This window comes from Vibrio sp. ZF57 (assembly GCF_001691235.1).
In the GTDB taxonomy this organism is placed as follows: domain Bacteria; phylum Pseudomonadota; class Gammaproteobacteria; order Enterobacterales; family Vibrionaceae; genus Vibrio; species Vibrio crassostreae_C.
The window spans coordinates 57,672-115,342 of the sequence record NZ_MAKD01000012.1 but is presented as its reverse complement, the minus strand read 5'-3'; the positions used below and the strand labels follow the sequence as shown (position 1 = coordinate 115,342).

The 57,671-nt window shown below is 46.1% G+C and carries 38 protein-coding genes and 1 pseudogene (2 of these 39 cut by a window edge); 13 read left to right on the top strand and 26 right to left on the bottom strand.

Annotation, left to right across the window (positions count from 1 at the left end):
• Window positions 1-1,589 carry the 5' portion of a 2-succinyl-5-enolpyruvyl-6-hydroxy-3-cyclohexene-1-carboxylic-acid synthase gene (menD, locus tag A6D97_RS01560; protein ID WP_065583686.1) on the bottom strand. 136 nt of this gene lie to the left of the window's left edge, so 1,589 of the gene's 1,725 nt are visible here — the first part of the coding sequence; it begins with the start codon at window positions 1,587-1,589; its stop codon lies beyond the left edge, outside the window.
• The gene (locus tag A6D97_RS01555; protein WP_065583685.1) at window positions 1,586-2,893 is read right to left on the bottom strand and encodes an isochorismate synthase MenF; all 1,308 of its coding nucleotides are present in this window, start codon (window positions 2,891-2,893) and stop codon (window positions 1,586-1,588) included. Before A6D97_RS01555 ends, menD begins: the two co-directional genes overlap by 4 nt.
• A 296-nt stretch (window positions 2,894-3,189) precedes the next feature.
• On the opposite strand from A6D97_RS01555, the gene A6D97_RS01550 reads away from it, so the two are divergent.
• The 3 genes from A6D97_RS01550 to A6D97_RS01540 all read left to right on the top strand — a co-directional run bounded on the left by A6D97_RS01550 (window position 3,190) and on the right by A6D97_RS01540 (window position 6,733).
• Window positions 3,190-4,422 carry a pyridoxal phosphate-dependent aminotransferase gene (locus A6D97_RS01550; protein ID WP_017060166.1) on the top strand — a complete coding sequence of 411 codons (1,233 nt, stop codon included), beginning with the start codon at window positions 3,190-3,192 and terminating at the stop codon, window positions 4,420-4,422.
• Between the two features lie 327 nt (window positions 4,423-4,749).
• Window positions 4,750-5,334, top strand: a complete 585-nt coding sequence (yfbR, locus tag A6D97_RS01545; RefSeq protein WP_017060613.1) for a 5'-deoxynucleotidase — start codon at window positions 4,750-4,752, stop codon at window positions 5,332-5,334.
• Window positions 5,335-5,389: 55 nt separating this feature from the next.
• Complete coding sequence (locus A6D97_RS01540; protein ID WP_017060614.1) at window positions 5,390-6,733, top strand: anti-phage deoxyguanosine triphosphatase; 1,344 nt, start codon at window positions 5,390-5,392, stop codon at window positions 6,731-6,733.
• A 26-nt stretch (window positions 6,734-6,759) separates the two neighbouring features.
• Here the strand turns inward: A6D97_RS01540 and A6D97_RS01535 are convergent, their stop codons facing one another.
• Window positions 6,760-7,359 carry a tRNA-uridine aminocarboxypropyltransferase gene (locus A6D97_RS01535; protein WP_017060615.1) on the bottom strand — a complete coding sequence of 200 codons (600 nt, stop codon included), beginning with the start codon at window positions 7,357-7,359 and terminating at the stop codon, window positions 6,760-6,762.
• 9 nt (window positions 7,360-7,368) lie between these two features.
• Between A6D97_RS01535 and rrtA the strand changes: the two genes are divergently transcribed.
• Window positions 7,369-7,917, top strand: coding sequence for a rhombosortase (rrtA, locus tag A6D97_RS01530; RefSeq protein ID WP_017060616.1), 549 nt, complete (start codon window positions 7,369-7,371; stop codon window positions 7,915-7,917).
• Here the strand turns inward: rrtA and A6D97_RS01525 are convergent.
• From A6D97_RS01525 to A6D97_RS22335, 8 genes and pseudogenes are all read right to left on the bottom strand, one after another.
• Window positions 7,908-8,207, bottom strand: a complete 300-nt coding sequence (locus tag A6D97_RS01525) for a helix-hairpin-helix domain-containing protein (RefSeq protein WP_065583684.1) — start codon at window positions 8,205-8,207, stop codon at window positions 7,908-7,910. The genes rrtA and A6D97_RS01525 overlap by 10 nt on opposite strands.
• 224 nt (window positions 8,208-8,431) lie before the next feature.
• Complete coding sequence (gene ppiD / locus A6D97_RS01520; protein WP_017060618.1) at window positions 8,432-10,297, bottom strand: peptidylprolyl isomerase; 1,866 nt, start codon at window positions 10,295-10,297, stop codon at window positions 8,432-8,434.
• A gap of 218 nt (window positions 10,298-10,515) precedes the next feature.
• Window positions 10,516-10,809, bottom strand: a complete 294-nt coding sequence (locus A6D97_RS01515) for an HU family DNA-binding protein (RefSeq protein ID WP_012604504.1) — start codon at window positions 10,807-10,809, stop codon at window positions 10,516-10,518.
• A 168-nt stretch (window positions 10,810-10,977) separates the two neighbouring features.
• Entirely contained in the window at window positions 10,978-13,329 is a 2,352-nt protein-coding gene (gene lon, locus A6D97_RS01510) for an endopeptidase La (RefSeq protein WP_017060619.1), read from the bottom strand.
• A gap of 132 nt (window positions 13,330-13,461) precedes the next feature.
• On the bottom strand, window positions 13,462-14,742 hold the full coding sequence (clpX, locus tag A6D97_RS01505; RefSeq protein ID WP_009847283.1) for an ATP-dependent protease ATP-binding subunit ClpX: 1,281 nt from the start codon (window positions 14,740-14,742) through the stop codon (window positions 13,462-13,464).
• A gap of 81 nt (window positions 14,743-14,823) precedes the next feature.
• Window positions 14,824-15,450 carry an ATP-dependent Clp endopeptidase proteolytic subunit ClpP gene (gene clpP / locus A6D97_RS01500; RefSeq protein WP_004736080.1) on the bottom strand — a complete coding sequence of 209 codons (627 nt, stop codon included), beginning with the start codon at window positions 15,448-15,450 and terminating at the stop codon, window positions 14,824-14,826.
• A 105-nt stretch (window positions 15,451-15,555) separates the two neighbouring features.
• The gene (gene tig / locus A6D97_RS01495; protein WP_017060621.1) at window positions 15,556-16,854 is read right to left on the bottom strand and encodes a trigger factor; all 1,299 of its coding nucleotides are present in this window, start codon (window positions 16,852-16,854) and stop codon (window positions 15,556-15,558) included.
• A 294-nt stretch (window positions 16,855-17,148) separates the two neighbouring features.
• Window positions 17,149-17,331: pseudogene (locus A6D97_RS22335) on the bottom strand (hypothetical protein); the annotation flags it as partial.
• A gap of 163 nt (window positions 17,332-17,494) precedes the next feature.
• On the opposite strand from A6D97_RS22335, the gene A6D97_RS01490 reads away from it, so the two are divergent.
• From A6D97_RS01490 to A6D97_RS01480, 3 genes are all read left to right on the top strand, one after another.
• Window positions 17,495-19,315, top strand: coding sequence for an ATP-binding protein (locus A6D97_RS01490; protein WP_065583683.1), 1,821 nt, complete (start codon window positions 17,495-17,497; stop codon window positions 19,313-19,315).
• Window positions 19,316-19,344: 29 nt separating this feature from the next.
• Window positions 19,345-20,691: a sigma-54 dependent transcriptional regulator gene (locus A6D97_RS01485; protein WP_017064085.1), complete on the top strand. Its 1,347-nt coding sequence runs from the start codon at window positions 19,345-19,347 to the stop codon at window positions 20,689-20,691.
• 157 nt (window positions 20,692-20,848) lie between these two features.
• On the top strand, window positions 20,849-21,031 hold the full coding sequence (locus tag A6D97_RS01480; RefSeq protein WP_017064086.1) for a hypothetical protein: 183 nt from the start codon (window positions 20,849-20,851) through the stop codon (window positions 21,029-21,031).
• 74 nt (window positions 21,032-21,105) lie between these two features.
• Here A6D97_RS01480 and A6D97_RS01475 read toward each other — a convergent pair whose 3' ends face one another.
• From A6D97_RS01475 to A6D97_RS01465, 3 genes are all read right to left on the bottom strand, one after another.
• On the bottom strand, window positions 21,106-22,467 hold the full coding sequence (locus A6D97_RS01475; RefSeq protein ID WP_065583682.1) for a TRAP transporter large permease: 1,362 nt from the start codon (window positions 22,465-22,467) through the stop codon (window positions 21,106-21,108).
• Window positions 22,468-22,469: 2 nt separating this feature from the next.
• Window positions 22,470-23,225, bottom strand: a complete 756-nt coding sequence (locus tag A6D97_RS01470) for a TRAP transporter small permease (RefSeq protein WP_029235189.1) — start codon at window positions 23,223-23,225, stop codon at window positions 22,470-22,472.
• Between the two features lie 64 nt (window positions 23,226-23,289).
• Window positions 23,290-24,285 (bottom strand): TRAP transporter substrate-binding protein, encoded by a 996-nt coding sequence (locus A6D97_RS01465; RefSeq protein WP_016788636.1) that lies wholly within the window; start codon window positions 24,283-24,285, stop codon window positions 23,290-23,292.
• 346 nt (window positions 24,286-24,631) lie between these two features.
• On the opposite strand from A6D97_RS01465, the gene A6D97_RS01460 reads away from it, so the two are divergent.
• Entirely contained in the window at window positions 24,632-25,039 is a 408-nt protein-coding gene (locus A6D97_RS01460) for a thioesterase family protein (RefSeq protein WP_004736070.1), read from the top strand.
• Window positions 25,040-25,114: 75 nt separating this feature from the next.
• Here A6D97_RS01460 and A6D97_RS01455 read toward each other — a convergent pair whose 3' ends face one another.
• Window positions 25,115-25,927, bottom strand: coding sequence for a 4'-phosphopantetheinyl transferase superfamily protein (locus A6D97_RS01455; RefSeq protein ID WP_017067744.1), 813 nt, complete (start codon window positions 25,925-25,927; stop codon window positions 25,115-25,117).
• 721 nt (window positions 25,928-26,648) lie between these two features.
• On the opposite strand from A6D97_RS01455, the gene A6D97_RS01450 reads away from it, so the two are divergent.
• Genes A6D97_RS01450 through pfaD form a run of 4 tightly spaced genes read left to right on the top strand, consistent with a single transcriptional unit; the run spans window position 26,649 to window position 44,138 of the window.
• Window positions 26,649-34,463 carry a type I polyketide synthase gene (locus A6D97_RS01450; RefSeq protein WP_065583681.1) on the top strand — a complete coding sequence of 2,605 codons (7,815 nt, stop codon included), beginning with the start codon at window positions 26,649-26,651 and terminating at the stop codon, window positions 34,461-34,463.
• Window positions 34,463-36,511 (top strand): PfaB family protein, encoded by a 2,049-nt coding sequence (locus tag A6D97_RS01445; RefSeq protein WP_065583680.1) that lies wholly within the window; start codon window positions 34,463-34,465, stop codon window positions 36,509-36,511. Before A6D97_RS01450 ends, A6D97_RS01445 begins: the two co-directional genes overlap by 1 nt.
• Entirely contained in the window at window positions 36,508-42,462 is a 5,955-nt protein-coding gene (locus A6D97_RS01440) for a beta-ketoacyl synthase N-terminal-like domain-containing protein (RefSeq protein ID WP_065583679.1), read from the top strand. Before A6D97_RS01445 ends, A6D97_RS01440 begins: the two co-directional genes overlap by 4 nt.
• A gap of 38 nt (window positions 42,463-42,500) precedes the next feature.
• On the top strand, window positions 42,501-44,138 hold the full coding sequence (gene pfaD, locus A6D97_RS01435; RefSeq protein WP_065583678.1) for an eicosapentaenoate synthase subunit PfaD: 1,638 nt from the start codon (window positions 42,501-42,503) through the stop codon (window positions 44,136-44,138).
• 113 nt (window positions 44,139-44,251) lie between these two features.
• Here the strand turns inward: pfaD and hflX are convergent, their stop codons facing one another.
• From hflX to prmB, 10 genes are all read right to left on the bottom strand, one after another.
• Window positions 44,252-45,619 (bottom strand): GTPase HflX, encoded by a 1,368-nt coding sequence (gene hflX, locus A6D97_RS01430; RefSeq protein WP_065583677.1) that lies wholly within the window; start codon window positions 45,617-45,619, stop codon window positions 44,252-44,254.
• A 270-nt stretch (window positions 45,620-45,889) separates the two neighbouring features.
• On the bottom strand, window positions 45,890-47,002 hold the full coding sequence (gene ugpC / locus A6D97_RS01425; RefSeq protein WP_017066148.1) for a sn-glycerol-3-phosphate ABC transporter ATP-binding protein UgpC: 1,113 nt from the start codon (window positions 47,000-47,002) through the stop codon (window positions 45,890-45,892).
• A 6-nt stretch (window positions 47,003-47,008) separates the two neighbouring features.
• Window positions 47,009-47,866: a carbohydrate ABC transporter permease gene (locus A6D97_RS01420; RefSeq protein WP_009848502.1), complete on the bottom strand. Its 858-nt coding sequence runs from the start codon at window positions 47,864-47,866 to the stop codon at window positions 47,009-47,011.
• Window positions 47,863-48,801, bottom strand: a complete 939-nt coding sequence (locus A6D97_RS01415) for a sugar ABC transporter permease (protein ID WP_017060634.1) — start codon at window positions 48,799-48,801, stop codon at window positions 47,863-47,865. The genes A6D97_RS01420 and A6D97_RS01415 overlap by 4 nt, the downstream gene beginning before the upstream one ends.
• 181 nt (window positions 48,802-48,982) lie before the next feature.
• On the bottom strand, window positions 48,983-50,230 hold the full coding sequence (locus tag A6D97_RS01410) for an ABC transporter substrate-binding protein (protein ID WP_065583676.1): 1,248 nt from the start codon (window positions 50,228-50,230) through the stop codon (window positions 48,983-48,985).
• 111 nt (window positions 50,231-50,341) lie between these two features.
• Window positions 50,342-51,787, bottom strand: coding sequence for an ATP-binding protein (locus A6D97_RS01405; protein ID WP_065583675.1), 1,446 nt, complete (start codon window positions 51,785-51,787; stop codon window positions 50,342-50,344).
• Window positions 51,788-51,832: 45 nt separating this feature from the next.
• Complete coding sequence (locus tag A6D97_RS01400; RefSeq protein ID WP_017060637.1) at window positions 51,833-52,561, bottom strand: response regulator transcription factor; 729 nt, start codon at window positions 52,559-52,561, stop codon at window positions 51,833-51,835.
• Between the two features lie 159 nt (window positions 52,562-52,720).
• Window positions 52,721-54,178 carry a protein adenylyltransferase SelO gene (locus A6D97_RS01395; RefSeq protein WP_065583674.1) on the bottom strand — a complete coding sequence of 486 codons (1,458 nt, stop codon included), beginning with the start codon at window positions 54,176-54,178 and terminating at the stop codon, window positions 52,721-52,723.
• A 535-nt stretch (window positions 54,179-54,713) separates the two neighbouring features.
• Complete coding sequence (locus A6D97_RS01390) at window positions 54,714-55,355, bottom strand: LysE family translocator (protein WP_017060639.1); 642 nt, start codon at window positions 55,353-55,355, stop codon at window positions 54,714-54,716.
• Between the two features lie 253 nt (window positions 55,356-55,608).
• Window positions 55,609-56,541 (bottom strand): 50S ribosomal protein L3 N(5)-glutamine methyltransferase, encoded by a 933-nt coding sequence (prmB, locus tag A6D97_RS01385; protein ID WP_017060640.1) that lies wholly within the window; start codon window positions 56,539-56,541, stop codon window positions 55,609-55,611.
• 62 nt (window positions 56,542-56,603) lie between these two features.
• Between prmB and smrB the strand changes: the two genes are divergently transcribed.
• Entirely contained in the window at window positions 56,604-57,134 is a 531-nt protein-coding gene (smrB, locus tag A6D97_RS01380) for an endonuclease SmrB (protein WP_017064096.1), read from the top strand.
• 111 nt (window positions 57,135-57,245) lie between these two features.
• Here smrB and sixA read toward each other — a convergent pair whose 3' ends face one another.
• A protein-coding gene (gene sixA, locus A6D97_RS01375; protein ID WP_017064097.1) for a phosphohistidine phosphatase SixA crosses the window boundary here: on the bottom strand, window positions 57,246-57,671 show its 3' portion. 39 nt of this gene lie beyond the right edge of the window; only the last 426 of its 465 coding nucleotides appear in the window; the start codon falls outside the window, past its right edge; its stop codon occupies window positions 57,246-57,248.

The window sequence follows — 57,671 nt, the reverse complement described above, 5'->3', positions numbered from 1 at the left end:
TTCAAGGTTTCTGGCGCCGCATAACCAAGATGGAATTGCGCAGCAGCATGTTCAAAATTGAAACCATGAGGCATTTGATATAGAGACTGTTTTTGTTGCTCAGGAACCGGCAAAAAATCAAAGATTGCCCCACCATCGTTATTGGTAACCACAATAACCATTGGTGTTGTGCTGTGAGTAAGTAGCGCCAGCGAATTTAGGTCGTACAACAAAGAGGTGTCACCAATCAGCATCATCAAAGGATTCTGGTTGGCTTTTATCACTCCCGCAGCCGTCGCCACCAAGCCATCAATGCCCGATGCACCGCGGTTGCTGTAGACTTGAGTCGCAGAGATTGATGACAGCATATCCACCAGCCTTACCATCAAGCTATTTCCCACAAAAAGCTCTCTGCCCTTAAGTCTAGACGACAAGTCAACGGCAACGCTCAACTCTGTCAGTTGGTCGTTATTAGAGATTTGTGCGAGTGCGAGTTGCTGAACGATATTAGCCACCTCGATTAAAGGCGTCGCCCAACCCGAGTGTTTGCACAACAACGTTGGCAGGTGTTGATCGGTTATCCATGACTCAATATTGGCAACAATATGAGTTTGAGGCAGATGGTCTTGATTTATACGGTGCGCATCAGGTGAAACCACGACATATTGCGTGCAATCGAACCAAGCCGCTTGTGACTTAACCCATTGGTTTAATCGCTTAGAAACAATGCGCTCACCAAACTGAAGAATGAAATCACACTGGTTGAGTTGCTCTTTGACTGAGTCACTCTGTAACCACAGATCATAATGCTTCCAATCACTGCTCACGCCCGATTGAGGATCACAGAAAATTGGCCAGCCCAAAGCCGAAGCAAACTGCTGTGATTTTGTCGCCGCTTCTTTATCAATCGAACCAATAATCACCGCACCTTTACGCTCTAGGTAATCGCCCGGCGCTATCGGCTGTACAGTCAAATGATTGGGTAAACAGGTATTAGAATACGGGGTTGTTGACGAGCTCCACCCAGCGATACTGCTATTGTAGTCAGCATACATCTCAGCACTACTCTTAGAATAAAGCGGTTCTGGGAACGGACAGTTGATATGAATAGCCCCACCGACGCTGCGCTGTTTCGCCAGTGCGTTATCAACCGACGTCAAAAGCCAATTCAAAGAAACTTGTGTCGTTGGACTTGGAAGGTTTAGTGCCGTTTCAACGTGAGACGAAAAGATACCCTGCTGCTGAATCGCTTGATTGGCACCACAGTCGACTAAATCAATCGGTCGATCGGAGGTCAACAAGATTAGCTTTTCTCGCGTTAATCCAGATTCAGCGGTCGCTGGTAGAAGGTTAGCTACGGCAGTTCCAGAAGTAACAACCACCGCAACGGGTTTGTTGCTCGCTTTAGCTAAACCTAAAGCCAAGAAGCCAAGCCCGCGCTCATCAAAGTGCGTATGTAAGGTTAGCTTAGAGTTAGCTTCGGCTTCGAGTGTTAATGGTGTTGAACGAGAGCCTGGCGCGATGCAAACATGTTCAACACCGCTGCGGGCAAGCTCTTCAAGTAATGTGTTACACCAAACTCTGTTTAATACAGCTTGGTCGTGATTCATGACGCCACACCTAATGGTGGGTGATCAGAAATGAGACTGAGCAGAGTCGACATCTTCTTATTCAGCTCTTGCCACTCATGCTCGGCAACCGATCCCGGCACGATCCCCGCGCCAGCAAACAGTTGTACTTGATCGTTTACAATCAAGGCGCTTCGAATCGCCACGCAGAATTCCGCTCGCTGATGACTGATATAGCCTACAGAGCCTGCATACCAACCTCGTGCAAACGGTTCGTGTTCAAGAATGAAATCCATCGCCTCTTTACGAGGTAAACCCGCCACCGCAGCAGTTGGCTGTAAGGCAGCAAGCAACTGCACACCATTAACGCCATTGTTGAGCTGAGCATGGATATTGCGCTTCAAATGCTGCACCTTACGCAAGCGCACTAGACGCGCATCCTTTTCAACATGGACCGTTTGAGAATGAGGAGTGAGACGCTCAATGATGTCGTCGACCACATACTGGTTCTCATTGAGGTTTTTGCTGTCTTGAGAAAGCCAGTTGGCCAGTTCCATATCCTCAGTAGCGTTCTCTCCGCGACCAATGGTTCCAGCAAGCGCCTCGGTATCAAGCTCCGTACCATGTCGGCTATATAAGCGCTCTGGTGTCGAGCCAATGAAACTGTGTTTAGAATCCAGCACCAACATAAAGTGGAAACTGTGGTGATTTTGCAGATAGCTGGCTTTAAGTAATTGAGCTGCGCAGATAGGCGCATCGAGTTGCAGTGTGGTTTTACGTGCTAAAACGACTTTTTTGTACTCTTCATCGCTAATGCCTTGCAGCACTTTATCGACAAGGTTGCCCCACTGCTCTCTTTCTGGAACGTGATTGATCTGTTCAATATGGGCAGACAAAGGCGCCAATATCGCGGCTTCTACAGAAAGCTTATTCAAAGCATTAATAGAAGAAACGCGATCAGGGGACAAATTAACCGCCAGCGACCAAGTATTGTCAAAGCGGATCAATTCAACCTGAGGAAGGAAGAAAAACGACTCCATGCAGCGACGGTTCTTTGCGGTGTGCCCATCAAACGAGCGTCCACCCCAGATTCGTTGGTCTTCACCAAGAATAGCGTACGCGGGTGCAGGATCTGAAAACGTATGTAACTGTCCGAGCGCAACAACCTCTTCACGAGTGTCGCGTGACTGCCAGTAGAACTTAGGAAAGAGCGGTTGAGCATGAAGCCATTCTATAAATGCAAACGATGGTTTTTGCGTTAGAACTTCAACACAACGAACTTCGCTTGCTTGGGCATTTTGTACTCGCTCAATCAAAGCGGAGATAGTTTGCTGGAAATGTGACAAATCGACCTCGTTCACATCTAAATTATTATTATATTAGTTTGATACTTTATGGGCAGTACCCACTTAGATCAAGAATGTACTATATCTTTTCAACATTCCTGTGATTTTAAGCGATCCCGCCCCTTTATTCATCTTAGCCAATAACCAAGAAAGCGATTAATTAAAATTTAGAAAAGAGTGACAACAAAAAGGCTAAACGTGATACTGAAATGCGACATTCATCAGATTTTTATTCTATCAAACGCCATTTTGCGGTACTTTAATAAAGTATTTAAATTAATTTCAGGAAATCGGCAATGCAAAATATCGGGATGTCGTCAAAACTCAACAGCGTATGCTACGAAATCAGGGGGCCTGTACTCAAACATGCTAAGCGCATGGAAGAAGAAGGGCATAAAATACTGAAGCTTAATATTGGTAACCCCGCCCCATTTGGTTTTGACGCCCCTGATGAAATCCTTGTTGACGTAATCCGTAACCTACCGACATCTCAAGGTTACTGCGACTCAAAAGGCATCTATTCAGCCCGCAAAGCGGTTGTTCAGCACTACCAGAAAAAAGGCCTACGTAACCTTGATGTAGAAGACGTTTACATTGGTAACGGCGCATCAGAGCTTATCGTTATGTCTATGCAAGCGCTACTGGATAATGGTGATGAAATCTTAGTTCCCGCTCCGGATTACCCACTATGGACAGCGTCTGTTGCGCTTTCTGGTGGTACACCGGTTCACTACATGTGTGATGAAGATGCTGATTGGTATCCAGATTTAGACGACATGCGCGCGAAGATCTCACCAAAGACGCGCGGCATCGTTCTTATCAACCCGAACAACCCAACAGGCGCGGTATACAGCCGTGATTTCCTATTACAAGTGGTTGAGATTGCTCGTGAGCACGGTTTGATCATCTTCGCCGATGAAATCTACGACAAAGTACTTTACGACGGTGCGGTACACACTTCAGTGGCAACGCTTGCTGAAGACGTATTAATGGTCACGTTCAACGGCCTATCTAAAGCTTACCGTGTATGTGGTTTCCGTGGTGGTTGGATGTTCTTAACAGGCCCTAAACACCTAGCGAAAGGCTACGTTGAAGGACTAGAAATGCTGGCCTCAATGCGTTTGTGTGCCAACGTTCCGATGCAACACGCTATCCAAACCGCACTCGGTGGCTATCAGAGTATCAATGAGCTGATTCTTCCAGGCGGTCGACTGCTTGAACAGCGTGACCGTGCATGGGAACTGATCAACAAGATCCCTGGCGTTTCTTGTGTGAAACCGAAAGGTGCAATGTACCTGTTCCCTAAAATCGACACCAACATGTACAACATCAAAGACGATCAGAAGTTTGTACTCGACTTCCTTAAGCAAGAGAAGGTGCTATTGGTTCAAGGTACGGGCTTCAATTGGCCGAAACCGGATCACTTCCGTATCGTGACTCTGCCGCACATCGAAGATCTAGAAATCGCAATTGGTCGTTTAGAGCGCTTCTTACAGACTTACAGCCAAGACGACCTCATCGAAGGTTAATGAGCACAAAGAAAGATGGCTACAATTTGCTGTTTTAAAAGACTTTAACTTGTATTCATTCACTTCTATGCTTAAAAGGCTCCTGTTTAGGAGCCTTTTTTGTATCCGCTGTCTCGTATCCCTGTGCAAACACAAGATACGAGTGGAGTATTGTTTATACCAATCACAGTAAGTGTTCAGAAATAGCGTAGGGAAAAAGCTTGAGAACAAGGCAGAATTTTTCGATAAGTAGTTATTCTACAATCAAAAATTCTAACATAGTTATCGAGTTTTTTAACAAGCTAGGATGACCAGTTATTTACTACGATTGGTACTATAAGGACATTTATGAAACAGAGCCATTTCTTTGCCCATCTCGCACGCATGAAGCTAATTCAACGCTGGCCCCTGATGCGTTCGGTATCAAGCGAGAACATTTCAGAACATAGCCTACAGGTTGCTTTCGTGGCACACGCCTTGGCACTGATCAAAAACAAGAAGTTTGATGGTCAGCTTAACCCCGAGCACATTGCTCTGCTTGGCATGTACCACGACACCAGTGAGGTACTGACGGGTGATTTGCCAACGCCAGTTAAATACTACAACCCGGATATTGCACAAGAGTATAAGAAGATAGAAGCCGCGGCAGAACAAAGACTGCTTTCGATGTTGCCAGAAGAGTTCAGAGACGACTTCGCCCCCTTCTTAATATCTGGTACTGCGAGTAAAGAAGAGCAAAGCATCGTCAAGCAGGCAGATACTATCTGTGCGTACCTGAAATGCTTGGAAGAGCTCAGTGCGGGCAATCATGAATACGAGCAAGCCAAGCGCCGATTGGAAGAGACACTCGAACAACGCAAAAGCCCAGAAATGGACTACTTTCTCACCACATTCGCACCGAGCTTTGAATTATCACTAGACGAGATAAGCTAGCTGGGTATAAGTTGTTTTTAATTAGCTAAATAAAATCAATTTGATAGGTGCTATTTTGAATTCTCAACTCGAACCACCCTTTGTACTCGAACAAGAATGGCAGCATCGAAATGACGATGAACATAAAATAAGACGGGATGACCACCGCAGCCCGTATCAGCGTGACCGTGCGCGCGTGCTTCACTCTGCTGCTTTCCGTCGCTTACAAGCGAAAACCCAGATCCATGGCACCACGGTCAACGACTTTCACCGAACGCGCCTTACCCACTCTCTTGAGGCCGCTCAGCTTGGCACCGGTATCGTCGCTCAACTGAAGAAAAAGCAGCCCGAATTTCGAGACCTATTACCCTCAGACAGTTTGATTGATTCACTGTGTTTGGCTCACGACATCGGTCATCCACCCTATGGACATGGCGGCGAAGTCGCACTCAACTACATGATGCGCGACCACGGCGGCTTTGAGGGCAACGCTCAAACGTTTCGCATAGTCACACAGCTAGAACCTTACACTGAACATCACGGGATGAACCTATCTCGACGCACTTTGTTAGGTCTAATTAAGTACCCTTCTCTGCTGAGTGAGGTTCAAGCTAAATTGCAGTCTGAACCCGTTAAGCATCAACGACAACTCCGAGCTAAAGATTGGATGCCAGCAAAAGGCATCTACGATCATGATGAAGAGTTGTTTAACTGGGTGCTTGAACCGCTTTCAAGCAGCGACCAACAGCTCCTAAAACAGAAAAGAAAAACGCATACCGAGCCACTTGAGCACAACAAGACCAAATATAAGTCACTGGATTGTTCGATCATGGAACTTGCTGACGACATCGCGTATGGCGTGCACGATTTAGAAGATGCGATTGTGCTTGGCTCTGTGACCAAAGCTCAGTGGGTCGAATCGGCTTACCCTCAACTGAAAGAGATGGCCGACCCATGGATTTGTGAACACCTAGATTCAATTACAGAGATGCTTTTCTCTGGTGAACAGTATCGTCGAAAAGATGCGATTGGTGGGATAGTCAACGCACTGTTGACCAGTATCTCGATTAAGCGAGTGGAGGCTAACTTTGAGAATGTACTGTTGGCTTACAATGCGGTGCTCGAGCCGAGCATGGACGGCACACTCGATAAGCTGAAACACTTTGTCAGCGAGTTCGTTATTCAAGTGCCACAGGTTCAGGTCATCGAATACAAAGGTCAACAGATCATCATGGATATGTTTGAAGCATTCAGCGCAGATCCTGAACGCTTGCTGCCACTGCCCATCAAGAAGCAATGGCTACAACATCAAGATGAGTCTCGAAAAATGCGCGTGATAGCCGATTACATTTCATCGATGACTGATGATCTTGCGCAGAAAATGCATCAGCAACTGTTCTCAGCTCATACCGAGTTTTAATTCCTGACTCACTTTACTAAAACGGCTTAATCTAAGTAGTTTTTCTCAAACACGCCCGGCGGCATTTGATTGATTTGAAACTGAATCATTTGGTCAAATGCCGTTAGCAAAGGGCTAAAGTCGCCATCACGCTCTAACAAGCTAAGTAAATGATAGCCAGCTTCAACGGTTGAAAGGCTATTTTCACTGGGTGCTTTGCGAATTCGGTAATTACCCTTGAGATCTTTCGGTAAATGAACCGTGTTCAACGCATGCAAGTTACTCGATACTTGCCACATCTTGAATGCTTTCTTCCACGTGCCATCCAATAAAATCACACGCAGCTTCTTATTGGGAGATGTCGCCGACTCAACTGAAACAGAGTTTTCGCTTGGGTATAAAATCACATGTTGATACTGTTCATCGCACAACAATGCGTTGAGTTGTTCGTTGTCTGAAAAGTCTTCGCCAACAAACGTCACGCTGTTATTAAGAGATAACGAGAGAATACGCGCTGTTCCCATCGGACGATGCTCTTCTGATGGGTGCTGAAGAATGATAAGCTCAACATTCGATTCGAGTGGTGTAACCCACTGACAAATACAAGCTTTCAAAGCCTTGCTGCATTGGGGGCAATAACGAGACATGGATTTAATGTGTACCCTGTTTTAATTTTCATTTCACTTTTATGCGTCTTATTCCAATTTGAGCCAATACAAGCTTGGGTCGTTTGGGATAGCAATGCGATTGCCGATGGGCAATGGTGGCGAATCCTAACAGGAAACTTTTCACATACCAACTACTCGCATCTTCTGATGAATCTAGCAGGCTTGTGGATCATCAGCTACCTGTTTCAACCGAGTAAAAAACAGCTTGTTGTTGCTTTGCTTGTGATCAGTTTAGTGACTGGCGTCGCTCTGTTGTTTTCAAGTATTCAGATCTACGTTGGCCTATCGGGCACTTTGCATGGGTTGTTTGGCTTATTCGCGCTCAGAGAGGCTTTAAACGGCAGGAAGTCTAGTTGGCTGTTAGTATTCGGATTAGTCGCTAAAATCGCTTGGGAGCAGCTTATTGGCCCTTCTAGCACGACTGGTGAACTGATTAATGCTCGTATCGCGATTGAAGCCCACCTAGCAGGTGCATTGGCCGGAGGCTTCATATCTATCGCTTCATTTCTAACAAGTAGAAAAACGGGTCAAAGTTGAATTCTTTCGCGGTTCTTTTCAACCGTCGCTTCACCTATCCCTTTGACACTCACCAAATCATCAGCAGTAGTAAATGCCCCGTTCTGATCTCTGTAATCGACGATTTCTTTGGCTTTCTTGTCACCCACGCCAACCAATAGTGCTGAAAGTTCTTCTGCCGTCGCGGTATTGATGTTGACCGTAATCTCAATGCCTTCGTAAAGCTCATCCTTGGTTGGGCTGTCTGCAAACACGGCAGGGCTTAAGAGCATCAGAAATGAAAGAATTAGTGTTGAATATATCGTGCGCATAAATAGTTCCTTTGTTCAAAAAACGTAACTTATGCATTTGCCGCGCTAGATAACACAATCACCAGATAAAAATAAAGCGGATCACCTAAGTGACCCGCTTCGTTATACATCTTATTTTCATCAGCTTGTTTGTTGGCTCACAAATCTGAATTAAAGCCTAACAATCACGTATTGATTTCAGTAGTAAGCTCTAACTTGAGCTTGCTACTGAGGTAATCAAACGCTTACTGACCTTGACCCACTACGTAGTATTCAACGTCTGCGTTTTTACGAAGTACGTTTAATACGTTAGTCAGGTCTTGCTGGTTACCAACTCGCTCCAACTGTGCACCAATTTGAGTGCTGTAGGCTGGGTTGATCTCAGCCGTTACTTTAGAAAGCTCAACAACAACGATATTACCGTCTTGGTCTTTAGATTGACCGAACACAGCTTGACCTGCTTCTGGTTTCGCTAGAGCGAATACAGATGCCGCTAATGGCGAGTTACGGTCAATCGTTTCAAGTTCAGTGAACTCAAGGTTGTTGTCCGCTAGTACTGCTTCATTGCCTTGCTCAAGTTCGTTCACTAGAGAAACACCTAGCTCAACCGCTTGCTGCTCTGCTTGTACAGCAGACAGTGCAGCGACAACTTGATCTTTCACTTCAGCTAGAGGAAGAACTGTCTCATCACGAGTCTCTTCTACACGAACAACAATTACGTGCTCAGGTGCAACTTCGATAACTTCCGAGTTTAGACCGTCTTCTTTCACTTCAGGGCTCAAGATAGCTTGCATAACTGCAGGCGTCATCAGAACTTCTGGAGCGTCAACTTGAGAGATGAAATCTGTCGTTGTGATCTTCGCGTTGATAGCTTCTGCAGAATCATCTAGAGAATCTGGGAATTCAAACGCTACTTTTTCTAGCTCAGTTTGTTGCTCGTAGAACTGATCAACTGCGTGTTGGTCTAGAAGCTCTGTCTTAATCTCTGCCGCTACTTCAGTGTAAGGCTGAGCTTGAGACGCTTTTAGTTCGTCTAGCTTGATGATGTGGTAGCCGAAATCAGATTTAACTAGGCCAGTAGTATCGCCAATATTCTCAAGAGCGAAAGCCGCGTCTTCGAATGCAGGGTCCATAACATCGCGCTCAATCCAACCTAGGTCACCGCCAACGTCTGCACTACCGAAGTCGTCAGATTTCTCTTCCGCTAGCGTAGCAAAATCAGCGCCTGCATTTAGCTCGTCTAGGATTGCCTGAGCTTTCGCTTCGTCATCGCCTTGAACTAGGATGTGGCTAACTTTACGTTGCTCTTCCGTTGAGTACTTGTCTAGGTGCTCTTGGTAGTATTTCTGTGCTTCTTCATCGCTTACTTCAAGCTGAGACTTAAGCGCTTCAGCAGAAAGCTCAATGTAAGATACCTTAGCTTGCTCTGGACGAGTGTAAGCTGCTGGGTTCTCTTGGTAGTACTGTTCGATTTGCTCGTCAGTTAACTCGATGTCTTTTGCAAGGTCAGCAACAGACAGTGTCACTGTGCGAATGTCACGAGTTTGTGCGATAAGCTTGCTCTGAGTATCGATTTCGCCCTGAAGAACGAATTCACTGCCTTGAAGTGCAGTCACAAGCTGGTTGCGCATTAGGTCACGACGCATGTATTCAGCGAAGCTCTCTGCGCTGAAACCTGCACGACGTAGTGCCGATTGGTAAACTTCTTGGTCGAATTGACCCGCCGTTTGGAACTGAGGCATTTCTAGAATCATGGTGCGGATTTGAGAATCACTGATTCGTAGGCCTAGAGACTCAGCTTGCTGCTCAAGCAGTACGTCATTGATCATGCGATCAAGTACTGATTTACGGAAAGACTCTACGTAAGCAGGGTCTGCAAGCATTTGCGCGAAGTAATCGCCAAGTTGAGACTGCATACGATTACGTTCGTTTTGGTAAGCCTGTTCGAACTCACCACGAGCAATTTCTGTGTTGCCAACTTTAGCTGCTGCGTTGTTACCGCCACCGGTGATGTAGCTGCCTACACCTGCGAATACGAATGACAGGATAATCAACCCAAGGATAATTTTTACCGCGATGCTATTCACGCCTTCGCGTAATCGATCCATCATAATTTAAGTGCTCTCCGGATATGAAGCATTGGCTTCAAAATAAAAATCTATTCACGCGATATTATCAGAAAAAGAAATGCGCATCAGTAGGATGCGCATAATTTAAATAAGTTCAATGTGCTTTGTACACATACTGTTTAAGAATGAAACATCATTTTTCAAACAGTAAACGCATTTTACTGCCTTCCCCTCTTAAATGGAGGTTTCAGCAGTGAAAATTAGTTACATGCGTCTTTAAGTGCTTTACCCGCTTTGAAGCCAGGTACTTTAGCTTCTGCGATTTGGATCTCTTCACCAGTTTTTGGGTTACGACCTGTACGAGCAGCACGAGTACGAACACTGAAAGTACCAAAGCCAACAAGTGCAACTTGGTCACCAGATTGTAGCGTTGTGCCAACTGCTTCGATGAATGCGTCTAGAGCGCGGCCAGCTGAAGCTTTAGAGATGTCTGCGTTTTCTGCGATTGATTCTACTAGTTGTGTTTTATTCACTGTTTTTCCCCTATGTGTCATCTGTGACTACTTCTGATGACTGTACGTTCCATTTTGGTTTTAATTTAGCCGCAAGCCTTATTGCAAAAGGGCTGCCGCTTTGATCAATAACTTAGCGTCCAAAAAAAACGCTGACAAGCCTTTTCGGGCCTATCAGCGTAATTCTTTACTTATTTTTGCTATGCATCACTATTTTTTCACGTCAAACTCGACCCCTGACGGATCTCGTTCTAGCGCGACTTTGAGTACTTCATCAATCCACTGAACCGGGATCACCTTCAAGTCAGCGATTACGTTGTCTGGAATCTCTTCCAAATCACGCTCATTGTCTTTAGGGATCAGTACAGTTTTGATGCCGCCACGGTGTGCAGCAAGCAGTTTTTCTTTCAAGCCACCGATAGGTAAAACTTCACCACGAAGGGTAATTTCACCTGTCATACCGACCTCTGCTTTAACCGGGTTACCCGTCAAGCTAGAGACAAGTGCAGTACACATTGCGATACCCGCACTCGGGCCATCTTTCGGTGTAGCACCTTCTGGTACGTGAACGTGAATGTCACGTTTTTCGTAGAAATCTGAGTTGATACCCAGTTTTTCAGCACGAGAACGAACCACTGTCATTGCCGCTTGAATCGACTCTTTCATCACGTCGCCAAGTGAGCCAGTTTGCGTTAGCTTACCTTTGCCCGGCATTGCTTCGGTCTCGATAGTCAGTAGATCACCACCCACTTGAGTCCACGCTAGGCCTGTTACTTGACCGATACGGTTGCTTTCATCCGCTTTACCGAAGTCGTGGCGTTGAACACCTAAGTACTCTTTCAGGTTATCAATGTTAACCGTTACAGACTTAAGATCGCTGTCTAGCAAGATGTTCTTCACTGCTTTACGACAGATCTTTGAGATTTCACGCTCTAGGCTACGTACACCCGCTTCACGCGTGTAGTAACGAATGATGCCGATGATTGCAGAGTCTTCAATCTCAATTTCATGAGGCTTAAGACCGTTGCGTTGAACTTGCTTGTCCAGTAAATGGCTCTTAGCAATGTTCAGCTTCTCATCTTCTGTGTAACCAGATAGACGAATCACTTCCATACGGTCCAGTAGAGGCCCAGGAATGTCCATCGAGTTCGATGTTGCCACGAACATAACATCTGACAGATCGTAATCTACTTCTAGGTAGTGATCGTTAAATGCGTTGTTTTGTTCTGGATCTAGAACTTCTAGAAGTGCTGAAGATGGGTCGCCACGCATATCAGAAGACATCTTATCGATCTCATCTAATAGGAACAGTGGGTTCTTAACACCAACTTTAGACATCTTCTGGATCAGTTTACCCGGAAGTGAACCGATGTACGTACGACGGTGACCACGAATCTCAGCTTCATCACGAACGCCACCAAGTGCCATACGCGTGTACTTACGACCCGTTGCCGCAGCAATCGAACGACCTAGCGAGGTTTTACCTACACCAGGAGGACCAACAAGACAAAGGATTGGGCCTTTTAGCTTGTTGATACGGTTTTGTACTGCCAAGTATTCAAGAATACGTTCTTTAACACGCTCTAAGCCGTAGTGGTCTTCGTTTAAGATCTCTTCCGCTTTCGCTAGATTCTTTTTCACTTTTGAACGCTTAGCCCAAGGAACGCCCACCATCCAATCAATGTAGCTACGTACTACTGTTGCTTCAGCAGACATTGGCGACATCATTTTCAGTTTTTGCAGTTCTTGCTCGGTTTTTTCACGAGCTTCTTGAGGCATCTTAGAGTCTTCGATCTTCTTCTTCAGAGTCTCGAATTCATCAGGAGCGTCGTCCATCTCGCCAAGTTCTTTCTGAATCGCTTTCATTTGCTCATTCAGGTAGTACTCACGCTGAGATTTTTCCATTTGCTTCTTAACGCGGCCACGAATGCGTTTTTCAACTTGCAAGATGTCAATTTCTGACTCCATTTGGCCCATCAAGAATTCCAGACGTTCAGTCACATCTAAGATTTCTAGAACGTGCTGCTTGTCTACCAGTTTAAGTGGCATGTGTGCAGCAATCGTATCAGCAAGGCGAGCTGCCTCATCAATACCGTTCAGAGATGTTAGAACTTCTGGTGGAATCTTTTTGTTCAGCTTAATAAAGCCTTCGAATTGATTGATCGCGCTGCGAACAACCACTTCTTGTTCTTTTTCGTCAAGTTCTGAGGTTACAACGTATTCTGCGTCCGCTAAGAAAAACTCACTTTCTTTGAATTGGTGAATTTTTGCACGCTGCTGACCTTCGACAAGCACTTTAACAGTACCATCAGGGAGCTTTAGTAACTGAAGAATGGTAGCGACAGTTCCTACTTTAAATAGGTCGTCAATTGAAGGCTCATCAGTGTCCGCTTCTTTCTGCGCTACAAGTAGTACTTGTTTGTTAGCTTCCATTGCCGATTCAAGGCAAGTAATCGATTTTTCACGACCAACAAACAATGGAATAACCATGTGTGGGTAAACCACTACATCACGTAGAGGTAGCACGGGGATTTCGATACGCTCGGAACGTTCCAAGTTCATATATTTCTCTCTTCCGCTTTAACTTATAAAGCAGTATATGGGGCTTAAACGACTGGATTCAATGGAAGAATAAAAAAAAGGAGGTAATTGCTTACCTCCTTTTTCAATTTGAGTGACTTGTCTAAAAAAGACCTACTCTGCAACAGCTGCTTGGTTATCTGAGTTGCTGTAAATTAATAGTGGTTCTGACTCACCATTAATTACCGACTCATCAATCACAACCTTGCTTACATCAGTTGAAGATGGCAGTTCGTACATAGTTTCTAGTAGAACACCCTCCAAGATAGAACGTAGACCACGAGCACCTGTTTTACGGTTCATTGCTTTCTTAGCAATGGCACGTAAAGCATCTTCACGGAATTCTAACTCTGTATCCTCAAGCTCAAATAATGCTGCGTACTGTTTTGTAAGTGCATTCTTTGGCTCACATAGGATTTGGATTAGCGCTTCTTCATCAAGCTCTGTCAGTGTTGTTGTCACAGGTAGACGACCAATGAATTCTGGAATCAGACCATATTTCACTAGATCTTCAGGTTCTACTTGAGTGAACAATTCACCGATAGTTTTGGTTTCATCTTTTGAACGCACTTCTGCGCCAAAGCCGATACCTGAACCTGTTTCTACACGCTGTTCAATCACTTTATCTAGGCCTGCAAACGCACCACCACAGATAAATAAGATCTTAGACGTGTCCACTTGCAAGAACTCTTGCTGTGGATGCTTACGACCACCTTGAGGTGGAACTGAAGCTACTGTACCTTCAACAAGTTTTAGTAGAGCTTGCTGTACACCTTCACCAGACACGTCACGCGTGATTGATGGGTTTTCAGCTTTACGAGAAATCTTGTCGATTTCATCGATGTAAACAATGCCGCGTTCCGCTTTCGCTACGTCGTAATCACATTTCTGAAGCAACTTCTGGATGATGTTTTCAACATCTTCGCCCACGTAACCCGCTTCGGTTAGTGTTGTTGCGTCTGCCATTGTGAAAGGAACGTCTAGGAAACGAGCCAATGTTTCAGCCAGTAGTGTTTTACCACTACCAGTAGGACCGATAAGAAGAATGTTACTCTTACCTAGCTCTACGCCTTCAGCTGTCGTATCACCATTACGTAAACGCTTGTAGTGGTTATAAACTGCAACTGCTAGCACTTTCTTCGCGTATTCTTGACCGATTACATAGTCGTCAAGATGCTCACGAATCTCACGCGGCGTTGGCAGCGATTCCGATTCTTTCTTAGGAAGAACATCTTTAATTTCTTCACGAATAATGTCGTTACAAAGATCGACACATTCATCACAAATGTAAACAGAAGGACCTGCGATTAACTTGCGAACTTCGTGTTGGCTTTTGCCACAGAAAGAGCAGTAAAGCAGTTTACCGCTACCACCCTCTTTGCTTTTATCTGTCATTCGCTAACCTCTTAGCCTTAACTCTCTATGCTTGAGTGTATATCAATTTGAATCACTTTGCGTTAAACAATTGCCCTGCAATTATTGACCGCGGTGATTAAGAACTGAATCCACCAAGCCGTATTCTACTGCTTGATCAGCAGACATGAAGTTATCACGATCTGTATCGCGCTCAACAACTTCTAGAGGCTGACCTGTGTGCTCTGCCAATAGTTTGTTTAGCTTTTGTTTGATCGTTAGGATCTCTTGCGCGTGAATTTGAATATCAGACGCTTGGCCTTGGAAACCGCCAAGTGGCTGGTGAATCATTACACGTGAGTTTGGAAGCACGTGACGCTTACCAGGAGTACCACCCGCTAGTAAGAATGCACCCATAGAGCAAGCTTGACCCATACATACTGTGCTCACGTTTGGCTTGATGAACTGCATTGTGTCGTAGATAGACATGCCTGCTGTTACGCTACCGCCAGGTGAGTTGATGTAAAGATAGATATCTTTGTCTGGGTTTTCTGATTCCAAGAAAAGCAGTTGAGCCACGACAAGATTTGCCATGTGGTCTTCCACTTGACCTGTTAAGAAAATGATACGTTCTTTTAATAGACGAGAATAAATATCGTAAGAACGTTCACCACGGGAAGTCTGTTCAACCACCATAGGAACTAGTGCGTCCATAATCGATGGCATTGTATTTTTTTCTTGGTAGCTCATATTCTTATGTCCCTAAAATAAATGGCCCGAATGATTAAATCATACGGACCATTGTTAGCAGAATTGTTGACCGTACGTCAACCTTCTACGTCAGATATTACTATATTAAGCAGGTTGCTGATTCATTAGCTCGTTGAAGCTAACTTCTTTATCAGAAACTTGAGCTTTAGCGATGATTGCATCAATAGCTTGCTCTTCTAGAGCAACATTGCGCATGTTGTTCATCATTTGCTCGTTTTGCTCGTAGTAAGCAATAACTTCTGTTGGATCTTCGTATGCTGTAGCCATCTCTTCGATGATAGCTTTAACTTTCTCGTCGTCAGCTTTTAGTTCTTCAGTCTTGATTACTTCACCAAGAAGAAGACCTACAACTACGCGACGTTTAGCTTGCTCTTCGAACAGCTCACGTGGAAGTTGGTCAGCAGCTTCAGTGTTGCCACCGAAACGTTGAGCAGCTTGTTGACGTAGAACACCGATTTCTTGATCGATAAGAGCAGAAGGTACGTCGATGTTGTTTTCGTTAACTAGACCGTCGATAGCTTGCTCTTTGATGCGGTTCTTAACAGCTTGCTTAAGCTCACGCTCCATGTTCTTACGAACTTCAGCTTTAAGACCTTCAACGCCGTCAGTTGCGCCGAACTTAGCAACGAATTCTTCGTTTAGTTCTGGAAGTTCACGAGCTTCAACTTTGTTTACTTTGATTGCAAACTTAGCTGCTTTACCTTTTAGGTTTTCAGCGTGGTAATCTTCTGGGAAGTTTACGTCGATTTCGAATTCCATACCTGCTGTTTTACCAACGATACCGTCTTCAAAACCAGGGATCATGCGACCAGCGCCCATCTCTAGTGGGAAGTTCTCAGCTTTGCCGCCTTCAAACTCTTCACCGTCGATAGAACCAACGAAGTCGATAGTTGCACGAGAACCAGCGTCAGCAGCAGCTTCAACTTCAGTCCAAGTTGCTTGTTGCTTACGTAGAGTTTCGATCATCTCTTCAACGTCAGCTTCTTTAACTTCTACTGCTGGTTTCTCAACAGTGATGTTTTCTAGACCTTTCAGCTCAACTTCTGGGTAAACTTCAAAAGTTGCGTTGAATACTAGGTCAGCGCCTTCGTTGTTTTCAACTGGTGCGAAAGTAGGTGCGCCAGCTGGGTTGATTTTCTCTTTAACGATCGCTTCGATGAAGTGACGTTGCATTACTTCGCCCATCACGTCTTGACGTACTGCTTTGCCGTACATTTTAGCAACCATCTTCATTGGCACTTTGCCTTTACGGAAACCATCGAAACGACGGTTTTTCGCGATGTTGCGTAGTTCAGCTGTAACTGCATCTTCGATGTTAGCAGCAGGAACAGTAATATTAAGACGGCGCTCTAGGCCTTCTAGCGTTTCAACAGTAACTTGCATTATATAAACCTCAAAACTGGCTCAGTAATCTGAGCATATGAGCCGTAACTTAGCTTTAATTCAAAAGCAGACGTTGTTGGCTGCATCCTTGTGTAGTGCTCTATCCGAACACCTAATTTAAAATCGAGCATTGATGTCTGAATTGATTATTCAACCAAACACCAGACTAATCAGCGATATCTTCGTTCTTCACACGTCGATTAAAACGCAAGAAAGCTTGTTTTCAGAAACAAGAAAGGTATCTCCGATTAGCCTCAGGACAGAAATTTTAGACGCGACATTCTAGCGATCTGTTTAATCTCTGTCGAGCCGTTCACCTCTGCATGATGATGAATGCTCTAAATTCGTCCAACTAAGTGATACAAAAACGATCAAATCATCACTTAGCACAACAGAAATGGGGACAATAGCGACTTTTTCAAGGGAATCGAGGGCTTTTTTTGCTAAAAACCTTAAAAAGAGATCTTGCTCTTGTTTTACCCCTCAGAGTCGATAACTTTTTCAACAATCCCCGTTACAAACCCTTAACCTACATCCATCTGTTCACTCTCTGCTTTCAGCAAAAACTACCGCTATTTGCTACCATAAACGAGAGAAGACAGGCTTGATTGTTTACCAAAGAAATCAGCGGAGAGCCTTCATGTTTCAAGCTTTTAAAATCCCAATACTGTTAATGGTCACATACAGTTTACTGATGGTGTTTGGCGGTCATTGGGTGTGGAGCACGAGCCATGAAAGTTTGTTAAATGATCATCAATCTAAGCTGGACCGCTTTTCTGTTCATATTTCAAGCCAATTGGATAAGTTCGCGCACATTCCCGAGCTGCTTTCAAAAGACAAAGAGCTGGTCGATGCCCTGCACTCTCCAAGTAACTCTGCGCAAATCGAACTCACTAATCGTTATCTAGAGCACGTAAACTCGGTGATTCAAGCATCCGACACCTACCTACTAGACAGTATCGGCACCACCATTGCAGCCAGTAACTGGAATCAACCGCGTTCTTTTATTCGTCGTAACTTTGCTTTCCGCCCCTACTTTCAAGAAGCGATTATTGGCAATGAAAATCAATATTTTGCGCTAGGTTCAACCTCTGGAAAGCGAGGCTATTATTATTCTTACCCCGTCTCCTATGCCGCCGAGATTATTGGCGTCATTGTCGTAAAGATGGATTTATCGCTGATTGAAGCAAGTTGGAAAGGCAAACAGAGTTTTTTTGTTGCTGACGATAAAGATCAAATTGTATTTATGTCGAGTAACCCTGAGTGGCTGTTCAAAAGCCTTCAGCCGCTAAGCGAAGTACAACACACTCGAATTCAAGAAAGCAGGCAGTATCTCGATACACAAATAGAAAGCCTGCACTTCTCCGGCGATTTAGACAGTGCCACCAGTCGTATTGAGTCGCCACACAAACTCGTCCAAGAGCAGTTCTTTAGTTCTTCGCGTTTCCTAGCCGAACCAAGACTCACCATACGGGTATTTTCTCCAACCCACTTAGTTTGGTGGGACTTGGTTGCTTACCTTGTGGTTTTGAGCCTAATCTTTGCGATTATTTATCTAACAATGCAGCTCAACCACCATAGACAACAAAGACGAGCACAGATAGACAGGCTGCAATCCGAAGCCAAGCAAAAACTCGAATTTCAAGTGCTTGAACGTACATCGGAGTTACATGTTGAGATCAAACACCGTATCGAAACCGAGCATGTTCTGAGGCAAACCCAAGACGAGCTCATCCAAGCCGCCAAACTAGCAGTGCTAGGGCAGATGTCAGCGAGCATCAGTCACGAACTGAATAACCCGCTTGCCGCGATTCGCAGTTATGCCGACAACGGCCGATTGTTTCTTGCCAAAGAAAAAACCGATCGTGTCGATGACAATCTATCGCGAATCTCGGCACTCACTGATCGTATGGCGAAAATCAGCCACCAGCTTCGCTCGTTCGCCAAAAAATCTACTGCGGAAGAGCTACACACCTTACAAATACTCCCAGTTTTACATTCATCGAAAGAGCTGATGAAGCCACAACTCAAGAGCGAGCGAGTTAAGGTCAACGAACTCCCTGAGACCTTTGATGCTTGCGTGCTCGCCAACGCCATTCAACTGGAACAGGTGATCATTAACCTGCTGACCAACGCGATTCAGGCGGTGGAACAACAAGATGACAAACAATTAGCTATTCTGTTAGAGATTAGAGAGTCCGACCATCAACAAGCCAATACCTTGCTAATTCATGTCGATGATAACGGCCCCGGCTTCACCTCCCCTTCTAGCGGAAACTTTTTTGAACCCTTCCATACCACCAAGAAAAACGGACTTGGACTTGGGCTATCGATTTCTCAACAAATAATCAACGGAATAAATGGCAAGCTCGTTACCGGTAGTAGCCCTCAAGGCGGTGCTCGAATCAGCATAGAGTTGCCCCTTGTTGGACATGAACAGCAAACAAAAACTCAGCAATAACCAGAATACAAAGAAGTAAAGGAATCACTATGTGTCACGTCTATTTCATTGATGATGAATCCGATCTAAGAATGGCGATTGAACAGAGCTTCGAGCTCGCCGACATTGATGCCGAATTCTTTCCCGATGCGGAGTCTGCTCTGCTCGCGATTCAAGAAAACGGCTTACCTCACGTGATCATCACTGATATCTGTCTACCAGGTCTATCCGGGCATGATCTGCTCAACACCGTGATGCACAAAGACAAAGAGATCCCCGTGATCATGATTACTGGTCACGGCGATATTTCAATGGCCGTTCAAGCCATCCAATACGGCGCCTATGACTTCATTGAAAAACCTTTCGCTAATGAACGCCTAATCGAAACCACTAAGCGAGCGATAGAAAAACGTCAGCTCACACTAGAGAACCTTGAGTTAAAACGTTCACTCAAAGCCAGCCAAGCGCTCGGCCCTAGAATCATTGGTGATACGCAATCAATGACGGAGCTGCGGTCTATCATCACTCACGTTGCCGATACCAATGCCGACATATTGCTATTTGGCGAGACAGGTACCGGCAAAGAATTAGTTGCACGTTCTCTGCATGAACAAAGCAGCAGGCGAGAACAAAACTTCGTCGCAGTCAACTGCGGCGCAGTGCCTGAAAATCTGATTGAGAGTGAACTGTATGGCCATGAGAAAGGGGCATTCACTGGCGCAGAAAGCAAACGTGTCGGTAAATTTGAATTTGCTCAGGGCGGAACTCTATTCTTAGATGAAATTGAGTCCATGCCAATGCAGGCACAAATTCGCCTGTTGCGCGTCTTGCAAGAACGCGTCATCGAAAGGGTTGGGTCTAATGGTTTAGTCCCTCTAGACATTCGAGTGATTGCGGCAACTAAAGTCGACCTAAAGAAAGCCGCTGAAGAAGGCACTTTCCGCCAAGACCTCTATTATCGACTCAATGTTGTGACCTTAGATTTACCGCCGTTAAGAAGCCGACAAGAAGATATCCCAGCACTCTTCCACCACTTCTTACTGGTCGCTGCGGCGCGTTATGGCAAGACTGCCCCTGCCCTTCCACAAAAGGAGCTGCACGCGCTTTTGGCTCATGATTGGCCGGGAAATGTTCGAGAATTACGTAACAGCGCTGAACGCTTCATCTTACTAGGGAAATTAGCTCAACTGGGTGATGGTGCGAACTCAGAGAGCCACTCAGACACCAGCATTAGCCTATCGGACCAAGTGGCAGAGTTCGAAAAAGCGGTGATCGAACGCGCGTTGATTGAGAATGAAGGGAGTATAAAATTAACTATGTCTCAATTAAATGTCCCAAGAAAAACGCTTTACGACAAAATGCAGCGTTATCAAATCGACAAAGATAATTTTAAGTAAAACAATAGATTTCGAAGTGAATAATTAAGCTGTGAGATAAAAGAATCAAACACGAAATAAAACGCAAAGCGTAGCTTAATCTGAATGTATATCGAAACTGGCAGAGATAAGGTTCATCTTCCATAATTTATATGTCGACTTTAAGGATAAGTTGCATATGAATGAAAAAACGACCATTCCTGTCATTGTAGATACAGTGCTGATTGATGACCATTATGAAGTAGAAAGAAGATCTGGGCGCGAGCGAAGAAAGAAAAAAGTACGCTGGAAAGGTTATGACAGGCGTTTAAGCGGCACAATAAGGCGCGGGAAAAATAAAGCGATAGATGAAAAGGTGTAACTCTTCATCTATCGCCGTTATTTACATTGATAATGAAACCGTTCGTTACACTAGCCGTGTAACTAAACAGCCCACTACTTGGTTATGATTTCCGGTCCCATCAATGCGGTCGGTAACCATGTAGATACCCACGGCACGTAAGTGACGATAATCAGGAACAGGAACATCACGCCTACCCAAGGCAGTGCCGCTTTCACCACGTTCATCATCGACATCTTGGCGACCCCGGCGGTCACAAACAAATTGAGCCCGACAGGCGGCGTTATCATCCCTATCTCCATGTTCACTACCATCATGATACCTAGGTGGATTGGGTCGATACCGAGTGCAATCGCGATTGGGAAAACCAGCGGAGCAACAATGATCAGCAAGCCTGATGGCTCCATGAACTGCCCACCAATCAAGAGTAAAACGTTCACTACAATCAAGAAGGTGATCGGCCCTAAGCCTGCAGATAGCATAGACTCAGTGATCATTTGAGGAATGCGTTCTTCGGTCAGTACATGCTTAAGAATCAGAGCATTGGCAATGATAAACAGCAGCATGATCGTCAGCTTGCCTGCATCGTAAAGTGTGTCTTTGGTGTCTTTATGGAAAAACGTTTGGAACACCTTAACCAAAGCAGGCTTTGTATTGTTCTTGTCAGCGAAAGGCCCCATATCTTTATAGATAAAGTTGGCAATGAAGAAGGCATACACCGCAGCCACTGCCGCCGCTTCTGTCGGAGTAAAGATGCCGCCGTAGATACCACCTAGAATGATGACAATCAGCAGCAAGCCCCAGCTCGCATCTTTCGCAGCTGCGAACATCTCGCCCCAGCCCACAAATGGCTGTGCCGGAATCTTCTTAATACGTGCTGCGATGTAGATAGCAATCATCAACATCACACCCGCCAGCAAACCAGGAATAACGCCACCTAAGAACATACGACCTACCGATACATCGGTCGCCGCCGCGTATACCACCATCACGATGGACGGTGGAATCAAGATCCCCAACGTACCTGCGTTACAGATAACCCCTGCCGCGAACTCTTTTGAGTAGCCGTTTTTGATCATACCTGCGATAACGATACTACCGATCGCCACTACCGTTGCAGGAGATGAACCAGAAAGGGCTGCGAACATCATACATGCCACAACCGACGCCATCGCCAAGCCGCCGCGGAACCAACCCACCATCGCGATAGCAAAACGGATAATACGTTTCGCCACGCCACCAGTAGACATAAAGCTAGAGGCCAAGATAAAGAAAGGAATCGCTAAGAGTGTGTAGTGGCCTGCAAATGCATTAAACAGCGTTTGTGCGACTGAAGCTAATGACGCATCTGAGTGCATCAATAAGAATATTACGCTCGATAAACCGAGGGAAATTGCAATTGGTACACCGACCAACATGAAAGCAATTACCATTAAAAATAGAAATAACATTGCCATGATTAGTCTTCCTTACCGTTAGATTTTGTACTCGACTCATTCGCTTTGTTCTGCGGAGTCGAATTCAATACCGCTGTTGCATCTTCGTCAGGGCCCGCTAGCACGTCTGCTTTCAACGCATCCAGCTCTTCTTCGGCTTCGTGTCCTGCAATCATGCGGTCAAGCTTGCCTGTGACGACTTGGTAAGCAACTTGAGCAAAACGGAACGTTAGCATTGCCATACCAATCGGCAGCGCCATATAAGGAATAAAACGTGGCAGTTTCTCGTATCGCTCGCCTTCATTCAGCCAGTCAGCAAGAAACTGAAGCATCTCTGGCATTGGAATATCGTCGGTCTCGTACCATGCGCGATCGGTCGCGAATGGGTACCAATAATTCCAAGAACCGATAAGAAGTAAGATTGAAAATGCTAGGCAGCTTGTCACGGCGATGAGCGCATACACTTTGCGTAGCTTTTCTGGGGCAAGGTTGATGATCACATCAACACCAATGTGGAAGTGTTTTTTAACGCCATAAGATGCGCCCACTAACACCATCCAAGCAAACATGAACACGGTCAGTTCCAGTGCCCATAAGATGTTGTCATTGAATGCGTATCGAAATACCACGTTAGCAAAAGTAAGTAGCGTCATTGCGCCAAGGAAAAATGCGATTAGTGACTCTTCAATCACATCCGTAACTCTTCCGACTTTGGAAAAAAGAGAGGTTTCCAGTGCTGATTCGCTAGAATTTGGTTGTTCCATTTGAGGCTTTTCCATAATTGACTCCGCTTATAATTGTTTTAATAAGGAGTGACGAATACTCGCCACTCCCTTAGCGGTGTTATTGGTTTGAAGCTAACGCTGCATCGATAAGGTCTGAACCGATGTCTTTTTCAAACTTCTTCCATACTGGTTGAAGTGCAGCTACCCATGCTTCACGCTGTTCAGGCGTAAGTGTACGAACCTCACCACCCGCTTCGATGATGTTGTTTTTGTTCGCTAGGTTAACTTTTGAAGATTCTGCGTTTCGCGTCTCAGACACTTCTTGAACGATAGTGCCAAGCTGTGTGCGTACATCTTCAGGTAGGTCTTTCCAGAAGTCGTTTGACGTTACAACTAGGTAATCCAAGATACCGTGATTAGTTTCGGTCACGCCGTCTTGTACTTCAAAGAACTTCTTACCGTAGATGTTTGACCATGTGTTCTCTTGACCATCGATAACTTTAGTTTGCAAGCCACCGTACACTTCTTTGAAAGACATCTTCTGTGGGTTAGCGCCTAGTTGTTCAAACTGAGCCACCAATACATCCGATGCTTGAACACGGAATTTCAAACCTTTTGCATCTTCAGGGCTGATAAGAGGTTTGTTCGCCGACATCTGTTTCATGCCATTGTGCCAAAACGCAAGACCTTGCAGGCCACGACGCTTCATCGCGTTCTTCAGCTTTTCACCAGATTCTGAGTTTTGGAAACGGTCAACGGCTTCTACGTCTTCAAATAGGAAAGGAAGGTCAAAAATGCGGTATTTCTTAGTGAACTTCTCAAATTTTGACAGCGATGGCGCCGCCATTTGAACATCACCATTTAACAGGGCTTCCAGTACCTTATTATCATCGTAAAGTGTTGAGTTAGGGAAAACTTGCATACAAGCTTTTCCATTCATTTCTGTGTTTACTCGCTCTTCCAGTAAAGAAGCGGCGATGCCTTTCGGGTGCTTATCGGTATTGGTTACATGACTGAATTTAATCACGATTTCACCAGGGTCACAGTTTGCAGCAGCATTAAAACTTGTGAGCGCCAGAGCAGATACAGACAGCAGGGTAAGAGGCTTAAACATTATTATTCTCCTTAGTAAACAAAGCAGCCCTTCAATGGGAACTGCGTGCTTTCACTAAGGCAATTAGCGCGCCATATTGACACAATTCATTAACAAACCTTTAACCGCAAGGCTTCATCAGATCTGCCTGCAGTTGTCGCTAACTCGCTACAAAAATTAATGGGTGGAAAATGACACATAGAATATTTGTAAATGGGTGGGAGTTGACCAAAGCATCAGTGATAAATGAGGTCTGACCAAAAGCCCCTTTCACGATGATGCCTTGAAGTAATTTCAACCTATCCTGTAGAGTGCTGCACAACTTAGTCAGATTTACTGATCCACTACTTACCAAGAGTTGCTACCCATGAGTCAGATCTACCATCACCCAGTACAGATTTACTACGAAGATACCGATCACTCAGGTGTGGTTTATCACCCTAACTTTCTTAAATACTTTGAGCGTGCGCGCGAGCATGTGTTGGGCAGCGATAAACTGGCAGAGTTGTGGAATGAACATGGACTGGGGTTTGCGGTGTATAAAGCCAATATGACCTTTCAAGACGGCGTTGAGTTCGCAGAGATCTGCGATATCCGAACCTCTTTTGAGCTCGATGGCAAATACAAAACCTTATGGCGACAAGAGGTATGGCGTAAAGATGCAACCAAACCTGCCGTGATTGGTGATATCGAGATGGTTTGCCTAGATAAAGACAAACAACTTCAGCCTGTACCCGCAGAAGTATTAAAAGCGATGCTTGGCGAAACGAGTTAGCCAATATTACGAATGGCTGAGAGCGAGCCGTGTTCAAGATTAGAAGCTAAAGGTTCTAGTGTAACGAACGTAAACTCAGCCAAGTAGCTTCGATTTGGGGAAGCACTTAATCTCTAATTGCATAGGAAGCGTTGCACCACCAAGCGTCACGGCAAATCGAAACTGGTTATCCAGCCTTCCTAAACTGCATTGCCAATCTGTTGAAGTATTGTCATTTTCAGCAGCATCCAACCCTACACCGTTATGGACAATGATTCCTCCATGTAACTCTGGTCGTAAACCCGACGAATGAACTGGCAGCGTTTGTTGAGTTAGATTGGAAAAATCGAACGAAAAACTTTTCAATGATGTGGCCAACCCCTTACCTGTCGCTTTGATGTACGACTCTTTCAGTGCCCACAAATCAAAAAAACGTTCTCTTTGAGATACCTCATCCAGCTCGAGTAAATCGTTAATCTCAAATTCCGAAAAGTAATGCTTCATGATCGCCGCGATGTTGGTCGAGCTTCTTGCATGTTCTATATCCACCCCAAGCTGTAGTGGTTGCCCTTTCGTTCGGCAGACAGCAATCAGTAAATGATCTTGACTGTGGCTAATATTGAAATTCAGTCCGGTTTTGTGTTGCTGCTCTGCAATCAAGCTTGGTTTGCTTTTTTCACCATACTCAAATCGCCACTCTTCAGCCGTCAAATCAGAGTAGATCGACAGAACCTCTCGTAAGTAGTTACGAACATAGAGCGCTTGGATCTGAGATGAAGGCATTCGATAACGCTCAACCTTAGCGACTTCATCGTCGGTCAGTTTCTGTTTAAGGCACGACACATGATCAGTACCTTCATCCAAATTGCTTAGAGAACAAAGCCACAAATCAACGACTGGTGTTTCCATCTTTTGAGCACTCACTTCTTAAAAATCACTATTCATAAAGCCATCAATAAAACATCAAAACGAACAAATTTAACTCACCTATATTTTGAGAGAAACATAGAGAATTTGGGCAGGAAACACCCTTCATATGCGGACTTAAAACTAATTTTTCAAATAATAACAAATTAAAACACAGATCACACTTAGCCTTACGGAACAGGCATCTATTAAATGTTACTTACAAAAATCTGACATAGATCTCACCAAGTCAAAAAATAGAGCATAAACACTAAAAAACCACTCATATCCATTAATTATCAATAAGTTAATTGCATTAAAAATACAAAAAATAAAAGTTCAGTAAAATCATCTGGTCTGAACAGATCATAGTGGCCTCTGGGAGCATTGTATCGGCCACTCACCTCGGGTAGCCTGCTCAACCATTAAACAAATTCACACGTTTTTATTGCGGATACCTGCTTTGCATAAAGCAGTACTTTGGACAGGATTTAAATGGACATTAACCTCACATTCGAATACCCCCTTCACGCATGAAACACGTTCTCAACGTCTGCAAGTCAATGAACTTCGCACCCCCTATTTCAGTCAGGTGGCCAACTTTCGGCAGCCTTACTCTTCAGCTGCGTTTGCCCAAATCTGTTTCAGATTTATTTTCGATTCAATTAAAAGCGCAGCCTCAAAACACGACATCGCCCTCAGTGATTTCAAGTGGAGACTCATAATGAGCCAACCCGAAAAAAATACACCGGAATCAGTCGACGACACTCGACTTAATAAACGTCTTAAAGACATGCCTATTGCTATCGTTGGTATGGCAAGCATGTTTGCGAACTCTCGCTACCTAAACAAATTCTGGGATTTGATCAGCGAAAAGATCGATGCAATTACCGAAGTGCCTGATACACACTGGCGCCCAGAAGATTACTACGATTCAGATCGTACTACGCCAGACAAATCTTACTGTAAGCGCGGTGGCTTCATCCCAGAAGTTGACTTCAACCCTATGGAATTCGGCCTTCCGCCAAATATCCTAGAACTGACTGATACGTCACAGCTGCTATCTCTGATCGTGGCAAAAGAAGTACTTGAAGATGCGAAACTTCCTGAAGGTTACGATCGCGATAAGATCGGTATTACACTCGGTGTAGGCGGTGGTCAGAAGATCGCTCAAAGCTTGAATGCTCGTCTTCAATACCCTGTTTTGAAAAAAGTCTTCAAGAGCAGTGGCATCAACGACGAAGACAGCGAAATGCTGATCAAAAAATTCCAAGACCAATACATCCACTGGGAAGAGAACTCATTCCCTGGTTCATTAGGTAACGTAATTTCAGGTCGTATTGCTAACCGCTTTGACCTTGGTGGCATCAACTGTGTAGTAGATGCTGCGTGTGCAGGTTCTCTAGCCGCAATGCGCATGGCACTGAGCGAGCTGGTTGAAGGCCGCAGTGAAATGATGATCACTGGTGGTGTGTGTACTGATAACTCACCAACCATGTACATGAGCTTCTCTAAAACCCCAGCATTCACTACAAACGAAACCATTCAACCTTTCGACATCGATTCAAAAGGCATGATGATTGGTGAAGGCATCGGCATGGTTGCTCTTAAGCGCCTTGAAGATGCTGAACGTGACGGCGACAGAATCTACTCAGTGATTAAAGGTGTCGGTTCTTCTTCGGATGGTAAGTTCAAGAGTATTTACGCGCCTCGCCCTGAAGGACAAGCAAAAGCACTCAAACGTGCTTATGATGATGCAGGTTTCGCACCGCACACGCTTGGCCTACTAGAAGCGCACGGCACAGGTACTGCAGCAGGCGATGTTGCTGAATTTGGTGGCTTAAACTCGGTATTCAGTGAGAACAATGAAGAGAAGCAACACATTGCGTTAGGCTCTGTGAAATCTCAAATTGGTCACACTAAATCAACCGCGGGTACTGCAGGTTTAATCAAAGCTGCCTTAGCACTGCACCACAAAGTACTGCCGCCAACGATTAACGTATCGGCTCCGAATCCTAAACTGGATATCGAAAACTCGCCGTTCTACCTAAACACACAAACGCGCCCTTGGATGAAACGTGTCGACGGCACACCACGCCGTGCAGGTATCAGCTCATTCGGTTTTGGTGGCACTAACTTCCACGTGGTATTGGAAGAGTACACACCAGAGCACACTCGCGGTGACAAATACCGTCAACGCCAAGTGCCGCAAACTCTGTTATTCAGCGCAGAATCTCGTCAAGCACTGATCAATGAACTTAAACAGGTTTCAACTCAAACTGCAGATGCAGCGTTCAAACTGGAAGCGCTTGCTGAGCAACACGCTCTACGCGAAGTTGACGCTAAGCATGCTCGTCTTGGTTTAGTTGTAACTGACCAAGCAGACCTTCAAGCGCAACTGACTCAAGCGATTCCTATGCTTGAGAGCCAAACCAAAGCACATTGGCAGATGCCAAACGGTACTAGCTACCGTGAGTCAGCACTGATTGCTGAAAACGGCACTAGTAAAGTAGCAGCGCTATTTGCAGGTCAAGGTTCGCAATATCTCAACATGGGTCGCGAGCTTGCTTGTCATTACCCAGAGATGCGCCAACAGCTTGCTCAAGCGGACCAAGTATTTGGTCAGCACAAGAAGACGGCTCTGTCCCAAATTCTATTCCCCATTCCAACCTTCACACCAGAAGCAACCAAAGCTCAAGAAGCGGTGTTAACCAACACGGCCAATGCGCAAAGTGCAATTGGTACTGTGTCTATGGGTCAGTTCGACATCATGACTCAAGCTGGCTTCAAAGCAGACATGGTTGCAGGCCACAGCTTTGGTGAACTAAGCGCACTATGTGCTTCGGGTGTTATCTCGCAAGACGATTACTACCAACTAGCTTTCGCTCGTGGCGATGCGATGGCGGCGACACCTGAACAAGGCGACAGCGGTACTATGTTTGCGGTCATTCTAGACGCAGACAAACTTCCAGCCGTTGAAAGCTGCATCAGCCAATTTGAAGGCGTGAGCATTGCCAACTACAACGCTCCGACTCAACTGGTTATTGCAGGTCCAACTGCGACGGTTCAACAAGCAGCACAAGCGCTAACTGAACAAGGCTTCAAAGCGATTGCTCTGCCAGTGTCTGGCGCTTTCCACACACCGCTTGTTGCTCACGCTCAAAAACCATTTGCTTCTGCAATTGATAAAGCTTCATTCAGCGCTCCAACACTGCCGCTTTACTCAAATGCAACGGGCAAGCTGCACAGCAAAGACGCTAAAGCGATCAAGAAAGCGTTCAAGCAACACATGCTGCAATCGGTTCGTTTTAGCGAGCAAATTGAAGCGATGTACGAAGCCGGTGCGCGTGTATTCGTTGAGTTCGGTCCCAAGAACATTCTTCAAAAGCTGGTTGAAAAAACACTGGCTGATAAGAACGAAGAACTTTATGCAATCAGCATCAACCCAAACCCTAAAGGCGACAGTGACCAACAGCTTCGTTTAGCTGCCGTTCAACTGTGCGTGGCTGGTGTTTCATTAGACAACATTGACCCTTACCAAGCTGACATTGCTGAACCTGCAAAGGCATCACCAATGAACATCAAGCTGAATGCAACCAACTACATCAGCCCTGCTACTCGTAAGAAAATGGATCAATCATTGGCTTCGGGCAACGTCACCGAAAAGACTGAGATTGTTGAAGTGAAAGTTGAAGTCGAGAAAATCGTGGAAAAAGAAGTGATTAAAACAGAAATCGTTGAAGTACCTGTGGCTGCTCCTCAAGCTTCAAATGTACAACAGTCAGTTGCAGCAGCGCCAAGTGCACAAGTAGCTCAGCAACCTCAAGTGGCGCAAGCTGCACCAGCGACTATTCAACCAACAGCTTCAGTAACGGTTGATGAGTCTTCACTGCAATCATTCTTCAATGCTCAACAACAAGCAGCAGAAGTACATCAGCAGTTCCTTGCGATTCCTCAGCAATACGGTGACACGTTCAACACCCTAATGTCTGAGCAAGCGAAAATGGCAACAGCAGGCGTAGCAATTCCTGAGAACCTACAGCGTTCTATGGAGATGTTCCACCAGCACCAAGCTGAAACGCTAAAAGCTCACGCTCATTACCTAGAAATGCAAGCGCACAGCAACAACTCAGCACTTAACATGCTGACGCAAGGTTCAGTCGAAACAGCACAACCAACCTTCATTGCTTCTGTAAATGCTCAGCCAGCGATTCAAGCTCCAGCTACTCCAACAGCTATCGTCCAACAGCCTGTAGCTCAAGTACAAGCAGCACCTGTTAAAAATGTGGTAGCTCAGAAAGCTCCAGTACAGAAAGCCGTTCCTGCAGCTCAAGCAGCAGCGCCTGTTGCAGCCCAACCTGTACCAGTTAAAGCACAACCAGCTCCTGTAGCTGCACCAGTAGCAGTACAATCAGCCGATGCTGAAAAAGTAATGCTTGAAGTCGTTGCCGAGAAAACGGGTTACCCAACGGAAATGCTTGATCTAGAAATGGACATGGAAGCAGACCTTGGTATCGACTCAATCAAGCGCGTAGAGATCCTTGGTACCGTTCAAGACGAAATGCCAAACCTACCTGAGCTGAACCCTGAAGATTTAGCTGAATGTCGTACTCTTGGTGAAATCGTTACCTACATGAACAGCAAGATGCCAGCATCAGCGCCTGTGGCAGCAAAGCCAAGCGCAACTGCTCCTGTTCAAGCTGCTAACGGTCTTGATGCAAAAGTCGTTCAACAAACCATGCTAGAAGTGGTTGCTGAGAAGACAGGTTACCCAACGGAAATGCTTGATCTAGAAATGGATATGGAAGCAGACCTTGGTATCGACTCAATTAAACGTGTTGAGATTCTTGGTACGGTTCAAGATGAACTGCCTACTCTTCCAGAGCTAAACCCTGAAGATTTAGCTGAGTGCCGTACTCTTGGCGAAATCGTTGCTTACATGAACAGCAAACTTCCGGCTTCTGCTCGTGTAGTCGCTCAAACTGCAGCAACTTCAGTTCAAGCAGCTAGCGGTTTAGATGCGGCTGTCGTTCAGAAAACCATGTTAGAAGTAGTCGCAGAGAAGACGGGCTACCCGACTGAAATGCTAGATCTAGCAATGGATATGGAAGCTGACCTTGGTATCGACTCAATCAAGCGTGTTGAAATTCTAGGTACGGTTCAAGACGAGCTACCAACTCTTCCAGAGCTAAACCCTGAAGACCTCGCTGAGTGTCGTACTCTAGGCGAGATAGTCGACTACATGAACAGCAAACTTCCAGCTTCTGCTCCAGTAGCGGCTCAAGTATCTGCACCTACGCAAGCAGTATCAAATGGTTTAAACGCGGAGCAAGTTCAAATCACAATGCTGAGCGTAGTGGCTGATAAAACAGGCTACCCAACAGAAATGCTTGATCTAGCAATGGACATGGAAGCAGACCTTGGCATCGACTCAATCAAACGTGTTGAGATCCTTGGAACAGTTCAAGACCAGCTACCAACATTGCCAGAGCTAAACCCTGAAGATCTAGCTGAGTGTCGTACTCTGGGTGAAATCGTTGCTTACATGAATACTAAAAGCATGAACAGCAAGCTAGGCGCTAATGAAGATCCTAACGCAACACCGGCTCCAGAAGTCGCTGCAGCAACTGTAGAAAGCACGAGCAACGACCTAAATCCTGCTCATGTTCAATCAACCATGATGGAAGTGGTTGCCGACAAAACTGGCTACCCAGCAGAAATGCTAGACCTAGCGATGGACATGGAAGCAGACCTTGGTATCGACTCAATCAAACGTGTTGAGATTTTAGGTACAGTTCAAGACCAGCTACCAACGCTGCCAGAACTAAACCCTGAAGACCTAGCTGAGTGTCGTACGCTTGGTGAAATCGTTACTTACATGCAAAGCAAGCTATCCGCTGCTGCACCCGTAGCGACTCCAAAAGCTGAATCAGTAACGCCTATCGCAGAAACAGCGACAGCGGAACTTCCTCCACACAATGAGGTAGCGCTAAAAAAGCTACCAGCGGCAGATAAACTCGTCGATTGTTTCTCAAAAGACGCTTGCGTCGTGATCACAGATGATGGTCACAACGCTGGTGTTCTAGCAGAAAAGTTGACCGCTAACGGCATTCAAGTTGCCGTAGTGCGTAGTGCCCTTTCTGCCGCGTCACCTTTAAACAGTGAAATCGCAAGCTACACACTCAACAGCGTCGATGATGCTGGTGTGACTACAGTTATTAACGACATCGAAGCAGACCTTAAAACGTCAAACAAAGTGATTGCTGGCTTCATTCATTTACAAGCTATCGTTGATGCGAAACAAAGCAACGAGCAAGCGGTTAACTTGAATGCAGACTCCAGAGCTTCACTAACCACAGCGTTCTTATTCGCGAAGCACCTAAATGGCCAACTGAATGCCGTTTCTGGTCGTAGTGTGTTCTTCACACTAAGCCGTATCGATGGTGGCTTTGGTTACCTAGATACTAAGCAACTAGCGAATGCAGAACTCAACCAAGCCGCGTTGTCTGGTCTAACTAAGACACTGAGCCATGAATGGTCAAACGTGTTCTGCCGCGCATTGGATGCTGACGCTTCTATTGATGCTCGTCACCTAGCTGAAGCTATCACAGGTGAACTGTTCGATATCGATACCAACACGGTTGAAATCGGCCTTAGCCATACGGAAAACGGTGAATCTGGTCGTGCAACACTGATTGCGACAACACCAGGCGCTGCACAAACTAAAAACACAGGCGCTCAACTCACCAAGAGCGACAAAGTTCTCGTAACTGGTGGCGCTAAAGGCGTGACGTTTGAATGTGCACTGACGCTTGCTAAGCAATGTAAATCTCATTTCGTTCTTGCAGGTCGTAGTAAGCATATTACTTCAGTTGAGCTACCTCAGTGGGCACAAGGTAAGCAAGAGAAAGAGCTAAAACCAGCGGCTATCGCTCACCTACAAGCAACAGGTGACAAACCAACGCCGAAGAAAGTAGATGCCTTGCTAAAACCTGTATTGAGCAGCCTTGAAATCAACGCAGCACTTGCCGCTTTCAATGAGATCGGCGCGAGCGCTGAATACCTAAGCCTAGATGTATCGAACCATGAGTCAGTAGCGAAAACACTGGCAAACTTCGAAGGCATCACAGGTCTTATCCACGGTGCAGGTGTACTGGCTGACAAGCATATTCAAGACAAAACGCTTGATGAACTGAACATGGTTTACGGCACCAAAGTGGGCGGACTAGAAGCGGTTCTTGGTGGTCTTGATAGCAGCAAGCTAAAACTGATTGCGATGTTCTCTTCGGCGGCGGGTTTCTACGGAAACACAGGCCAAAGCGATTACTCAATGTCCAACGAGATCCTGAACAAAGCGGCTCTACAGCTGTCTGCTCGTAACCCTCAAGCGAAAGTGATGAGCTTCAACTGGGGACCGTGGGACGGTGGCATGGTCAACGCAGCACTGAAACGTATGTTTACAGAGCGCGGTGTGTACGTAATTCCTCTTCAGGCGGGTGCAGAGCTATTTAGTTCTCAACTACTGAACGAAACTGGCATTCAACTGCTGGTTGGTACGAGCATGCAAGGTTCTGACAACAAGGAAGCTGCTGTAAAAAAGCTTAATGCGGAGTCTGTGCACCTTGCAGAGAGTCCGCTGAATACAAGCATTACTGTGACACGTCATCTTGATCCAAAGGCATTGCCTTTCATTCAAGATCACTGCATTGCCGGTAACCCAGTGTTACCGACAGTGTGTGCCATCCAATGGATGCGTGAAGTCGCAGAGCAACTGTTAGGGGTGAACGTTAGCGTTCACAACTACAAACTGCTGAAAGGTGTGATTTTTGATACTGATGAAGTGAAAGAGCTGAAACTGGTTCTTTCCTCTGATGCTAAATCAAAAGATCAGCTAAAAGCAGTAATCAGCTGCCAAGGACGACCACAGTATCAAGCTCAGTTGCAAGTTGCCTCTGTGCAAATGTCTGAAGATGTTCAACAAGCGTCGACAAAACGCTTTGAAGCCAGCACTTCAGCACCTGTAACAACGGCACAAGCTCTATACAGTGACGGCACTCTGTTTCATGGACCAAGATTGCAAGGTATTACCTCAGTTGAGCGCTTTGACGACTTAGGCTTATTGGCTCAGTGCCAGTTGCCTCAGATTGAAAACAGCGACTGCGGATCATTTATTCCTAAGCAAGGCTTTGGCGATAGCCAACCATTTGCTGAAGATTATCTGTTGCAAGCCATGTTGGTATGGGCTCGATTGAAATACGGCGCGGCAAGCCTACCGTCTGCAATCGGTGAGTTTGTGTGTTACGCACCGATGCACAATGGTGACCAAGGTTGGCTAGAACTGAGCGTGATAAAAAGCACGACTCGTTCACTGCAAGCTGATATCTCGCTTTACCACCAAGATGGTCGTTTAAGCGCAGTAATGAAAGGTGCCAAAGTCACCATCAGCAAGAGCTTAAATGACGCATTTTTGCCAAAATCTAGCTCAGCAGTGCCGAAGAAAGAAGCGACTAAGAACCCAGAAAAGGAGCAATTGTCATAGTGACTGTTCCTACTAATAAAGCGATGCCATTGCGCATCGCTCTTTTAGCTCAGCCAGCAAACGCGGCTGAGCTTTCTGCCGACTTATTTCCCTCGTTCCCAGAGATGATAACTGTTGTGGTTGATGGCAATTTTAATCAAGCACTTGCTCACGCCATCGAGACAGTCAATCAAGGTAATGTCGTTAAGCTCTGTTTGGATCATCACTCACCATCATTGTTGATGTTAAGTGCGCTGAATGCTGCTCAGAATAAGATTCACCCACACGCGAATTTGGCGAGCTTTGTAGATACAGCTACCGGAAATAGCATTCAGCTAGCTCTGGATATTGCACGCCGCCCCGCTTCAGATTTAAGTCATCAACAGCAACACTCTGACTTATCGGCTTCGCAGCAGTTTGATGAATTGTTGAATATAGTTAATGCGATATCGAGCCGTTCATTACCGAGCCATTCATTACCTAACCATTACTGGTTCACTGAGCCAAACAAAGCACGTGTTGCTGCGTTAACTTTCAGTGACGATAGCCCAAAAGCCACCAGCCTGATATTGACTCAAGCGACCGGTTTGCACGAGCCAAAGCCATTGCTATCCAGCGAGAGTTTGATGTTTGTGGTTTCTGGCTGCGAGCAAACTGAATTGGTTTCTCAGTTGGCCTCACTAAGAGCTGAGCTTAAATGCGTTAGTGATTCGGCAGACAGAGAACTTGCTATCGCCAGCTTGATGTATTCAAACCTAAGTCATTTCCAAAGCGCTCAACACAATGCTGACTGTGGTGCGAATATCGTGATTCAGGCGGCTTCAATCGATGCTGCACTGCAAGAGATCACAGCGCTAGAAAATGCGTTGCCAAAAATAATGGCTGACAATAGCCAATACAAGACTCCAGCAGGCAGTTGTTTCTCACCAAAGCCTCAAAGCAAAGGTGGCGTTGCATTTGTTTACCCTGGTGTTGGCACGGTTTATCCCGGTATGTTGCGCGATTTTCACCACCATTTCCCACAGTTATTTGCTCGTTTAGAACGTGAGGGTAACTTGAAAGAGATGCTGCAGGCAGAGAAAACCTACGCTGAAGATTCGCAAGAAATGTCGCTTAGTGAATTGGCAATTGCCGGTGTAGGCAGTAGTTACCTGTTAACACAACTGCTATGTGATGAATTCAAAGTGCAGCCAGATTTCGCTTTGGGTTACTCCAAGGGTGAGGCTTCCATGTGGGCCAGCTTAAATGTTTGGAAAAACCCACATGCGCTGATTGAGATGACTCAAACTAGCCCTATTTTCACCACGGCAATTTCTGGCGAACTCACTGCAGTGCGTCAAGATTGGCAGCTGAACGGCGACGAAAGCATCCAATGGAACAGCTTTGTGGTTCGCAGTGATGCGCAAGCGATTGAGGCTCTGTTACCAGAGTTTCCACGCGCTTATCTCGCTATCATCCAAGGTGACACTTGCGTACTGGCAGGTTGTGAAAGCACATGTCGTGCATTGCTCAAAAAACTGGGTAAACGTGGCATTGCCGCGAATCGTGTTACCGCAATGCACACCACACCAGCATTGAGCCAACATAGCCAAGTGCGTAAGTTTTACACGCAACCACTGTTCGACGAATTGCCAAAGCATATCCGCTTTATCAGCGCAGCAGGTCTAACGACGGGCGCACCAATCAATATCGACAGCGACAGCATCGCCCTTTCAATTGCCGATACTTTCTGTTCGACGCTGGATTTCACCGCGTTGATCCAGAGTGTGCGTCAGCAAGGTGCTCGTCTGTTTGTCGAAGTAGGTGCCGATCGTCAAACCAGCACATTGATCGACAAGATCAATCGTAGCGACAACGTAGCCGACCAGTACTGCACAATCGCTTCCAATGCCAAGGGTGGTGACGATATTGTCACGCTCATCAAGTGTATTGGCCAGCTCATTACTCATCAAATTCCACTGTCTGTCGAGCCACTTATTCAAGGGCTAGAACAACAGATCACCGCCGCTAAGCAATTACGTGGTGTGCCTCAAGGCAGCGCAGTGAATCATCAAGGAGAGCTAGTATGAGTTCTCAATCGAACCAGTATCAGGCTCAAACTAAGAATAAGCAGCAAGTGAAGTGCAATAAGATCGCGATTGTTGGTATTGCTAACCAGTATCCAGAAGCGGATACGCCAAAAGACTTTTGGCAAAACTTGCTAGATAAAAAAGATTCTCGCACCACATTAAGCGCTGAAAAGTTAGGTGCTAAACCTGAAAGCTATCAGGGCGTGCAAGGCGAATCAGACCGCTTTTACTGTGATAAAGGCGGCTACATCGAAAACTTCAATTTCGACAGCAATGGCTACCGCTTAACAGCTGAGTCATTCAACGGTGTTGACCAAAGTTTCCTATGGGCTTTGGACACCAGTCGTAAGGCTTTAGTCGACGCAGGTATTGAACTGAATGCTGATATTTTAGAGCGCACAGGCGTGATCATGGGGGCCCTTTCGTTCCCAACCACACGCTCAAACGACCTGTTTCTGCCGATGTATCACTCAGTGGTCGAGAAAGCACTACAAGCTAAATTGGCTAATGACCAGTTTTCACTGCTGCCAACCAATGAAACCGCGCAAGACCTCAATCCTATCAATGGTGCAGCGGCACATAACGCCTCTAAGTTAGTGGCTGATGCATTGGGTCTAGGCAACGTGCAGCTTAGCCTAGACGCGGCATGTGCAAGCTCAGTCTATTCATTGAAGTTGGCCTGTGATTACTTGAATACGGGCAAGGCCGACATGATGTTGGCAGGCGCGGTATCCGGTGCTGACCCATTCTTTATCAACATGGGTTTCTCCATCTTCCACGCTTACCCAGACCACGGTGTTTCGGTTCCCTTTGATAGCAACAGTAAAGGTCTGTTTGCTGGCGAAGGTGCCGGTGTTTTAGTGCTAAAACGTTTAGCTGATGCAGAACGTGATGGCGATAATATTTACTCAGTTGTCAGCGGTATTGGCTTGTCGAACGATGGCCGTGGCCAGTTCGTATTAAGCCCAAATAGCAAAGGACAAGTACAAGCCTTTGAACGCGCTTACGAGGCATCAAACCTAACACCAGACAGCATTGAAGTGATTGAGTGTCACGCAACCGGCACGCCATTAGGTGACAAGGTTGAGTTAACCTCAATGGAGCGTTTCTTTGCTGACAAATTGAATGGTTCTAACCCGCCATTGATTGGCTCTGCGAAGTCAAACCTCGGTCATTTACTGACTGCGGCAGGTATGCCGGGGATCATGAAGATGATTTTTGCGATGAAAGAAGGTGTTCTTCCGCCAAGTATTAATTTGGACAAGCCGCTATCGTCGCCAGAAGGTTTATTTGGCTCACAGACGCTACCAACGCAAGTTCAACCTTGGCCAAGTAAAGCGGGCAACTCAGAGCGCTGTTCGGGTGTTTCTGTATTTGGTTTCGGTGGTTGTAACGCACACTTACTGCTTGAAGCGTACTCAGATAAGAGTCATGTAAACCAGACTCTAGAGTCGGCATCTCCAAGCCTACAGCCGTCTAATTTAAGCATTACTGGCCTAGCGTCTCACTTCGGTTCTCTGCAAAGCATCAACGCGCTGAGCACTGCGATTGAAACCAACAACGATGCTTTCATTGCTTTGCCTAAGAAGCGCTGGAAAGGCTTAGACCAACATCCAGAATTACTGAATCAGTTTGGTTTACGTGGCATTCCAAACGGCGCGTACATCGACCAATTCGATCTCGATTTCCTACGTTTTAAAGTGCCGCCAAACGAAGATGACCGTTTGATCTCTCAGCAGTTGCTACTGATGAAAGTTGCAGACGAAGCGATCAAAGATGCCAAGCTTGTAGCAGGCCAAAAGGTTGCAGTACTCGTTGCGATGGAAACAGAGCTTGAGATGCACCAATTCCGTGGACGCGTAAACCTGCATAGCCAATTGGCTGACAGCTTTGCCAACATGGGTATTGAGCTAACACAAGACGAATACCAATCGCTAGAAACCATCGCGATGGACAGTGTGATGGACGCAGCCAAGCTGAACCAATACACCAGTTTCATCGGCAATATCATGGCTTCGCGTATCTCGTCATTGTGGGACTTTAATGGCCCTGCCTTTACGATTTCAGCTGCTGAACAGTCAGTTGCGCGTTGTATCGATGTCGCACAAAACCTGATGTCGCAAGAATCGATGGACGCAGTTGTTATTGCAGCCGTTGACCTTAGTGGCAGTGCAGAACATGTGATTATCAAGAACAGCGTGAGCCCAGTGTCGCTTGATCCAAAATTCGGACAACCGCAAGACGGCAGTTGGAATGTGGGCGAAGGCGCAGGTGCAATTGTTCTTGTGGAAGAAGGTCGAGTAGCGAGCAACCAAGACACAGCTTACGGCAGCATTAACGCCTTGGCCTTTGGCTCAAACGAGCGTAACAACGCCGTTGTTGATGAGTTACTGACTCAAGTCGGTATGAGCTCAAACGATGTTTCTCTGCTTGAGCTTAACCATGCACCTGAGTCTTTGTCACACGAGCTTGTATCTCTCAACTTAGAAGTTACCAAGACCACTCAAGCGAGCCAACGTGTTGGTCACTGCTCTGCAGCTTCTGGCATGGCAAGCCTGCTACACGGTCTCCTCAACCTGAACCTTGAGTCTCTGAATCCAAATATCAGCTCTAAGAGCGCGATTGTTGCCAACATCAGCGAAGGACAATGTTCACAGCTGCTACTAAGCCAGTCGAGTGTTGAATCTCAGTCACTTTCCGTTCGTTTAAGCAATGAACTGGCGAGCGATGCTAAACGTCAATTGGTTAAGCAAGTGACTCTTGGTGGTCGCGATATCTATCAACATATTGCCCAAACCCCAGTGACTAACTTGGCAACGATTCAGCAGAAAGCTTCTGGCAAACAAGCAGCAAAAGTGGCGTCGATTCCAACGACAGCAAACATCAAAGCAGCCCTTGCGCAAAAAGAGTTAGAGAAGAAGGCATTAGCGCAGAACGCGGTAGAGCCAGTCATCGAAACTCCTACATCAGTATCCCCTACTCTGGCGCCAACTCGCCACAGTCAGCTAACAGGTAACCACAGCAATATGACTCATGTCCTATCCGCTAAAAATGGCGTATCAAATATCGACGCTAATACGGATGCAGCATCACAGCCGTCTGTAACACCACACAACCAAGCTTTTGCTCAAAATCAGCAAGCAGCTCAACAGGTACACAAAGCATTCCTGCACACTCGAGCCCAAGGCATGCAGATGGCTGATGCGCTATTAAAAGCACAGTTAAACGCAATTACGTCTGGTTTAGATAGCTCAGCCGAAACATCAACTCAGCCTGTGCAAGCTCAACCAGCTCAGGTTCAGTCAGCGCCAGTAAACGCACTTGCGACACCAGCGCCAGTAAAACCTATCCGTAAGCCATGTATCTGGGATTACGATGATCTGGTTGAATACGCTGAAGGCGATATCGCCAACGTATTTGGTCCTGATTACGCGATCATCGATAGCTACTCGCGCCGCGTTCGCTTGCCAACCACCGACTACCTATTGGTATCTCGTGTGACTAAGCTCAATGCGACCGTTAACGAGTACAAGCCAAGCACAATGACCACCGAATACGACATCCCTGTTGATGCGCCGTATCTTGTTGATGGTCAGATCCCTTGGGCTGTAGCGGTAGAATCTGGTCAGTGTGACCTAATGCTGATCAGCTACCTAGGTATCGATTTTGAAAACAAAGGCGAGCGTGTTTACCGCTTGTTAGATTGTACGCTGACCTTCCTTGGCGACTTGCCTCGTGGTGGCGATACACTGCGTTACGATATCTCAATCAACAGCTATGCTCGCAATGGCGACACGCTGCTGTTCTTCTTCTCATACGAATGTTTCGTTGGCGACAAGATGATCCTGAAAATGGATAACGGCTGTGCGGGCTTCTTCACTGATGAAGAGCTAGCTGACGGCAAAGGTGTGATTCACACTGAAGATGAAATCAAGGCGCGTAAGCTTGCGACTAAGCAACGCTTTGACCCTATGTTACATTGCCCTAAAACGCAGTTTAACCACCAAGAACTGCGCCACCTACTGACTGCCAACATCGCAGAGTGTTTTGGCCCAACTCACCAATCTAATCGCCACCAGCCTTCACTATGCTTCAGCTCAGAGAAGTTCATGATGATCGAAAAAGTTAGCCGTGTTGAACCGCAAGGCGGCACATGGGGACTTGGTCTGATTGAAGGTCACAAACAGCTAGAGCCTGAACACTGGTACTTCCCTTGTCACTTCAAAGATGACTCAGTAATGGCTGGCTCTTTGATGGCAGAAGGTTGTGGTCAACTGCTTCAGTTCTTCATGATGCACCTTGGCATGCACACGCTTGTTCAAAATGGTCGTTTCCAACCGCTTGAAAATGCCCCTCAACAAGTACGCTGTCGTGGACAGGTGCTACCACAATCGGCAGAGCTGACGTACCGCATGGAAGTGACTGAGATTGGTCTAAGCCCTCGCCCATACGCAAAAGCTAACATCGATATTTTGCTGAACGGCAAAGTGATCGTTGATTTCCAAAACTTGGGTGTGATGATCAAAGAAGACGACGAATGTACTCGTTATCTGCCTTCTTTAGAAACAGCTGTCACGACCCCTGTTATCGAAAGCTTGGACCATAAAAGCTTAGGCCATACACCAGCAGTGAACCAACAGGCTTCAGCGAATGCACCACTGATGGCGCAAATTGAAGACCTAGCAACAGCGCCAAATAAAGGTGTGGTTCCTCTTCAACACGTTGAAGCTCCGGTAACTCCAGATTACCCAAATCGCACACCCGATACGGTTCCGTTCACGCCTTATCACATGTTCGAATTCGCAACGGGCGATATCGAGAAATGTTTCGGTCCTGATTTCTCTATCTACCGTGGCATGATCCCACCACGTACTCCGTGTGGCGACCTACAGCTAACTACTCGTGTTGTTGAGATCGACGGTAAGCGTGGCGACTTCAAGAAGCCTTCATCGTGTATCGCAGAGTACGAAGTGCCAGAAAACGCATGGTACTTTGATGAAAACAGCCACCAGACCCTAATGCCTTACTCGGTATTGATGGAGATTTCACTGCAGCCAAACGGCTTTATCTCTGGCTACATGGGAACAACATTGGGCTTCCCAAGTGAAGAACTGTTTTTCCGTAACCTAGACGGCAGCGGCAAAATGCTGCGTAACGTCGACTTACGTGGCAAAACGATCACCAACGATTCTCGTCTGCTTTCAACCGTAATGATGGGCACCAACATCGTACAGAGCTTCAGCTTCGAACTGAGTACTGACGGCGTGCCTTTCTACCAAGGTACAGCGGTATTTGGTTACTTCAAAGGTGCAGCACTGAAAGACCAACTTGGTTTGGACAACGGTAAGGTGACCCACCCTTGGCACGTTGATAACAATCGCACACCGGATGTAAACATCAATCTGTTAGACAAAACGACGCGTTACTTCAATGCACCCGTTTCGGCTACTGGCCAAGTGCAAGAGCACTACAAATTGGCTGGCGGTCGTTTGAACTTTATCGATACGGTGCAGATCACCAGCGATGGTGGTAAAGACGGTCTGGGTTACCTATACGCTGAGCGTACGATTGACCCAAGCGATTGGTTCTTCCAGTTTCACTTCCACCAAGATCCGGTAATGCCAGGCTCTCTAGGTGTCGAAGCGATCATCGAACTGATGCAAACCTATGCGCTAAACAAAGACCTTGGCGCTGGCTTCCGTAATCCGAAGTTTGGTCAAATCCAGTCTGAAGTGAAATGGAAATATCGTGGTCAGATTAACCCTCTAAACAAGCAAATGTCTCTGGATGTACATATCACTGCGATTAAAGACGAAGACGGCAAACGCATCATCGTTGGCGACGCAAACCTGAGCAAAGATGGTCTGCGTATTTACGAAGTGAAAGACATCGCAATTTGTATCGAAGAAGCCCCTGCTACCGATAAAGCTTCTGGTATCAATAAAGCTTAAGCCGCCATTAGAGACAGAGAATTAGGAAAGAATTTAGTATGACAACTCAAACTACTATCAATAACGAAAAGCTATCTCCGTGGCCTTGGCAGATCGAAGAGAGCACAACTCGCTTTGATAACGCAGCAATGTCGACAATATTGAAAGACTTAAGCCTTGCTTGTTACGTCGTGAACCACCCAGAAAAAGGCTTAGGCGTCAGCCAACAAGCTGAAATTACATCGGGTGATTCAGCAAGTGCAGCGAACAGCCAACCTGTTAGCGCATTTGCTCCTGCACTCGGTACACAAAGCTTGGGCGACGAAGAGTTTCGTCGCTGTCATGGCGTAAAATACGCGTACTACGCAGGCGCAATGGCCAACGGCATCTCATCTGAAGAGCTTGTAATTGCGCTTGGTCAGGCAGGCATTCTTTGTTCATTTGGCGCGGCAGGCTTAATCCCGTCTCGCGTTGAGCAAGCGATCAACCGTATTCAAGCAGCGCTACCAAACGGCCCTTACGCGTTTAACCTGATTCACAGCCCAAGTGAACCTGCACTAGAGCGCGGCAGTGTAGAGCTGTTTTTGAAGCACAAAGTGAAAACGGTTGAGGCTTCTGCCTTCTTAGGTTTAACACCGCAAATTGTTCACTATCGTGCTGCTGGCCTTAGCCGTGATGCACAAGGTGAAATCCAGATCGGCAACAAAGTCATCGCAAAAGTGAGCCGTACTGAAGTCGCAAGCAAGTTCATGCAACCTGCTCCTGTGAAAATGCTGCAAGCTTTGGTTGATGAAGGTCGAATCACAGCAGAACAAATGGAGCTAGCACAGCTGGTTCCTATGGCTGATGACATTACTGCAGAAGCCGATTCTGGTGGTCACACCGACAATCGTCCACTGGTTACCCTACTACCAACGATTCTTGCACTGAAAGAGCAAATCCAAGCACAGTACCAGTTCAAAACACCGCTGCGTGTTGGCTGTGGTGGTGGCGTAGGCACGCCTGACGCTGCTCTAGCGACGTTTAACATGGGCGCGGCATACATTGTTACTGGTTCTATTAACCAAGCCTGTGTTGAAGCTGGCGCGAGCGAACACACACGTAAGCTGCTTTCGACAACTGAAATGGCTGACGTGACTATGGCTCCGGCAGCAGACATGTTCGAAATGGGCGTGAAGCTGCAAGTGGTTAAGCGCGGTACCTTGTTCCCAATGCGTGCAAACAAGCTTTACGAGATCTACACACGCTACGACTCCATTGAAGCGATTCCAGTTGAAGAACGTCAAAAGCTAGAGAAGCAGGTATTCCGTTCAACATTGGATGACATCTGGGCAGGTACTGTTGCTCACTTTAACGAGCGCGACCCTAAACAGATCGAACGCGCTGAAGGCAACCCGAAGCGTAAAATGGCGTTGATTTTCCGCTGGTACTTGGGGCTTTCTAGCCGCTGGTCAAACACGGGCGAACAAGGTCGTGAAATGGATTATCAAGTATGGGCTGGCCCTGCACTTGGCGCATTCAACGCGTGGGCAAAAGACAGCTACCTAGATGATTACCAGCAGCGTAATGCGGTCGACCTTGCTAAGCACCTGATGCACGGTGCGGCTTACTTAGCACGTGTTAACCTGCTGACTTCGCAAGGCATCAAGCTTGATCCAGAACTAGCACGATGGAAGCCAACTCAAAGAATGGCGTAAATGACCTAAATGGACTGGTTGACGAGTAACTAATTACTCAGCGACAGGAAACAAAAAAGCGACCTTATCGGGTCGCTTTTCTTTTGGTTGTTCTTGCCAGGCTCGCTACAAAATTAAGACTTCTGCATACGCTTTTTCAAGCGCGCTAAATCAATTGCACTTGAGCGTACAGTAAGCTTGATGCATTCGTAGTCGTATTCTTCCTTCACCACACTCATGTTTGAGCGAATCTCACCGATAATGCCTTGTCCAGAATAAGGAATCGTGATCTCTTCTTCGATCATGCCTTGTTCAGCCACACCCACAATGTACTTGTGCAGCTTGGTGATATCGAGCGGGTCACGAGTCGAGGTCAGCATTGCATCTGGGAATTCTTCAATCAGCTCTAACTGTTCTTCTTCGCTCAATCTATCGCACTTGTTCAGTACCAATAGTTTTTCGCTGCCTTCAACGCCCACTTGCGCTAATACTTCGTGTACCACATCAAGCTGTGCGCGGAATGAAACATCAGAAGCATCAACCACATAAAGCAGTAATGAAGCATCATGCGCTTCTGCTAGTGTTGAGTGGAATGAAGCAACCAGATCGTGTGGCAGTTTCTTGATGAAACCCACCGTATCTGACACTAAGATACGCGGCTGAGTGATCGGCTGAAGTGCACGAACCGTGGTATCTAAGGTCGCGAATAGCTTATCTTCACCGCTCACTTCGGTTGCGGTCATAGCGCGCATCATCGAAGATTTACCCGCGTTGGTGTAGCCAACCAGAGCAACAGTGAAAAGCTCCGAACGCTGAGTGCGTCGGTTCTTCATTTCGTCCTGTACGCTAACCAGCTCACGTTTAAGCGCAGCAATTTGGTCACGTACTTTACGGCGGTCTAGCTCTAATGAAGTTTCACCAGCACCCTGACCCATTTGACGCTCTTTATCACCGTCGGCTGTTTCACGCAGTCGAGGCACTAAGTAGTTTAGGCGAGCGATTTCAACTTGCAGACGTGCGGTACGAGTACGAGCATGGCGGCTAAAGATCTCGATGATGATACCAGTACGGTCAAATACCTCGACACCCAAGTGCGCTTCTACATTACGCAGTTGAGATGGGCTCAAATCACAGTCGAATACCACTACGTCAGCAGTACCAAACTCCACATCTTCAGATGGAAGATCATCAAAATCTAATTCATCGATACTAGCGCGAAAATCAAAAGATTCATCGATAAAATCTTCATCTTCTGCTTCTTCAATCGAACCTTGGTAACCGGTGAGGTGTGCAATTTCTGCAAGCTTACCTGCGCCCAACACGTTTTGTCGTTGTGTTGAACTGTGGTGCTGTGATTGTGTACCGACCACTTTAAACCCTAGGGTTGTTACTAAGCGAGCAAGTTCGGCAAGAGACTCTTTTGCTTCGTCACCTTTGAAGTCCGGTGCCGTAATAGAAATAAGTAAAGCGTTACTAGCTGAGGGTTTTGCTGTTAGTTTCATGTATTCTTCTGTTTATGCACTAATGTGCAACCTAGTATTTGGTCTAAAGTAGCGCGATCCTACGCTGTTCTCGGTCAGCTTTATAGAGCTAACGGAGGCTATTTGGCGATATTATTGCAGTTAATCCATTTATCTCGTTTATCCCTCTGTTTTCGTGAGGAAATAAAACAGGCTAAAACAACAAAAAAGACAGCATCACGTTACTTATTAGTAATTAGTGATACTGCCTTTGCTTAAGCTTAGACTCTCATTGAGCTACTGTCTCAAAAACTAAAAATCAATTCTCGCTTCAGTCTGAGCATCAAAGAATACCGCCTTTGATAAGTCAAAATGCAGCGGCGCCATTTGCCCAACTGACACTTCAAATTCTGGCGACAAGCGACATGCCACTTCTTGGTCGTTCACTTTCACCATCGCAATCGTATCTGGCCCTGTTGGTTCTAGCACTTCTAACTGCAAGTCTAGCTTGGTCGTTGCCGACACATCTTCACTTTCCTGCTCGGTAATATGTTCAGGGCGCAGGCCAATCACCACTTCTTTGCCATCTTGCTCACGCATGCTTTGTGGTAATCGAATGTGGTGCTCTTGCTCAGCTGTACCCGTTACTTTGATGATCGGATTCTGCTCATCATCCAAATCCACCATGGTCTTAATGAAGTTCATAGATGGTGAACCCATAAAGCCCGCCACGAACATGTTATTTGGCTTGGTGTAGATCTCTTGCGGCGTACCGAGTTGCTGCAGTTCACCATCTTTCATCACCGCAATACGGTCAGCCAAGGTCATCGCCTCGATTTGGTCATGGGTCACGTAGACAATGGTGGTGTTCAGCTTTTGGTGCAGACGTTTGATCTGGTGTCGCATCTCGACACGTAGCTTGGCATCCAAGTTAGAAAGCGGCTCATCGAACAGATACAGCTTAGGACGACGCGCCAAAGCGCGCCCCATAGCGACACGTTGACGCTGACCACCAGATAGCTGCGATGGTTTACGATCAAGCAGTTGTTCGATTTGTAGCATTTCAGCGACGCGATTCACTTCTGCGTCGATTTCGTCTTGTGGCATCTTGCGGATCTTCAAGCCGAAGGCGATATTGCCGCGTACCGTCATGTTTGGGTAAAGTGCGTACGACTGGAATACCATCGCGATGTCGCGGTCTTTAGGTTCAACCTGGGCCACGTCAACACCATCAATCACGATTTCACCCGAGCTAATATTTTCTAGCCCAGCAATGGTGTTCATTAGGGTGGATTTTCCACACCCCGAAGGGCCGACAAGTATCAAGAACTCCCCCGAATCGATACTGATGTCGATGCCCTTTAACGTTTCGTTGTCCGCGTTGCGATAGGTTTTACGGATCTGTTTTAAATCTAATGTTGCCATGGGTAATTATCCTTTTACTGATCCTGCCGTTAGGCCACGAACAAAATATTTTCCTGCGAAGACATACACCAACAGCGTTGGCAGCGCGGCGATGATCGCGGCAGCCATATCAACGTTGTATTCTTTAACGCCCGTGCTGGTGTTGACTAAGTTATTTAATGCTACGGTGATTGGCTGAGTCTCTGAGCCGGAATACACCACCCCGAACAAGAAATCGTTCCAGATTGCGGTGAACTGCCAGATCACCGTCACCATGATGATAGGCGTAGAGATCGGTAATAAGATCTTGAAGAAAATGGTAAAGAAGCCTGCACCATCCAGTTTTGCTGCTTTGATCAATTCATCCGGAATCGAGATGTAGAAGTTACGGAAAAACAGAGTTGTAAACGCCATGCCGTAGATAACGTGCACAATCACCAAGCCGATGGTTGTGTTCGCTAGCCCCATCTTGCCGAGCATGGTTGCCATTGGTAGTAGCACCACTTGGAACGGAATGAAGCAACCAAACAACAGTAAGCTGAAGAACAGATTCGAGCCTCGGAATTGCCATTTCGTCACTACATAACCATTGAATGCACCGAGCAATGTTGAAATCGCAACCGCAGGAATCACCATTTGGAACGAGTTCCAGAAGTAGCCTTTGATGCCTTCACATTTCACGCCCGTACAGGCGGTGTCCCACGCTTTATACCAAGCATCAAACACCCACTCTTTCGGTAAGCTCATCAAGTTACCTGCCTTGATGTCTGGCAGAGTTTTGAATGAGGTCAGCGCCATGACAAACAATGGCATTAGATACACCAAGCAGAAGAAAAGCAGTGCTGAATAAATAAAGATTCGAGCAAAATTGATATTATTCATCATGACTTTTTCTCCCTAAGTTCAGAGTAAAGATAAGGCACGAGAATCGCTAAGATACCAGCAAGCATCATCATGGCACTGGCAGCACCAAGGCCGATTTGTCCACGCGTAAATGAGTGTGCGTACATGAATAGCGCAGGAAGATCCGATGAATAACCTGGGCCACCCGCTGTCATCGCGGTCACAAGGTCGAAACTCTTAATCGCAATGTGTGAGGTGATGATCACCGCGCTGAAAACCACAGGGCGCAAGCAAGGTAGAATGATTTTCAGATAAATAGTGGGTAAGCTTGCCCCATCAATTTGAGCGGCTTTGATGATTGAAGAATCAATGCCACGAAGGCCGGCTAAGAACATCGCCATCACGAAGCCTGACGACTGCCAAAGTGCTGCGATAACCAAGGTATAGACCGACATTTCAGAGTCGACTAACCAATCGAATTTGAAGTCGGTAAAGCCCCAATCTTGCATCAGTTTTTCAATGCCAAGACCCGGATTGAGAATCCATTTCCAAGCGGTACCCGTCACGATGAATGACAAGGCCATTGGGTATAAATAAATGGTACGAATCGCGCCTTCTTGACGGATGTTCTGGTCAAGCAATACCGCCAAACCCACACCCAACAAGATAGCAATCGCCATGAACAGAAAACCAAACACACCGAGGTTGGTGATTGAGGTGATCCAGCGATCGTTGTCCATCAGCTTTTCATATTGAGCTAAACCAACAAAGTTGAAGCTCGGTAAAAATCGAGAATTCGTAAACGACAGCGCCGCCGTCCAGAATATATAGCCGTAGATACACACCACGGTCACTAACGCGGTCGGCGCCAGTACAATCTTGGGTAACCAATGTTGCAACCTGTCAGCAAAGCTAGGCTTGGGCGCAGGCTGGCTCCTTGTGGGTTTTGGAGTCGACTCAGTCAAAACATGCTCCATAACTTATCCTTGTTGCACAATCGAGCCAATGGCTTACCTTTCGGCACCACATCAGCATTACGCATATCAGAATTGGGAGTGAAGAGTAGATAGGCTCCCTACGAGCCTACCCACCCTGGGGGTTTGGTAAAGCAACACAACCCGTCACTCACGTGCGTTGTGTGTCGCTTATCAAGTTATATTAGATAGCCGCTTTCACAGCTTTCGCTAACTTAGCCGCCGCTTGTTTTGGATCGGCACCTTTTTCGTTGAAGAAGTTGGTTACCACGTCGTAAATCGCGCCTTGAGCGTAGCTTGTTGTCGCTAGGCCGTGAGCCATACTCGGAACAAGATCGCCAGATTTCGCACTCGCTTTGAAGGTTGCCATTGAATCCAACGCACATTGGTCGAACTTAGACATGTCCATATCTAGACGTACAGGGATAGAACCCTTGTTAAGGTTGAAGACTTCTTGGAAATCTTTGGTAAGAATGGTTTTCGCTAGGTCTTGCTGCGCTTTTTGGTTCTCTTTGTCACTCAGCTCAAAGAACGCAAAGCTATCGATGTTGAAAGTGAATTGGCCATCAGTGCCCGGTGCTGGTGCACAGATGTAATCTTTACCCGGTACTTTGCCTGCCGCAGTAAATTCACCTTTAGCCCAGTCACCCATGATCTGCATTGCCGCTTCGCCATTGATAACCATCGAAGTTGCTACGTTCCAATCACGACCCGGAGAGTTGCTGTCGATGTAATCACGCATCTTTTTGAACTTGGTGAATACTTCCACCATTTTGTCACCAGACAACACGTCCATATCCAAGTCAACGAACGCTTTGTTGTAGTCTTCACTGCCTAGCACATCAAGTGCCACCGCTTCGAATACCGTCGCGTCTTGCCAAGGTTGACCACCGTGAGCCAGTGGAATGAAGCCAGCCGCTTTAATCTTGTCTGCGGCAACAAAGAACTCATCTAACGTAGTTGGAACCGTCACGCCTGATTTTTCTAAAACAACAGGGTTCGCCCAAAGCCAGTTAACACGGTGAACGTTGACAGGAACTGCGACATATTCGCCATCCCACTTCATCACTTTAGTGACCACTTCTGGCAGTAGCTCATCCCATTTTTCTTGTTTCGCAGTTGCATCGAGAGACGTTAGAAAACCTAAACCACCCCACTCTTGAATATCATGACCTTTAATCTGCGCCGCAGATGGAGGATTGCCCGACACTGCTCGAGTTTTCAAAACAGTCATCGCACTTTCACCGCCGCCACCAGCAACAGCGAAATCTTTCCAAGTATGGCCTTGTTCTTCAATCATCTCTTTCAGTACAGCTGCGGATTTCGCTTCGCCACCGGCAGTCCACCAGTGAAGCACTTCCACTTCACCAGCTAGAGAAAATGTTGAGGCAGCAAGAAGAGATAGAGTAAGTAGGGTTTTATTGATTTTCATTATTATCTTCCATGTTTTAGCGGACTCGACGTCCGGTTCAATACAGAGTCTACTTATTCTGATTTGTAAGATTGAAACAAAAGGTAAGCTCAATGTAACACAATTGTTACATTAAACTTCTAGGCCGCGTGGAATATAGACTTTAGCTTCTAAGCCGCCTTGAGGGGAGTTACGAATAATGAGATCTCCGCCGTGTCCATGCAGGATATTTCGGCAGATCCCGAGGCCAAGTCCGTGTCCTTGGTCGTCCGTTGCTAACCTAAAGTAAGGTTCGAAAACTAACTCTAGCTTGTCTTCTGGAATACCGAGACCACGGTCTTGAATGGTCACGACCACCCAAAGATCATCACCGCTGATTTCAACAACTGCTGAGGAACCATACTTAACCGCGTTGTCGATTAAGTTGGTGAGTACACGCTTTATCGCCAGTGGTTTAGCGACCAATGGCTCAATGACGACCGGCTCGAACTCAACCTTTGTCTGATACTGGTTATGAGATTCAATCACTGCAAGTACCATTTCGTTGAGGTCAATAATGGCATTATTCTCGTGTAGATCGGTGTCTCTTACCGCTTGCAAAGCACCTTTAACCATCATCTCAAGCTCATCGAGATCTTTGTTGAATTTGTCTTTCTTTACTTCACTCTCCAACAACTCTGCACGCAATCTAAGCCGTGTTATTGGTGTCTTTAAATCATGTGAGATTGCAGAGAAAAGGTGCTCACGGTCGGCAACATAGCGACGAATCCGTTGCTGCATTCGATTAAACGCTCGGGTCGCCGTCACCAGCTCAGTAGCCCCCTCTTCGTTAAGTGGCGGCTGCTGAATATCCATACTCATCTCATTGGCCGCTCTTGCTAATTTTTTAAGAGGGCGTACTTGCCGACGAATCATCAAGTAAGTCAAAACCAAAAGAATGAGGGTCGAGGAAACTAAGAAGATCACCTGTTCTCTGCCGAGAATCGTATCGTCGAGTTTGACGTAAGGCGCAGGCAACAACGCGGCGATATACACCCATTCATGACTGGCTAATTCTATCTGAACAACCAGAATAGGAGGGTTAAGAGGTTCTAAGGTTAAGGTATGATGGGCCCACGATCGCGGGAGATCGCTCAAGTAGATATCATTTTTAAGCAAGCGAAGATGTTCTGGGCGAGAGAAATCGACACGAACTGACTCCACCTTATTAAGCTTGCTACTCAAGACACTCTCTATAGCTTCTATCGATGCGGTTTTTAAGCGGGTATCAGGGATCGGTTCGACAATCAACGCCTCTTTATTGAAAGAGACGAAAAAGCGCGTACCGCCCATATTGCGGATCTGATCTAATACGATATGACGATATTTGACGGGTAGAGACTGAAAGAAAGTCACCGTCGAGGCAAACATATTGGCCATGCTTTCGGAGGCAGAACGAATCCCTTCCAACTCTTTGTGTTTGGATTCGCTATACCAAATAGACGTTGCGATACCCTGAGCAATCACCACGGCTAACAAGGTCAGTAGCAATGTTCTTGCGACCAAGGAGTTGGGTTTTAATCGACTCATCCAGTTCATAGGAAATACTTCATTGGCAAGGTGTTCATTGACAGCACTTGATTATCAGTGCTCATACTGAACAGGCACAGCGAGAATATAGCCATTGCCGCGCATGGTTTTGATGTAATGAGGATATTTGCCGCTGTCGCCCAATCGGCTTCTCAGGCGACTAAGCTGCACGTCGATGCCACGTTCAAAAGGCAACGCTTCGCGGCCTCTGGTCGCGAATGAGATAGTGTCACGGTCGAGAACTTCGTTAGGGCGAGTTAAGAACAACATCAACAGAGAAAAATCACTGCCCGACAAATCCATCTCTTCCGAGTTTTCATTGTGGGAAATTCGATGCGCTAACGTATCAAGCGTCCAATCACCAAAAACAATCTGTTTTGGCAATGCATCACTTGTCTTGTCATCCACCACTTGAACGCGGCGCAACAACGCTTTGATACGCGCCATTAACTGACGAGGGCTAAACGGCTTGGCAATGTAATCATCAGCACCAATTTCTAAGCCGATAATTTGGTCGGTTTCATCCGATACGGCAGTCAGCATGATGATAGGCACATTCGATTGCTTACGGACGCGTTGACACAAGGTAAAACCATCGTCACCGGGTAGCATCACATCAAGCAGAATCAGATCTGGATAACCTTGGTTTTGCAGATGAGCTTCTAGTTCAACACCATCTCCCACAGAAGAAACATCGAAACCAGATTTTGTGAGGTACTCTTCCAGCAGCTCGCGGATTTCTTGATCATCATCCACCACGAGAATTCGAGTATTTGTTGGCATCGCCCAAACCTATTAAATTTACAACTTATTCACATAGTGTATAGGCTGGCCGATTGTTTGATTATTGACATGTTTGTAAAGTTAGAAGAACAAACAGATAAAGATCACAACTTAGTGACCTCTATCTGAATCTTTAGGGCTTAATCCGCTATTGGTTGGTTATGAAGAGCAGCTGATCTCCATGGCTTTACCCCACTCAGGAGGTAGAGCCGCAAGGTATTCATAATCCGGGTGTTCCGCATAAGGGTCTGCCAGTACCACCATCAAAGCGTCAATATCGCTGCTATCACCGCGCTCTGCTTTGTCTATCGCTAGCTGAGCTAGGTAGTTTCTGAGGATGTATTTCGGGTTTACCTGTCTCATATTTTCGCAGCGCTCGACCACTGAGCTATCTTCCAATTCGCAGCGTTGTAAGTAGTTATCTACCCACAGTTTTGCTGCCTCTCGATCAATTATCAGATCAATCACTTCTTGTGGCGACAAGGTGTCTAGGTTCGATAGCGTTCTAAAGAACCTTGGGTAGTCGACTTTGTTTTGCGACATCAGCTCGAACATAGATTCAAACAAACGACTGTCGCCTTCTTGTTTCGAAAGTAGCCCCAACTTACGACGCATCATCTGACTAAAGTAACCGTTCATTTGCGGTTCGTACTGCTCTAAAGCCGCCTCTAAGTCGGCCTTATCCACCAGCGGAGAAAGTGAGTGAGCCAGTGCCGACAGGTTCCAAAGCCCTATTCTTGGCTGCTGGTTAAAAGCATAACGACCTTGGTAATCCGAGTGATTACAGATCAATCTTGGGTCATATTCATCAAGAAACGCGAACGGGCCATAATCGAAAGTTTGCCCGATGATCGACATGTTATCGGTGTTCATCACGCCATGAGCAAAACCATTCGCTTGCCACAACGCAATCATCTCCGCGGTACGGTCAACAATCTGATTAAACATAGCAGCGTAGGGTTTCTCTTCATCGAGACACTCAGGGAAGTGCCATTCAATGACTTTATCGGCCAGCAACTTATGCTCAGCCAACTGATTGGTATAAAACAGATGTTCAAAGTGACCGAAACGGATGTGTGATTCGGCAGCACGCACCAACAATGCGCCCCACTCTTGCTTCTCTCGATATACCGGTGTGTCGCTGGTCATCATAGCCAACGCGCGAGTGGTTGGGATATTGAGCCCTGCCATCGCTTCGCTACATAAGTACTCACGAACGGTTGATCGAATAACAGCGCGTCCATCGCCCATACGTGAATAGGGCGTTTTACCGGCACCTTTAAGGTGTAAATCGAACGTTTCGCCACTTTTCGCGACAATTTGAGCTAATAACAGCCCTCTTCCATCACCTAAATCCGGGTTATAAGAACCAAACTGGTGGCCTGCGTATTTCATTGCTACAGGCGAAAACTGCTCAGGTTCAACATTGCCAGATAACGTTTCAAGCAATTCCTCGGAAGCATCATCAAATGACAAAAAACCGAGTTCATCCGCAAGCTTATGATTCCATGCGAGCCATTGGACATTGCTGAGCGGTGTAGGTTGAATTGGGGTATAGAACAGTCGAGGTAATGCAGTAAATCGATTGTTAAATGAAATAGAATCCCAGACAGACATGAGAGATACACTGTAGATAAAAGATAACTTAAGATTATCACAGTTTCGTAACAACTTCAGAAGTGCGATGGCGCTTGTTTATAGAGGTAAGGTGATAAACCATTCCACAAGAAGAAAGTGGTGACTAGGAGTAAATTACTGGGGGATGCTTGCTAGAAGAAGATGACTAAGAAAAAGTTAAGTGGCTAGCCTGATGAGAAAAGCCACATTTATAAGAGAAAGAGTTCTGACTTTGAAGACTTTTTAACAAGTGATTTCATAATAAAAACTAAAACTATAGAGCCATGAAGCTGACTACATTAGAGCAAGAATACCCACTAGAGAAAGGGTAGAGAAAATCCAAGTACGACTGATTACGCCAAAGTTACTGTGTTGAATCATTTCTTGATGCTGCATATGTCTCTCCTTGAGAACGTGATGGTGTAACTACAATATATCGGCTTTTCGCCAAAAGCAGCAAGCACATTAATATTAACCTTTTATGACAGCATCAAGAATATTCTGTAACCATTCACCTCTCTGATAAAACAGAAAGTTATGCTCGACTGGTCGTCGAAAGCAGTGCGCCAGCCCCAATAAAGACACCTCCAGTGACACGATTAAAGACCTTGGCTCGACCTTTCGCAAACAACCAATTTGACGACTTCGCCCCCAAGTAGGCATACACCAATAACCAAGACAATTCCATCACTGCGAAGGTAAAAGCAAACACGGTAAACTGTGGTAATAGCGCAATTGAGGGATCAATAAACTGTGGGAAAAGTGCAGTAAAAAACAAGATAGCTTTGGGGTTACTCGCGCCAACAATAAAGCCACTTAAGTAATGCTGCGCAGCGCTTTCTTTGACAGATTGAGCACCGCCTTGTTGATCCGATAACTTGTCATAATCTTGTTGGCTAGAGCGCAGAGACTTCCAACCGAGGAAGATCAGATAAGCTGCACCAGTCCATTTTATGACATTAAATACCACTTCAGACGAAGCAATAATTACCCCTAGCCCGGTAAACGATAAAGTTAAAATACCAGTAATCGCAGTTAAGCTCCCCAAGGCAGTAAATATCGATAATTTAAAGCCAGATTGCACACCTTTGGTCATGCACAATAAAGAACTTGGGCCTGGTGATGCCGTTAAAATTAGCACCGCTAATAAATAATAAATCCATGTATCAAAGCTCATCGTGAATCCTCCTTAACTCACTAAAACGACTAAATATTAAACACCAATATGTAATAAGCCCTCATATTAATCAACTAAATATTGCGCTTAACGTCTTCGATATAAATGCAAACATCTTTAATCTAGGCAATAAAAAACGCCATGCATTGCTGCATGGCGTTTAAATAAAAACGTTTCAAATCGAACGTCTTACTAGATGTCAGGTTCTAAGCTTACAGCCCTAAGATAGGGGCACTAACCTAATAATTGAAACCTAGTCTTTGTAGATAGAGAACTCATCAGCGCAAGCAACAAGCTGCTCACGAGTGATCATGAATACGCCATGACCACCGTTAGAGAATTCAATCCAAGTGAATGGAATCTCTGGGTACTGATCCATCATATGAACCATTGAGTTACCAACTTCACAGATAAGAATACCGTCGTCAGTTAGGTAGTCTGGTGCATTAGCTAAGATGCGACGAACCAATTTCAGACCGTCTGTACCCGCTGCTAGGCCAAGTTCTGGCTCGTGAGTAAACTCATCTGGCAGGCTGTTCATATCTTCTTCGTCCACGTAAGGTGGGTTAGATACGATCAGGTTGTATTTCTCTTTTGGCAAATCACGGAAAAGATCTGAACGGATTGGGAACACTTGCTGCTCCATGCCGTGATCTTGAACGTTCTGCTCTGCAACTTGCAATGCGTCAGTAGAGATATCAATCGCATCTACTTCAGCGTCTGGGAATGCGTGAGCACAAGCAATAGCGATACAACCACTACCCGTACACATATCCATGATGCGAGTTGGCTCTTCAGTTAACCAAGGTTGGAATTGAGCTTCGATCAGCTCACCAATTGGAGAACGAGGCACAAGAACGCGCTCATCAACGAAGAACTCAAGACCACAGAACCAAGCTTTGTTGGTTAGGTAAGCCGTTGGTGTACGATCATTAATACGCTTGATTACGCGCTCAACAATACGTAGACGTTCGCTGCTCGTTAGACGAGAGTTCATCACATGCGAAGGAACATCAATCGGCAGATAAAGAGTAGGTAAGATAAGTTGTACTGCCTCATCCCACGCGTTATCAGTGCCGTGACCATAAAATAGGCCCGCTGCGTTAAAGCGGCTAACAGTCCAACGAATCACATCTTGAAGCGTGTGTAGTTCTGATACCGCTTCTTCTACAAAAATCTTATCCAAAATTGTCTCCGAAAAGCGCTACAATACTGCTAATTACGTTTCTAATTAGAATTCATAACCTGATGAGCAAAAAAGACACCGACTTCGATGACGATTTCGCCCTGTTCAACGATGCAGTAAAGGGCGTTAAAAAGTTGCAACAGGATACCATAGTCCAGCAGCCAAAAAGAAATGCCAAGCAAAAAGAAATTACTCGAACGGCAAGACAAGCCAGTGATAGCGAGTTTTATTTCTCGGATGAGTTCATTCCGCATCTTAGCGAAGACGGTCCGACGCGTTATGCGCGTGATGATGTCTCTAAATATGAGGTCAAGCGCCTCCGTCGTGGTGTCTACGTGCCTGACGTGTATCTCGATATGCATGGTATGACTCAACAAGAAGCCAAACGTGAGCTTGGCGCGATGATTGCGCACTGCGTGAAAGAGAGCGTGGCGTGTGCCTGTGTTCAACACGGTATCGGTAAACACATCCTTAAACAGAAGGTGCCTTTGTGGTTAGCACAGCACCCAGACGTGATGGCTTTCCACCAAGCACCGTTAGAGTTTGGCGGCAATGGCGCGCTGTTAGTCTTGCTTTCGGTTCCTGAGAAGTAATTCTGGTTAACAAACTCTCTCTCACCAAAAAACAACAAAGGGCATCCCAATCATATTGAGATGCCCTTTCTAATTGTCTGCAACTTTGTCATCAAACAGAGCTCAACGAGCTTATGGATTGATGTTCCAAAGCAACTCACCTTTTTGTGTCTCAAGGTTGAAGTCGATACACGCTAGGCCCGAAGTGGGAAACATAGGCGGCGCCATGCCTGTTGCAAACTCTGCAGTTAGGTAGCCAACTAGAGGTAAATGAGAAACAAATAAAATGGTCTCTAGTTTTTCTACTTCAGCCATTGCTAAGGTCAAATCAAACACATCGTCGGACATTCCATAAGGCGTAATATCATCACAGGTTTCTACTTTCTTTCCAGAAAACGCCTGAGAGATCTCTAACCACGTTTCTTGTGCCCTTAAATATGGGCTCACCAGCACTTTATCGAATTGACTAATCCCCTGCTCATTTGCAGCTTGTGCCACGGCAAGAGAAGCCATTTTCCCGCGCTTGGTCAACGCTCTTTCTGCATCCGAGTTGGCAAA

Bases quoted from the DNA above. Each gene is read 5' to 3' on its own strand.
- A6D97_RS01550 (WP_017060166.1), top strand. From the start codon at position 3,190: ATGCAAAATATCGGGATGTCGTCAAAACTCAACAGCGTATGCTACGAA.
- yfbR (WP_017060613.1), top strand. From the start codon at position 4,750: ATGAAACAGAGCCATTTCTTTGCCCATCTCGCACGCATGAAGCTAATT.
- A6D97_RS01535 (WP_017060615.1), bottom strand. From the start codon at position 7,359: ATGTCTCGTTATTGCCCCCAATGCAGCAAGGCTTTGAAAGCTTGTATT.
- A6D97_RS01525 (WP_065583684.1), bottom strand. From the start codon at position 8,207: ATGCGCACGATATATTCAACACTAATTCTTTCATTTCTGATGCTCTTA.
- ppiD (WP_017060618.1), bottom strand. From the start codon at position 10,297: ATGATGGATCGATTACGCGAAGGCGTGAATAGCATCGCGGTAAAAATT.
- A6D97_RS01515 (WP_012604504.1), bottom strand. From the start codon at position 10,809: ATGACACATAGGGGAAAAACAGTGAATAAAACACAACTAGTAGAATCA.
- lon (WP_017060619.1), bottom strand. From the start codon at position 13,329: ATGAACTTGGAACGTTCCGAGCGTATCGAAATCCCCGTGCTACCTCTA.
- clpX (WP_009847283.1), bottom strand. From the start codon at position 14,742: ATGACAGATAAAAGCAAAGAGGGTGGTAGCGGTAAACTGCTTTACTGC.
- clpP (WP_004736080.1), bottom strand. From the start codon at position 15,450: ATGAGCTACCAAGAAAAAAATACAATGCCATCGATTATGGACGCACTA.
- tig (WP_017060621.1), bottom strand. From the start codon at position 16,854: ATGCAAGTTACTGTTGAAACGCTAGAAGGCCTAGAGCGCCGTCTTAAT.
- A6D97_RS01490 (WP_065583683.1), top strand. From the start codon at position 17,495: ATGTTTCAAGCTTTTAAAATCCCAATACTGTTAATGGTCACATACAGT.
- A6D97_RS01485 (WP_017064085.1), top strand. From the start codon at position 19,345: ATGTGTCACGTCTATTTCATTGATGATGAATCCGATCTAAGAATGGCG.
- A6D97_RS01480 (WP_017064086.1), top strand. From the start codon at position 20,849: ATGAATGAAAAAACGACCATTCCTGTCATTGTAGATACAGTGCTGATT.
- A6D97_RS01475 (WP_065583682.1), bottom strand. From the start codon at position 22,467: ATGGCAATGTTATTTCTATTTTTAATGGTAATTGCTTTCATGTTGGTC.
- A6D97_RS01470 (WP_029235189.1), bottom strand. From the start codon at position 23,225: ATGGAAAAGCCTCAAATGGAACAACCAAATTCTAGCGAATCAGCACTG.
- A6D97_RS01465 (WP_016788636.1), bottom strand. From the start codon at position 24,285: ATGTTTAAGCCTCTTACCCTGCTGTCTGTATCTGCTCTGGCGCTCACA.
- A6D97_RS01460 (WP_004736070.1), top strand. From the start codon at position 24,632: ATGAGTCAGATCTACCATCACCCAGTACAGATTTACTACGAAGATACC.
- A6D97_RS01455 (WP_017067744.1), bottom strand. From the start codon at position 25,927: ATGGAAACACCAGTCGTTGATTTGTGGCTTTGTTCTCTAAGCAATTTG.
- A6D97_RS01450 (WP_065583681.1), top strand. From the start codon at position 26,649: ATGAGCCAACCCGAAAAAAATACACCGGAATCAGTCGACGACACTCGA.
- A6D97_RS01440 (WP_065583679.1), top strand. From the start codon at position 36,508: ATGAGTTCTCAATCGAACCAGTATCAGGCTCAAACTAAGAATAAGCAG.
- pfaD (WP_065583678.1), top strand. From the start codon at position 42,501: ATGACAACTCAAACTACTATCAATAACGAAAAGCTATCTCCGTGGCCT.
- hflX (WP_065583677.1), bottom strand. From the start codon at position 45,619: ATGAAACTAACAGCAAAACCCTCAGCTAGTAACGCTTTACTTATTTCT.
- ugpC (WP_017066148.1), bottom strand. From the start codon at position 47,002: ATGGCAACATTAGATTTAAAACAGATCCGTAAAACCTATCGCAACGCG.
- A6D97_RS01420 (WP_009848502.1), bottom strand. From the start codon at position 47,866: ATGATGAATAATATCAATTTTGCTCGAATCTTTATTTATTCAGCACTG.
- A6D97_RS01415 (WP_017060634.1), bottom strand. From the start codon at position 48,801: ATGGAGCATGTTTTGACTGAGTCGACTCCAAAACCCACAAGGAGCCAG.
- A6D97_RS01410 (WP_065583676.1), bottom strand. From the start codon at position 50,230: ATGAAAATCAATAAAACCCTACTTACTCTATCTCTTCTTGCTGCCTCA.
- A6D97_RS01405 (WP_065583675.1), bottom strand. From the start codon at position 51,787: ATGAACTGGATGAGTCGATTAAAACCCAACTCCTTGGTCGCAAGAACA.
- A6D97_RS01400 (WP_017060637.1), bottom strand. From the start codon at position 52,561: ATGCCAACAAATACTCGAATTCTCGTGGTGGATGATGATCAAGAAATC.
- A6D97_RS01395 (WP_065583674.1), bottom strand. From the start codon at position 54,178: ATGTCTGTCTGGGATTCTATTTCATTTAACAATCGATTTACTGCATTA.
- A6D97_RS01390 (WP_017060639.1), bottom strand. From the start codon at position 55,355: ATGAGCTTTGATACATGGATTTATTATTTATTAGCGGTGCTAATTTTA.
- smrB (WP_017064096.1), top strand. From the start codon at position 56,604: ATGAGCAAAAAAGACACCGACTTCGATGACGATTTCGCCCTGTTCAAC.